At 42.5% G+C, this 57,671-nt stretch carries 48 protein-coding genes (2 of these 48 cut by a window edge); 26 read left to right on the top strand and 22 right to left on the bottom strand.

The annotated features are described in order from the left end of the window. Window positions 1-3,020, bottom strand: partial view of a phosphoribosylformylglycinamidine synthase gene (gene purL, locus MTF66_RS20715; protein WP_248528400.1) — the 5' portion only. The gene continues 865 nt to the left of window position 1, outside the view; only the first 3,020 of its 3,885 coding nucleotides appear in the window; the start codon lies at window positions 3,018-3,020; the stop codon falls past the left edge of the window. Window positions 3,021-3,331: 311 nt separating this feature from the next. On the opposite strand from purL, the gene mltF reads away from it, so the two are divergent. Then, window positions 3,332-4,801, top strand: a complete 1,470-nt coding sequence (gene mltF, locus MTF66_RS20710; protein ID WP_058585840.1) for a membrane-bound lytic murein transglycosylase MltF — start codon at window positions 3,332-3,334, stop codon at window positions 4,799-4,801. Between the two features lie 94 nt (window positions 4,802-4,895). Continuing rightward, entirely contained in the window at window positions 4,896-5,066 is a 171-nt protein-coding gene (locus tag MTF66_RS20705; RefSeq protein WP_165385080.1) for a hypothetical protein, read from the top strand. On the opposite strand, the gene tadA is transcribed toward MTF66_RS20705, so the two are convergent. Then, window positions 5,067-5,564 carry a tRNA adenosine(34) deaminase TadA gene (gene tadA, locus MTF66_RS20700; RefSeq protein WP_054560975.1) on the bottom strand — a complete coding sequence of 166 codons (498 nt, stop codon included), beginning with the start codon at window positions 5,562-5,564 and terminating at the stop codon, window positions 5,067-5,069. 180 nt (window positions 5,565-5,744) lie between these two features. Here tadA and MTF66_RS20695 point away from each other — a divergent pair, with 180 nt between their 5' ends. After that, window positions 5,745-7,049, top strand: a complete 1,305-nt coding sequence (locus tag MTF66_RS20695; protein WP_248528397.1) for an inosine/guanosine kinase — start codon at window positions 5,745-5,747, stop codon at window positions 7,047-7,049. Window positions 7,050-7,055: 6 nt separating this feature from the next. Here MTF66_RS20695 and glsB read toward each other — a convergent pair whose 3' ends face one another. From glsB to ftsY, 5 genes are all read right to left on the bottom strand, one after another. Further along, window positions 7,056-7,976 (bottom strand): glutaminase B, encoded by a 921-nt coding sequence (gene glsB, locus MTF66_RS20690; RefSeq protein ID WP_175082458.1) that lies wholly within the window; start codon window positions 7,974-7,976, stop codon window positions 7,056-7,058. Between the two features lie 80 nt (window positions 7,977-8,056). Continuing rightward, the gene (gene rpoH / locus MTF66_RS20685; RefSeq protein WP_054551048.1) at window positions 8,057-8,920 is read right to left on the bottom strand and encodes an RNA polymerase sigma factor RpoH; all 864 of its coding nucleotides are present in this window, start codon (window positions 8,918-8,920) and stop codon (window positions 8,057-8,059) included. A gap of 386 nt (window positions 8,921-9,306) precedes the next feature. Continuing rightward, window positions 9,307-10,293 carry a permease-like cell division protein FtsX gene (gene ftsX / locus MTF66_RS20680; RefSeq protein ID WP_248528393.1) on the bottom strand — a complete coding sequence of 329 codons (987 nt, stop codon included), beginning with the start codon at window positions 10,291-10,293 and terminating at the stop codon, window positions 9,307-9,309. Next, window positions 10,290-10,967, bottom strand: a complete 678-nt coding sequence (ftsE, locus tag MTF66_RS20675; protein WP_054560978.1) for a cell division ATP-binding protein FtsE — start codon at window positions 10,965-10,967, stop codon at window positions 10,290-10,292. The genes ftsX and ftsE overlap by 4 nt, the downstream gene beginning before the upstream one ends. A 53-nt stretch (window positions 10,968-11,020) precedes the next feature. Beyond that, on the bottom strand, window positions 11,021-13,117 hold the full coding sequence (gene ftsY / locus MTF66_RS20670; protein WP_248528390.1) for a signal recognition particle-docking protein FtsY: 2,097 nt from the start codon (window positions 13,115-13,117) through the stop codon (window positions 11,021-11,023). Window positions 13,118-13,326: 209 nt separating this feature from the next. Between ftsY and rsmD the strand changes: the two genes are divergently transcribed. From rsmD to MTF66_RS20605, 13 genes are all read left to right on the top strand, one after another. Further along, window positions 13,327-13,944 (top strand): 16S rRNA (guanine(966)-N(2))-methyltransferase RsmD, encoded by a 618-nt coding sequence (gene rsmD, locus MTF66_RS20665; RefSeq protein ID WP_248528387.1) that lies wholly within the window; start codon window positions 13,327-13,329, stop codon window positions 13,942-13,944. Between the two features lie 145 nt (window positions 13,945-14,089). Then, window positions 14,090-14,305 (top strand): 30S ribosomal protein S21, encoded by a 216-nt coding sequence (gene rpsU, locus MTF66_RS20660; protein WP_002957797.1) that lies wholly within the window; start codon window positions 14,090-14,092, stop codon window positions 14,303-14,305. A gap of 21 nt (window positions 14,306-14,326) precedes the next feature. Beyond that, on the top strand, window positions 14,327-14,773 hold the full coding sequence (locus MTF66_RS20655) for a GatB/YqeY domain-containing protein (RefSeq protein ID WP_054551044.1): 447 nt from the start codon (window positions 14,327-14,329) through the stop codon (window positions 14,771-14,773). Between the two features lie 136 nt (window positions 14,774-14,909). Then, window positions 14,910-16,661, top strand: a complete 1,752-nt coding sequence (gene dnaG, locus MTF66_RS20650) for a DNA primase (protein WP_248528384.1) — start codon at window positions 14,910-14,912, stop codon at window positions 16,659-16,661. Between the two features lie 123 nt (window positions 16,662-16,784). Continuing rightward, window positions 16,785-18,641: an RNA polymerase sigma factor RpoD gene (gene rpoD / locus MTF66_RS20645; RefSeq protein ID WP_054560981.1), complete on the top strand. Its 1,857-nt coding sequence runs from the start codon at window positions 16,785-16,787 to the stop codon at window positions 18,639-18,641. 64 nt (window positions 18,642-18,705) lie between these two features. Then, window positions 18,706-19,587 carry a 50S ribosomal protein L11 methyltransferase gene (gene prmA, locus MTF66_RS20640; RefSeq protein ID WP_054560982.1) on the top strand — a complete coding sequence of 294 codons (882 nt, stop codon included), beginning with the start codon at window positions 18,706-18,708 and terminating at the stop codon, window positions 19,585-19,587. A gap of 270 nt (window positions 19,588-19,857) precedes the next feature. After that, window positions 19,858-20,829 carry a tRNA dihydrouridine synthase DusB gene (gene dusB, locus MTF66_RS20635; protein WP_054560983.1) on the top strand — a complete coding sequence of 324 codons (972 nt, stop codon included), beginning with the start codon at window positions 19,858-19,860 and terminating at the stop codon, window positions 20,827-20,829. Window positions 20,830-20,850: 21 nt separating this feature from the next. Continuing rightward, window positions 20,851-21,141: a DNA-binding transcriptional regulator Fis gene (fis, locus tag MTF66_RS20630; protein ID WP_002957804.1), complete on the top strand. Its 291-nt coding sequence runs from the start codon at window positions 20,851-20,853 to the stop codon at window positions 21,139-21,141. Window positions 21,142-21,501: 360 nt separating this feature from the next. Further along, window positions 21,502-23,088 (top strand): bifunctional phosphoribosylaminoimidazolecarboxamide formyltransferase/IMP cyclohydrolase, encoded by a 1,587-nt coding sequence (gene purH / locus MTF66_RS20625; RefSeq protein WP_054560984.1) that lies wholly within the window; start codon window positions 21,502-21,504, stop codon window positions 23,086-23,088. Between the two features lie 102 nt (window positions 23,089-23,190). After that, window positions 23,191-24,012, top strand: a complete 822-nt coding sequence (locus MTF66_RS20620) for a class I SAM-dependent methyltransferase (protein ID WP_058585847.1) — start codon at window positions 23,191-23,193, stop codon at window positions 24,010-24,012. A gap of 15 nt (window positions 24,013-24,027) precedes the next feature. Next, a complete protein-coding gene (purD, locus tag MTF66_RS20615; RefSeq protein ID WP_248528381.1) occupies window positions 24,028-25,314 on the top strand; it encodes a phosphoribosylamine--glycine ligase in 1,287 nt (428 codons plus the stop codon). A gap of 93 nt (window positions 25,315-25,407) precedes the next feature. Beyond that, window positions 25,408-27,906, top strand: a complete 2,499-nt coding sequence (locus MTF66_RS20610) for an EAL domain-containing protein (protein WP_058585849.1) — start codon at window positions 25,408-25,410, stop codon at window positions 27,904-27,906. A gap of 46 nt (window positions 27,907-27,952) precedes the next feature. Continuing rightward, entirely contained in the window at window positions 27,953-28,762 is an 810-nt protein-coding gene (locus tag MTF66_RS20605; RefSeq protein WP_217875768.1) for a DUF2797 domain-containing protein, read from the top strand. Here the strand turns inward: MTF66_RS20605 and MTF66_RS20600 are convergent. After that, window positions 28,759-31,263: an EAL domain-containing protein gene (locus MTF66_RS20600; protein WP_248528378.1), complete on the bottom strand. Its 2,505-nt coding sequence runs from the start codon at window positions 31,261-31,263 to the stop codon at window positions 28,759-28,761. The two genes, MTF66_RS20605 and MTF66_RS20600, sit on opposite strands and share 4 nt — an antisense overlap. A 78-nt stretch (window positions 31,264-31,341) precedes the next feature. On the opposite strand from MTF66_RS20600, the gene MTF66_RS20595 reads away from it, so the two are divergent. Continuing rightward, window positions 31,342-31,635, top strand: coding sequence for a DUF4144 domain-containing protein (locus MTF66_RS20595; RefSeq protein ID WP_248528376.1), 294 nt, complete (start codon window positions 31,342-31,344; stop codon window positions 31,633-31,635). On the opposite strand, the gene MTF66_RS20590 is transcribed toward MTF66_RS20595, so the two are convergent. The 6 genes from MTF66_RS20590 to MTF66_RS20565 form a co-directional block, all read right to left on the bottom strand. Beyond that, a complete protein-coding gene (locus tag MTF66_RS20590; protein WP_248528372.1) occupies window positions 31,632-32,552 on the bottom strand; it encodes a histone deacetylase family protein in 921 nt (306 codons plus the stop codon). The two genes, MTF66_RS20595 and MTF66_RS20590, sit on opposite strands and share 4 nt — an antisense overlap. Before the next feature lie 68 nt (window positions 32,553-32,620). Beyond that, window positions 32,621-34,168 carry a serine hydrolase gene (locus MTF66_RS20585; RefSeq protein WP_248528369.1) on the bottom strand — a complete coding sequence of 516 codons (1,548 nt, stop codon included), beginning with the start codon at window positions 34,166-34,168 and terminating at the stop codon, window positions 32,621-32,623. Then, window positions 34,165-34,680 (bottom strand): gamma-glutamylcyclotransferase family protein, encoded by a 516-nt coding sequence (locus MTF66_RS20580; RefSeq protein ID WP_248528367.1) that lies wholly within the window; start codon window positions 34,678-34,680, stop codon window positions 34,165-34,167. Before MTF66_RS20580 ends, MTF66_RS20585 begins: the two co-directional genes overlap by 4 nt. A gap of 7 nt (window positions 34,681-34,687) precedes the next feature. Beyond that, window positions 34,688-35,308 carry a LysE family translocator gene (locus MTF66_RS20575; protein WP_054560994.1) on the bottom strand — a complete coding sequence of 207 codons (621 nt, stop codon included), beginning with the start codon at window positions 35,306-35,308 and terminating at the stop codon, window positions 34,688-34,690. A gap of 6 nt (window positions 35,309-35,314) precedes the next feature. Then, window positions 35,315-36,097, bottom strand: coding sequence for a hypothetical protein (locus MTF66_RS20570; protein WP_054551028.1), 783 nt, complete (start codon window positions 36,095-36,097; stop codon window positions 35,315-35,317). Window positions 36,098-36,100: 3 nt separating this feature from the next. Beyond that, complete coding sequence (locus tag MTF66_RS20565) at window positions 36,101-36,571, bottom strand: CreA family protein (protein ID WP_248528365.1); 471 nt, start codon at window positions 36,569-36,571, stop codon at window positions 36,101-36,103. Between the two features lie 103 nt (window positions 36,572-36,674). Here MTF66_RS20565 and MTF66_RS20560 point away from each other — a divergent pair, with 103 nt between their 5' ends. Together MTF66_RS20560 and MTF66_RS20555 are read left to right on the top strand one after the other, a co-directional pair. Further along, on the top strand, window positions 36,675-37,262 hold the full coding sequence (locus tag MTF66_RS20560; RefSeq protein ID WP_248528361.1) for an outer membrane beta-barrel protein: 588 nt from the start codon (window positions 36,675-36,677) through the stop codon (window positions 37,260-37,262). Between the two features lie 10 nt (window positions 37,263-37,272). After that, a complete protein-coding gene (locus MTF66_RS20555) occupies window positions 37,273-37,602 on the top strand; it encodes a 5-carboxymethyl-2-hydroxymuconate Delta-isomerase (protein ID WP_054560998.1) in 330 nt (109 codons plus the stop codon). Here the strand turns inward: MTF66_RS20555 and MTF66_RS20550 are convergent, their stop codons facing one another. Continuing rightward, a complete protein-coding gene (locus tag MTF66_RS20550) occupies window positions 37,603-39,732 on the bottom strand; it encodes a winged helix-turn-helix domain-containing protein (protein WP_248528358.1) in 2,130 nt (709 codons plus the stop codon). A 330-nt stretch (window positions 39,733-40,062) separates the two neighbouring features. Here MTF66_RS20550 and MTF66_RS20545 point away from each other — a divergent pair, with 330 nt between their 5' ends. Then, complete coding sequence (locus MTF66_RS20545; protein WP_248528357.1) at window positions 40,063-43,083, top strand: TonB-dependent receptor domain-containing protein; 3,021 nt, start codon at window positions 40,063-40,065, stop codon at window positions 43,081-43,083. A 60-nt stretch (window positions 43,084-43,143) separates the two neighbouring features. On the opposite strand, the gene zapE is transcribed toward MTF66_RS20545, so the two are convergent. Then, entirely contained in the window at window positions 43,144-44,256 is a 1,113-nt protein-coding gene (zapE, locus tag MTF66_RS20540) for a cell division protein ZapE (protein WP_248528354.1), read from the bottom strand. 58 nt (window positions 44,257-44,314) lie between these two features. On the opposite strand from zapE, the gene rsuA reads away from it, so the two are divergent. Together rsuA and MTF66_RS20530 are read left to right on the top strand one after the other, a co-directional pair. After that, the gene (gene rsuA / locus MTF66_RS20535) at window positions 44,315-45,013 is read left to right on the top strand and encodes a 16S rRNA pseudouridine(516) synthase RsuA (protein ID WP_058585860.1); all 699 of its coding nucleotides are present in this window, start codon (window positions 44,315-44,317) and stop codon (window positions 45,011-45,013) included. 154 nt (window positions 45,014-45,167) lie between these two features. Beyond that, entirely contained in the window at window positions 45,168-46,742 is a 1,575-nt protein-coding gene (locus tag MTF66_RS20530; protein WP_054561198.1) for a methyl-accepting chemotaxis protein, read from the top strand. A 62-nt stretch (window positions 46,743-46,804) separates the two neighbouring features. Here the strand turns inward: MTF66_RS20530 and MTF66_RS20525 are convergent, their stop codons facing one another. Both MTF66_RS20525 and MTF66_RS20520 read right to left on the bottom strand, forming a co-directional pair. Next, the gene (locus tag MTF66_RS20525; protein ID WP_058585861.1) at window positions 46,805-47,587 is read right to left on the bottom strand and encodes a YggN family protein; all 783 of its coding nucleotides are present in this window, start codon (window positions 47,585-47,587) and stop codon (window positions 46,805-46,807) included. Between the two features lie 105 nt (window positions 47,588-47,692). Further along, window positions 47,693-50,122, bottom strand: coding sequence for a zinc-dependent metalloprotease (locus MTF66_RS20520; RefSeq protein ID WP_248528352.1), 2,430 nt, complete (start codon window positions 50,120-50,122; stop codon window positions 47,693-47,695). A 160-nt stretch (window positions 50,123-50,282) separates the two neighbouring features. Here MTF66_RS20520 and MTF66_RS20515 point away from each other — a divergent pair, with 160 nt between their 5' ends. After that, window positions 50,283-51,263 carry a class 1 fructose-bisphosphatase gene (locus MTF66_RS20515; RefSeq protein ID WP_248528349.1) on the top strand — a complete coding sequence of 327 codons (981 nt, stop codon included), beginning with the start codon at window positions 50,283-50,285 and terminating at the stop codon, window positions 51,261-51,263. A gap of 43 nt (window positions 51,264-51,306) precedes the next feature. On the opposite strand, the gene MTF66_RS20510 is transcribed toward MTF66_RS20515, so the two are convergent. Then, window positions 51,307-51,630 carry a hypothetical protein gene (locus MTF66_RS20510; RefSeq protein WP_248528346.1) on the bottom strand — a complete coding sequence of 108 codons (324 nt, stop codon included), beginning with the start codon at window positions 51,628-51,630 and terminating at the stop codon, window positions 51,307-51,309. Between the two features lie 43 nt (window positions 51,631-51,673). Between MTF66_RS20510 and MTF66_RS20505 the strand changes: the two genes are divergently transcribed. From MTF66_RS20505 to MTF66_RS20495, 3 genes are all read left to right on the top strand, one after another. After that, the gene (locus tag MTF66_RS20505; RefSeq protein ID WP_058585865.1) at window positions 51,674-52,030 is read left to right on the top strand and encodes a DUF5522 domain-containing protein; all 357 of its coding nucleotides are present in this window, start codon (window positions 51,674-51,676) and stop codon (window positions 52,028-52,030) included. Window positions 52,031-52,210: 180 nt separating this feature from the next. Then, window positions 52,211-54,643 carry a TonB-dependent receptor gene (locus MTF66_RS20500; protein ID WP_248528344.1) on the top strand — a complete coding sequence of 811 codons (2,433 nt, stop codon included), beginning with the start codon at window positions 52,211-52,213 and terminating at the stop codon, window positions 54,641-54,643. A gap of 83 nt (window positions 54,644-54,726) precedes the next feature. Then, window positions 54,727-56,265, top strand: a complete 1,539-nt coding sequence (locus tag MTF66_RS20495) for a sulfotransferase (RefSeq protein WP_248528342.1) — start codon at window positions 54,727-54,729, stop codon at window positions 56,263-56,265. Here the strand turns inward: MTF66_RS20495 and MTF66_RS20490 are convergent. The 3 genes in view from MTF66_RS20490 to MTF66_RS20480 are tightly spaced (at most 29 nt apart) and all read right to left on the bottom strand, a layout consistent with a single transcriptional unit that may run on beyond the window. Next, window positions 56,240-57,079, bottom strand: a complete 840-nt coding sequence (locus tag MTF66_RS20490; protein ID WP_248528340.1) for a sulfurtransferase — start codon at window positions 57,077-57,079, stop codon at window positions 56,240-56,242. The genes MTF66_RS20495 and MTF66_RS20490 overlap by 26 nt on opposite strands. Then, window positions 57,079-57,501: an adenylyltransferase/cytidyltransferase family protein gene (locus MTF66_RS20485; RefSeq protein ID WP_058585869.1), complete on the bottom strand. Its 423-nt coding sequence runs from the start codon at window positions 57,499-57,501 to the stop codon at window positions 57,079-57,081. The genes MTF66_RS20490 and MTF66_RS20485 overlap by 1 nt, the downstream gene beginning before the upstream one ends. Window positions 57,502-57,530: 29 nt before the next feature. After that, on the bottom strand, window positions 57,531-57,671 hold the 3' portion of the coding sequence (locus MTF66_RS20480; protein WP_248528338.1) for a CDP-glycerol glycerophosphotransferase family protein. 924 nt of this gene lie beyond the right edge of the window; only the last 141 of its 1,065 coding nucleotides appear in the window; the start codon falls outside the window, past its right edge; the stop codon is at window positions 57,531-57,533.

Here is a 57,671-nt window from a genome sequence, read left to right as displayed (position 1 = left end):
GCGTCAAACTCTTGCTTAGCACACTCAGGGTTATCGCGACGAGCTTGCATTTGGTAAGTTGTTTCTGCCCAAATAGTACGAAGCTCAGTACGCGTGTGGTTAAGAACCACATCATCACCACGAGTGAATACCACGCGGTCATCAGCGTTTAGTGCGCCAATTTCATGGCTGATAGCTGCTAGACCGTGGTCTGCAAGAACCGCTTTAACTGCGTCTAAGTCAGCGTTTGCCACTTGGATAACCGCACCTAGCTCTTCATTGTAAAGCGCTTCGATATCTGAACCTGTTAAGCCAGCAAGGTCAACAGTAACACCCGTGTGACCAGCAAATGCCATTTCAGCAACCGTAGTGAATAAACCACCGTCTGAACGGTCATGGTAAGCAAGTAGCTTGTTATCAGCAACAAGCGCTTGCATTGCTTCGTAGAAGCCTTTTAATAATGCAGGGTTATCAACGTCAGGCGTTACATCCCCTAGTTGCTTATAAACCTGTGCAAGGCTTGATGCGCCCATACGGTTTTGACCCGCACCTAAATCAACTAATAATAGTGATGACTCACCTTTATCAGTACGTAGCTGCGGAGTTACGGTTTTACGAACATCTTCAACACGACCAAAGGCAGTAATGATCAATGATAATGGTGCAGTAACCGATTTTTGCTCACCGTTTTCATCCCATTGAGTTTTCATCGACATTGAGTCTTTACCCACAGGGATAGTTAAACCAAGTGCCGGACAAAGCTCTTCACCTACCGCTTTTACAGCTTCGTAAAGACCCGCATCTTCGCCTGGGTGGCCTGCTGCAGCCATCCAGTTTGCAGATAGCTTGATATTTTCAAGGCTACCAATGTTAGCACACGCGATGTTCGTTAGAGACTCAGCCACAGCTAAACGAGCAGAAGCACCGTAGTTTAAAAGTGCAGCTGGTGTACGTTCACCTAGTGACATTGCTTCACCGTGGTAAGTATCAAACGCAGCGGCTGTTACCGCACAGTTTGCTACTGGCACCTGCCAAGGGCCTACCATTTGGTCACGCGCAACTAACCCCGTTACCGTACGGTCACCAATGGTGATTAAGAATGTTTTCTCAGCAATCGTTGGTAAGCGTAATAAACGCTGTGCAGCGTCTGCAGCATCAATGTTAGCAACGTCTAGTGGTTGCGATTGCGCTTTTTTCGATTCAACTTCACGGTGCATTTTTGGTGCTTTACCAAGTAAAACATCAAGCGGAAGATCAACTGGGTTGTTATCGAAGTGGCTATCTTCAACTGTTAAGTGACGCTCTTCTGTTGCTTCACCAATAACAGCATATTCTGCACGCTCACGTTTACAGATTGCTTCGAAGCGCGCGAAGTCTTCTGCTGCAACTGCTAATACGTAACGCTCTTGAGATTCGTTACACCAAATTTCGTGTGGTGCCATACCCGGCTCATCGTTTGGAATGTCACGAAGTTGGAATTTACCACCACGACCACCGTCGTCTACAAGCTCAGGGAATGCGTTTGAAAGACCACCTGCGCCCACATCGTGGATGAAAGCAATTGGGTTTGCATCACCTAGCTGCCAACATTTGTCGATAACTTCCTGACAACGACGTTCCATTTCTGGGTTTTCACGCTGTACAGATGCAAAGTCTAAGTCTTCGTTTGATTGACCTGATGTCATACTAGACGCAGCACCACCACCAAGGCCGATGTTCATTGCCGGACCACCTAGTGCAATTAGCTTAGCACCTACAGGGATTTCACCTTTTTGAACATGCTCAGAACGAATGTTACCTAAACCACCAGCAAGCATGATTGGCTTGTGGTAACCACGTACTTCTTCACCGTTATGGCTTGATACTTTCTCTTCGTATGTACGGAAGTAACCAAGTAAGTTAGGACGACCAAATTCGTTATTGAATGCCGCACCACCTAATGGACCTTCAGTCATAATATCAAGTGCATTAACGATACGACCAGGCTTACCGAAGTCTGTTTCCCATGGCTGCTCGTAACCAGGAATACGTAGGTTAGATACAGTGAAGCCAACTAAACCAGCTTTAGGTTTAGAGCCGCGGCCTGTTGCACCTTCATCACGGATCTCACCACCAGAACCTGTTGATGCACCTGAGAATGGCGCAATTGCTGTTGGGTGGTTGTGAGTTTCAACTTTCATCAAGATTTCGATGTTTTCTTGATGGTACGCGTACTCACCTTCAACATTAGGGAAGAAACGACCTGCTAACGAACCCTTCATTACCGCTGCGTTATCTTTATATGCAGATAGTACGTTTTCAGGGTTTTGCTCGTAAGTGTTTTTGATCATTTTGAACAATGATTTTGGCTGTTCGATGCCATCAATTGTCCAATCGGCGTTAAAGATTTTGTGACGACAATGCTCAGAGTTTGCTTGCGCGAACATGAATAATTCGATGTCGTTCGGGTTACGCCCTAACTTTTGGAAGTTTTCTACCAAGTAATCAATTTCGTCATCTGCAAGCGCAAAACCTTGCTCAACGTTTGCTTTAGCAAGCGCTTCACGGCCACCACCTAAAATGTCAACTGATGACATTGGACGCGGCTCATCGTGACGGAATAATTTAGCTGCATCAGCCATATCCGCGTGCGTTGCTTCAGTCATACGGTCATGTAATAACGCTGCAACTTCAGCTGTTTGCTCAGCTGATAAATTACCTTCTACGTAGTATGCAATACCACGCTCAACACGGTGAACTTGGCTTAAGCCACAGTTATGTGCGATGTCAGTTGCTTTTGATGCCCAAGGCGAGATAGTACCTGGACGCGGCGTTACAAGAATTAACGTGCCAGCAGGGGTATGCTCGGCAATTGTTGGACCATAAGTAAGCAGTTTTTCCAGCTTGGTTTGCTCATCAGCTGAAAGCTCGGCTGTAAGATCAGCAAAATGCATGAACTCAGCATAAACGTCAGTGACTGGAAGTTGTGCCTGTTGGCAACGCGCTAAAATTTTCTGAACTCTAAAATCGGAAAGTGCTGGTGCACCACGAAGGATCAACATAGGTATTTTCATCCGGGGTTAGGGATTGAACGATATTTTAGGCGCATATTATAGTGCAAATAACGTCTAGATTTAACTCAAAATTACGCTTTTATTTAAATAATCTTCATAACCGCTTTTATGGTTGCAACAATTAACTATCTTAGTCGTCTTTATTTCTTCGCAGGTTCTTGTTCTGTATGACTTATCTATCATCAACCTTGTTATAGTTATTAATTTTTAAATAGATAACTAAAACTATTCGCCAAGTGACGTGGCTTAGAAGTTTTGTTATAACACTAAGGTAATGGTTTAAGGGGCATTTATAATCTATGCAAAAGTTACTCGCTATTTTTAGTTTAGTGCTCATGTTATGTGCGTGCGATATGCAACAGCAACCGTCGCAACTTGCTCATATCAAGGCACAGAACAAAATTAGAGTAGGCACATTAGCTGGCGCGAGTAACTACTATCAGGCTCCACAAGGTGTGCAAGGCTTTGAATATGAGCTTGCCCAAGAGTTTGCTGACTATGTTGGTGTAGAGCTCGAGATGGTGCCTTTTTTTAATCTATCCGATATGTTTGCACGCTTAGAAAGTGGCGATTTAGATATTATTGCTTCAGGCCTTACCTATAACACGATTCGAGCAGAGCATTATCGGTTCGGTCCTACCTACCGAACAATAAGCCAAAAATTAGTTTATAAACAAGGCCGTACTCGCCCTCGAGAGTTTGAGGATCTAACCGGTAACCTCACTGTTTTAGCCAAAAGCAGCCACTCGTTGGCACTACAGCAATTAAAACAATTGCATCCTGAACTTAGCTGGAACGAAACAGAAGATATGGATGAAGAAGAGCTTCTGCAAGCAGTTATCGACGGTGAAATTGATTACACCCTAGCAGATTCACATACCTTATCGCTGTTTCGCCGCTATCACCCAAATTTGAGTATCGGCTTTTCGGTTACCCGTAACGACCCTATCGCTTGGTTACTAAGAAAAGATGGTGACGACTCTTTATATGCCTTGATGGTGCCATTTTTTGGCGACGTTAAGAAAAGCAACCAGCTTTATGTGTTAGAAGAAAAATACTTCGGCCATGTTCGTCAGTTTAACTATGTGAATACCCTTGCTTATATCGAAGCAATAAAAGACACCTTACCTAAATACCAACCTTGGTTTGAGCAATACGCAGGTAACATAGACTGGCGATTACTGGCAGCTTTGAGTTATCAAGAATCAATGTGGAACCCAAGGGCTAAGTCACCAACCGGTGTACGTGGCATAATGATGCTAACCCAAGCAACAGCAAAACAGGTCGGCGTAACAAATCGACTAGAGCCAGAGCAAAATATTAGAGGTGGTGCCCAGTATCTTGCCAAAGTGATTTCTTGGATCCCTGAACGCATTCCGCAACCCGATAGAACCTGGTTTGCCTTAGCCTCTTACAATGTTGGCTGGGGACACGTCAACGACGCACGCATTATTACCGAGCAAGAAGGTGCAAGCCCCGATAAATGGGCTGATGTTAAAAAGCGCTTACCGCTTTTAATTAAAAAGCGTTACTATCGAAAAACCAAATATGGTTATGCCCGTGGCGATGTTGCAGTAAAATACGTTGATAATATTCGTCGCTATTACGACGCACTGGTTTGGCTTGATGAAAATGATGCGATTGCTAATCCAAGCGAAGAAGAGCAAAGCACTGTAGAAGCTCAACCTGAAGCGCAAGTGAGCGAGCCAAAGCCAAATGACAACACTCAACAAACCAACTCAGAGCAGCAAGAATTAGAAAACAACTAACTTCAAGCACCGAAATCTGTTTACTTGTCATCAAATGATCATTATCTTCCTGTAGAGATCAATATAATGCTTTACTCTCACTTAAGGAGCACTCATGTTAAAAAGAAGACGCACGACACATAAGTTCAAGCGTAATGTTATTTACTCAACGGCGACCCGCCGTCGTATCATGCTACGTAATACACACAAAAAAGTTATTTGGCGTCGCCGCTTATTTGCGATGCAGTTAATGGAAGCACAAGTTCCTGCAACGCCGGTTGTATAACTAGGCGTTGCGAGCAGCCTGCTTTGCCGCCTTTTTCTCTTCTCTACGACGCTTAAAAAACGCAGATATCACCGCCCCACACTGCTCACTCATAACATCGCCGGTTACTTCAACTTGATGATTAAGCCTAGGCTCTTGCAGCAGATTCATAATTGATCCTGCCGATCCCGTTTTGGCATCTTTAGCACCAAATACTAATCGCTTAATACGACTATGCACCAACAGACCTGCGCACATAGAACAAGGTTCTAACGTTACATACAAGGTGCAATCGATTAATCGGTAGTTATTAAGTACTTTACCTGCTTCGCGGATTGCCATCATTTCAGCATGAGCGGATGGGTCGTTATCAATAATTGAGCGGTTATAACCATAAGAAATCAGTTGATTGTCTTTTACCAGCACAGCACCAACCGGAATTTCATTAATCGCAGCCGCTTCATTGGCGTAGTTTAATGCTTTTTCCATCCAATATTGGTCGCTAAATTGTTCGCTCATATATCACACAAATCTTGTAAAACTGTGAGTAATTATACCTAGTTAGTGAAAAATGTCGGCAATAAATACTGCTACACTTAAAAATTAACGCAAAATTTAGTGGCTTTTTCATGGCTCAATGGACCCATATTGCGCTATAATCTCGCGCTTTTTTTATTTAGCTTACAACACGGGTAGCAAATGAAATTTCCTGGACGCCGCAGGCATAAACATTATTTTCCGGTGGAAGCCAAAGATCCACTGACGAATCAACTTAACTCAACCGACCGACTACAACGTAGTTATATTACGGGTATCGACCAAATTGTGGTAGATATTGAAGCGAAAGTTGATCAAGCTTTCCTAGATGAATTTCAATTGCGCCGTGGCATGTCGCAAGTGATCGATAACGATATTACCAACGCGCTATACGACAAACTAAAACTCGACAATATGATCGATTATGAGTTTGCCGGTGGTACGGTAGGTAACACCATGCACAACTACTCTACCCTAGCTGACGACCGTTCAGTGTTGTTAGGGGTAATGAGTGAAAATATCAAAATCGGCAGCTATGCATACCGTTTTTTATGTAACACCTCTAGCCGCGTTGACCTTGACTACCTTCAGCCTGTAGATGGCCCTATTGGTCGTTGTTTTACCTTAATTGACGAGACCGGTGAGCGTACCTTCGCAATCAGCGCGGGGCTTATGAATCACCTTCGCCCTGAATCAATCGATCAGGCACTTATTGAGAATTCATCAGCACTGGTGATCAGCGCATACCTAATGCGTACTCAAGGTGATGAAACCATGACAGAAGCGACCATGCAGGCAGTGAAATATGCCAATGATGCAGGTGTCCCTGTGGTTTTAACCCTTGGTACTAAGTTTCTAATTGAACAAGACCCTGCTTGGTGGGCTGACTTTGTAAAAGAGCATGTTGATATTCTTGCTATGAACGAAGAGGAAGGCCTTGCGATTACCGGCTTTGAAGATCCGCTTCTAGCTGCCGACAAAGCGCTAGAATGGACTGATTTAGTTATTTGCACGGCTGGCGAAAAAGGCTTGTTTATGGCCGGTTACGTAGACGACTCATTCAAGCGAGAAACAGAATACCCGTTATTACCAGGCGCGATTGCTGACTTTAACCGTTATGAATTCTCTCGCGCAATGCGTAAAGACGACTGCCAAAACCCAATTCGTGCGTACAGCCACACAGCACCGTTTATGGGCGGCCCAGATAGTATTAAAAATACCAATGGCGCAGGCGATTGTGCTCTGGCTGCGGTACTGCATGACCTATCAGCAAACGTTTACCACAAACTTAATGTGGCAAACTCAGCGAAGCATCAGCAGCCTGCTATGACCTACTCATCGCTTGCACAAATTAGTAAATACGCTAACCGTGCAAGTTATGAAGTACTTGTTCAGCACTCGCCACGTTTATCTCGTGGCTTACCTGAACGTGAAGACTGTTTAGAGCAAGTTTACTGGGATCAGTAACAGCAACTAAAAAATTGAAATATCCAGTTTCTGGGATAAACGCTCAAGAGCCGCTATCCCAGCTACTGAGTTACCATACGAGTTAAGTCTTGGCGCCCACACAGCCACAGTAAATTGATTCGGTAACACTGCTAAAATAGTACCCGACACCCCAGACTTACCCGGCATACCAACACGGTAGCCAAAATCCCCTGCAGCATCATATAAACCACTGGTAAACAGTAACGAGTTTAACTGCTTATTTTGCCTTGCACTGAGCACTTCTTGGCCATTGGCATCTTTACCTTGGTTTGCTAAGTAATTGTAAGCTTTTGCTAACTCTACACAGTTTAGCTCTATGGCACAGAAGTTGAAGTAAGCCCATAGCACATCATCAACTTCATTATTGAAGTTGCCGAATGACTTCATTAGATGCCCCATCGCGGCGTTGCGATGACGAAACTCATATTCAGAATTTGCCACTTTCTTATCAATAACAACCTGAGCATTTCCTGATAACTGGCGAAACGACTCAAGCATAGAGTGCATCGGCGCAGATAAACGACTATATAACGCGTCACAGGTGACAATCGCGCCGGCATTAATAAATGGGTTGCGTGGTATACCCTGTTCAAACTCAAGCTGTGTAAGTGAGTTAAAAGCGGTGCCTGAAGGCTCTTTACCGACTCGTTGCCACAGCTCATCACCATAACGCTGAAGTGCTAAGGTTAAGGTCATTACTTTAGAAACAGATTGAATTGTAAAACGCGCACCACAATCACCCGCGCAATAGGTTTGCCCATCCACTGTATGAATAGCAATGGCGAACTGGTTTGGCTCAACCTCTGCAAGCGCAGGAATATAATCAGCAACCTTACCTTGGCTCAGTAATGGTTGAACTTCTTTTGTGATTTCATCTAATACATGTTGATAATCAATCTGTGACATACCGCGTCCTTTAAAACAAAAAGCCCCGCATTTGCGAGGCTTTGTAGTCTACTAAAGATGGTTTGCTATAGCGATTGCTATTAGCTCATCGCTGATTGCAGTTTTTTCATTGCTGTTTTTTCTAGCTGGCGAACACGCTCTGCTGAAACGTTATATTTCTCAGCAAGCTCTTGTAATGTTGCTTTATCGTCAGCTAACCAACGTGCACTTACGATGTCTTGAGAACGTTCATCAAGGGTTTTTAACGCGCTGAATAAACGTGCATGAGACTGTTCTTGCCATTGCTGCTCTTCGATATCATCAGCAAGGTCAGCACTGCCATCTGTTAAATACTGTACTGGCGAGTATGTGCTTGTCGGTGCGTCATCATTGTCGTCGCCCGTTAAATCAAAGCCCATATCTTGGCCACTCATACGTGATTCCATCTCACGTACTTCTTTTTCACTTACACCTAGCTCATTAGCAACTGTGCTAACCTCAGCTTGGTTAAACCAACCTAAACGCTTTTTATTTTTACGTAGGTTGAAGAATAATTTACGTTGCGCTTTTGTAGTTGCAACTTTCACGATACGCCAGTTTTTCAGTACGTATTCATGAATTTCAGCTTTGATCCAGTGTACTGCGAATGAAACTAAGCGAACACCTACACTTGGGTCGAAACGTTTTACCGCTTTCATCAGACCGATGTTACCTTCCTGAATTAAATCAGCTTGCGGTAAGCCATAACCTGAATAGCTTTTCGCAATATGAGCAACAAAGCGTAGATGCGACATAATGAGTTGCTTCGCAGCTTCAAGATCACCTTCTTCCTGAAGACGTGTCGCCAACTGCTTTTCTTTCTCTGCATCAAGCATAGGAATAGTGCTAACCGCTTGAAGGTAGCCGTCCATACTTGCGCTCTGTTGACCTGCAGTAAGTGCCATTGCGTATAAATCTTTACTCATTTTTCACCTCAGTGATAAACATTTGAAACCATCTTAGCACTCTTTAAGCGAGAGTGCTAACTTCAATTAAAAACTTTTTTAAAGTTCAAATCAAGTGGTTTTTGCATCTATTTTTAGTCTACGCTAACACGCTGAATAAGCGATGAATTCTAGCTTGGAGTGATATTTTGATAAATTAACAGCGACTACTATTTATCGCTAAAAGAGCAGTGTAACAAAAAATTCATACCAATCGTGTTAAGTTACTGACCAATTATAGCGACAGATAAATGAAGTGATAACAAGGCATATATTTTGACATGTAGTAGTTCTACATGAAAAATTTATAACGCAGTTAGCGCTTTATTTAGCTCGCTAGATTGGTTAAATACTTAAGTCGATTGGTATTACACTTTATCGGGTTCAATTTCTTTTATGTAGCGGTTAACTGATAAGTATGAACCAACAAATCCTAAGCCTGTTGCAAGAGCGACTAAAATGCCAAACTCTGTGAGTGTTAAACCAATTAAGTCAAAGCTGGTTTCATAAACACCCGCAACATCACTTACAGCAGCACCAAGCCACCACATCATTAATGCAACACAAATAAAAGAGAACAAACCACCAATAATACCGTACCAAATCCCTGTCCATAAAAATGGCGCATGAATAAAGGTGTTTGTCGCCCCAACTAACTTCATCACTTGAATTTCATCTTTCTTATCCATGATTGATAAGCGGATAGTATTACCAATGATCAGGGTGACGGAAGTTAATAATAGTAGAGCAATGGTGATCACGCTTTCTTTTAATAAACTTAAAAGTGCATTTAATCGCTCAAGCCAAGCAATATCGAGTTTACCAAAATCAACTTCTCTTTCGCCTTCAAGCTTGTGCAATAATTGTTTTGCCGTATTTGGCTGACGGTATCGTGCTGTCGGCGTAACAATAACAACATCAGGTAACGGGTTCGCATCTAAATATTCAAGTGCTTGGCCAAATCCTGATACTTGTTTAAATTCAGTGAGGGCATCGCCTTTTGATATAAACTCCACTTTATCTACTTCAGGGTAGAGTGCTAAACGCTTAACCAAGGTTTGCGTTTGCTGCTCGCTCATAGTCTCTTTTACGAACAACGAGATCTCTGCAGCATCTTCAAAGCCACTGCTCACTTGCGAGACATTTTTAACCACTAAATAAAGCGTCGCTGGCAGTGTTAAGCTTAATCCCAATACCGCAATGGTCATCAATGAGGCTAAAGGCGTTCGCCACATTTCACCGAGGCTGTGTACACCTTGGCGAATAAGATTAATAAAGAAGAAATAAGGCGCTGCTAAAAATGACTTTTTCTGACGTTCGTTTTGACTGTTGCGGCTTTTAAACAATAAACTCATAGTGCCCCCTCAGCTAACGGGTCGTCAATCATACGGCCATCTTTCAGTGTTAGACTGCGATAACGCATACGCGCAATTAAGCCAATATCATGGGTTGCAATCAGCACGGTTGTACCATGATTATTAAAGTCTTCGAATAAACGTAAAATGTCCATCGAAAGTTCAGGGTCTAAGTTACCAGTTGGCTCATCGGCGAGCAAAATAGGCGGAGAATTGACAATCGCGCGGGCAATACCAACACGCTGCTGCTCACCACCTGATAAGGTTGCAGGGTTACACTTAGCTTTATCAAGTAACCCTACTTTATCAAGCGCACCGTGAACACGTTTAGCTATTTGCTTGTGGTGCGTACCTTCAATAATTAAAGGTAAGGCAACATTATCAAACACTGAGTAACGTTCTAGTAAGCGGTGATTCTGAAAGATGATACCAATATCGCGGCGCACATAAGGGATCTGACGCGATTTAACAGCATTTAAATCAACACCATTAATAAGCACCTGCCCGGCTGATGGACGCTCCATCAAGCTGATAAGCTTCAATAGTGTACTTTTACCTGCCCCACTGTGCCCGGTTAAAAAGGCCAGTTCGCCAGGCTTAATATGAAAGCTGACTTTTTCAAGGGCACGATGGCCACCTGGATATGTTTTACTGACTTGCTGAAAATTTATCATTTTAGTTATCAATCATCTTGCAGCGAAAAAGGGAGCAAGCTCCCTTTAGTTAATTATGCGTCATCCTCGTCTTGGCTAAATAGTGCATCAATAAAGTCACTACTATTAAAGGTACGTAAATCATCAATACCTTCACCAACACCAATGTAACGAATTGGGATATTAAATTTATCTGCAACGGCGAAAATCACACCACCTTTGGCGGTACCATCTAGTTTAGATAAAGTAATGCCCGTTAAACCAACACATTCATTAAATAATTTAACTTGGCTAATTGCGTTTTGACCTGTACCTGCATCAATAGTTAGCATAACTTCATGTGGCGCATCTGGGTCAATTTTCTTCATTACACGGGCAATTTTTTCAAGCTCTTGCATTAGGTTATCTTTATTTTGCAAGCGACCTGCTGTATCGGCGATTAACACATCAGCATTACGAGCCTTTGCAGCCTGAAATGCATCAAATACCACTGACGCACTGTCTGCACCTGTATGTTGAGCAATCACAGGAATGCTATTACGCTCACCCCATACTTGCAGCTGCTCAACCGCTGCAGCGCGGAACGTATCACCCGCAGCAAGCATCACTGACTTACCTTCGTTTTGGAACTGCTTAGCTAATTTACCAATCGTGGTGGTTTTACCTACCCCATTTACACCCACCATTAAGATAACAAATGGCTTTTTGTCACCACTTACAACCAGCGGCTGCTCGGCGGTTTTAAGCATACTAGCCATTTCTTGCTTCATTAACTCATATAAAGCATCGCCATCTTTTAATTGCTTACGATCAGCTGCATCGGTTAGGTTATCAATCAACTTCATTGTTGTATCAACACCTAAATCGGCTGTTAGTAACTGTGTTTCTAATTCTTCAAATAACTCATCGTCAATTTTCTTACCACTAAAAATAGACGCAAAGCCTGAACCAATATTAACGCGAGTTTTTAATAGACCTTTTTTAAGGCGTGCGAAGAAACCTTCTTTCTTTGGTTTTTCAGCAGCGGCTTGAGCTGCTTTCTCTTGCTCTAAACGCTCCGCTTCTGCTTGTTCTTCAGCAATGCGCTCTTGCTCTAAGCGCTCCGCTTCTGCTTGTTCTGCAGCAATGCGCTCTTGCTCTAGACGCTCTGCCTCCGCTTTCTCTGCCGCGATACGTTCTTGTTCTATACGTTCAGCTTCTGCCTTCTCTGCAGCAATTCGTTCTTGCTCTAGACGATCCGCTTCTGCCTTTTCTGCAGCAATGCGTTCTTGCTCTAAACGATCCGCCACTGCCTTCTCTGCAGCGATACGCTCTTGCTCTAAACGTTCAGCCTCTGCTTGTTCAGCAGCAATGCGTTCTTGCTTTAAGCGAGCAGCTTCTGCCTTTTCTGCAGCAATGCGTTCTTGTTCTAAACGTTCAGCTTCTGCCTTTTCTGCAGCAATGCGTTCTTGTTCTAAGCGTTCAGTTTGTGCTTTTTCTGCCGCAATGCGCTCTTGCTCTAGACGTTCTTCCTCGGCCTTCTGTGCAGCAACTTGCTCGGCTTCACGCTGCGCCTGTTCTGCTGCAGCACGCTCTTGCTCTAATTTCATTGCTGCTTCTTGCTCAGCAAGACGAGCTTGTTGTTCTTGACGTTGTTGTTCTGCCGCTTGCTGTTCTTGAGCTAAACGTTCAGCTTCTGCTTGTTCTGCCGCAATGCGTTCTTGCTCTAAACGTTCAGCTTCTGCTTTTTCAGCAGCGATACGTTCTTGCTCTAAACGTTCAGCCTCTGCTTGTTCAGCAGCAATGCGTTCTTGCTCTAGACGTTCAGCTTCTGCCTTTTCTACAGCGATACGCTCTTGCTCTAAACGTTCAGCCTCTGCCTTTTCTGCAGCAATGCGTTCTTGCTCTAAACGTTCAGCCTCTGCTTGTTCAGCAGCAATGCGTTCTTGCTCTAGACGTTCAGCCTCTGCCTTTTCTGCAGCGATACGCTCTTGCTCTAAACGTTCAGCCTCTGCCTTTTCTGCAGCAATGCGTTCTTGCTCTAAACGTTCAGCTTCAGCCTTTTCGGCTTCAATTCGCTGTTGTTCTTCTATTTGCTTCTGGTTATCAGCCTCTTTTGCTGCTTGCTCTGCTTGTTGCTTATCTGATTTGCCAAAACCAAACCAAGACAGGAATTTACTTTTTTTTGCCATACTTGCTAATAACCACTTATAAAAATCTGATAAACTTACATGAATAATAGTTTGGTGACAGTTCAGCTTTTAAGCCAAACATAAACAGGTACCATCTATCGCTAAGGTCGCAATACTATCACTTTTAGCGCAGTAGAAAAATGACACGCTAGCTATTGCATACAATATTATCTGAGCTAGTGGTCAGTTACCAATGATTAGTGAGTTAAATGAGAAAAAAATCAACAGCTAACCGCCAAGCAAAAGCAGCGAACAATAAATCAGCAAATGGTTTTATTCGTATTATTAGTGGGCAATTTCGCGGTAGAAAATTACCCGTAAAAGATGTGCAAGGCTTGCGCCCAACCACAGACCGTATAAAAGAAACTGTATTTAACTGGCTAATGCAAGATACCCGAGGCGCAGCGATACTCGATTGCTTTGCCGGTTCCGGCGGTTTAGGTTTTGAGGCGTTATCACGCTTTGCTGATCATGCTGTATTTTTCGAACTAGATAAAGGCGCCGCTAACCAACTAAAAGAAAACATTAGCACCCTTAAATTGGATAATGCCGTCGTAAAACAAGGCAATAGCCTTTCATTATTAGAACAAAACACGCAAAACGAGCAATTTGATCTAATTTTTGTTGATCCGCCATTTCGACAAAACTTGGCTGAAAAAAGTTGTTTTTTACTCGAAAAAAATAACTGGTTATCTGCCCAAGCACTTATATATGTTGAGGTCGAAAGCGAACTAAGCGACCTAGATGCTCCAGATAACTGGATGCTTTTAAAAGAAAAAGCTGCCGGACAAGTGATTTGTCGACTATATCAACGCGAGACAAATTAACTCTGTTTTGCAAACCTAGTTTCTGTTAATATTATTCTTTACATGTGGTGTTGCTTCGGATTACAATACCGCACCATTTTTGAACCACTTGGTCGTTATTCGATCAACTTGAGCAACGCTCATTATTTAGGTAGGTGAATTTTTAATGCCAGTAATTAAAGTAAGAGAGAACGAACCGTTTGACGTAGCACTTCGTCGCTTCAAGCGTTCATGTGAAAAAGCAGGTATCCTTTCAGAAGTTCGTCGTCGCGAGCACTATGAAAAACCAACAGCTGAGCGTAAGCGTAAAAAAGCTGCTGCAGTAAAGCGTCACATGAAGAAGCTTTCTCGCGATAACGCACGTCGCGTTAAATTATACTAATCAGTATTTGGTCTTGTATAAATGAGCCTTTTATTAACGCTAAAAGATGCGCAAAAAGATGCGATGAAGGCAAAAGATAAAGAACGTCTTAAACCTATCCGCATGGTACTTGCTGCAATCAAGCAACGTGAAATTGACGAGCAAATTACGCTTGACGACGACGGTATTACCGCTGTTTTAGTAAAGCTTGTTAAGCAACGTCGCGATTCTTACACCCAGTACATTGATGCGGGTCGTGAAGATTTAGCTGAAATTGAAGCCAGTGAGATTAAAGCACTTGAAGAATTCTTACCTCAACAATTGAGTGAAGAAGAAATCATTGCTCTTATTGACTCGGCTATAGCTGATACAAATGCAGCGGGTATGCAAGACATGGGTAAGGTAATGGGAGTTATCAAAAGCAAAGCTGAAGGTCGTGCCGATTTAGGTAAGATTTCTGGCTTAATCAAGCAACGATTAACTGCCTAACCCCCACATACAGATGTATGATTCAAGCAAACCGAGCCTAGTGCTCGGTTTCTTGCTTTTAGTCTTTCATAAACACAGTAATTGTGTTCAAATCTTATTTTACAACGCATAGATAGCGCAGGAAAATACAACAGCTATGGCCGGAAAGATCCCTCGACAGTTTATTGATGATTTACTCGCTCGCACAGATATTGTTGAGTTAATTGATTCGAGAGTTGGCCTTAAAAAAGCAGGTAAAGACTACCAAGCTTGTTGCCCATTCCATAACGAAAAATCACCTTCATTTACCGTTTCTCAAGATAAACAGTTTTACCACTGCTTTGGTTGTGGTGCCAATGGCAATGCAATTTCGTTTGTTATGGAATACGACAAATTAGAGTTCGTTGATGCTATTGAAGAATTAGCGAGTATGCTCAATTTAGACGTACCTCGCGAACAAGGCACAAGCTCAGGCCCGCAACGCACTGCAGAACAAAAGCGCTCTGATTACGATTTAATGTTACATGCAGCTCGCTTTTATCAGCACCAATTAAAGCATCATGCCAACTCGAAAACGGTTATCGACTATATTAAGGGTCGTGGTTTAAGCGGTGAAACAGCGAAAAAGTTCATGATTGGTTATGCGCCAAGTGAATGGGAAGCGCTATGCCAGCAACTTGGCCGCAACAAAGAACAAAAAGAGCAACTTGTAGAACTAAAACTAGCCTCTGAAAAGTCGCCTGGTCGCCAATTTGACTTCTTCCGTGATCGACTCATGTTCCCTATTCGCGATAAACGCGGTCGGGTGATTGCCTTTGGTGGCCGTGTTATGCAAGCGGATCAAGGTCCTAAATACCTTAACTCACCAGAAACCCGTATTTTCCATAAAGGCTTTGAGCTTTATGGTTTATACGAAGCCAAGCAAGCACATAAAAAACTTGAACATATTTTAATTGTTGAAGGTTATATGGATGTTGTTGCTTTAGCTGAGCAAGGCATCGAATATGCCGTTGCCGCCCTTGGCACAGCAACGACCGCAGAACATATGCACACTTTATTTAGAACCACAGATAAAGTGATATGCTGCTACGACGGTGACCGTGCTGGCCGCGATGCAGCTTGGCGTGCACTAGAAAATGCACTGCCTTATCTTGGTGATGGTAAGTCGTTAAAGTTTGTGTTTTTACCAGATGGTGAAGACCCTGATTCACTGGTACAAAAAGAAGGTAAAGACGCTTTTGAAGCTAGGTTAAGCAAAGCGGATGATTTTACTAAGGTGCTGTTTAATAAGCTCAGCCAAGAAATAGACCTTACTCAAGACGCAGGTAAAGCAAAGCTCCTTAGTGATGCCCTGCCACTAATTGAAAAAATCCCTAGTGATTTTTACCAAGAAAATATTTTGGAACATCTTGGCCGCTTAATTGGTCGAACAAGAGAGCAGTTAAATAATCGCGTTAAGTCGCCAAAGCAACAGCATGCGATTGAGCGTAAATTTAAAATAACACCAATGCGCCAAGCGATTGGTATTTTATTACAACACCCAAATTTGGCGACCAGCATTGCTTATATGCCAGAATTAGCTGAGATGAAAATAGCCGGTATTGAGCTATTTTTACGCATTCAGCACTTAGCACTAGAACGTGAAGGTATCACGACGGCACAAATTTTAGAGTCATTTAGGGATGGCGCTGAATATGACGCGCTAGTGAAACTAGCAACTTGGCAGCACCAAATAAATGACGATCGTTTAGAGACGGTTTTTAAAAATACTTTTAAATTTATTGAAGACCAGTGTTTAAATTATCGACTAGAGACCCTATTAATAAAAGACAAGACCCAAGGCTTAAGCAGCGAAGAAAGGCTAGAATGCCACTTACTGACGCAAGCGTTAAAAGGCAGCAACAGCTAGTCAGAATTGAATAATGCTGTTATACTGTGCTATTCACTGCGTCTAGTTAGTTTTCGTGTCGCTTATTTAATAAGCGAGCTGGCGCCTGTTGTATCAACTTTCAGAGTGGAAGAATAAATCTCTATGGATCCAACTCCTCAGTCACAATTAAAGCTTCTGATTCAAAAAGGTAAAGAGCAAGGTTATTTAACTTTTGCAGAAGTTAATGATCACCTTCCACAAGACATTATCGACTCAGATCAGGTAGAAGATATCATTAGCATGATTAATGATATGGGTATCAAGGTAAGTGAAAACGCACCTGATGCCGATGAATTAATGATGCAAGAAACAACGACAGACGAAGACGCAGCAGAAGCCGCGGCAGCTGCACTTGCGACTGTAGAAAAAGAGATCGGTCGAACAACTGACCCTGTACGTATGTATATGCGTGAAATGGGTACTGTTGAACTTCTTACGCGTGAAGGCGAAATCGTTATCGCTAAGCGTATTGAGGAAGGTATTAACCAAGTACAGATTTCAGTTGCTGAATACCCTGAAGCAATTACTTATCTACTAGAGCAATGGGACAAGTTCGAAGCAGAAGAAATGCGCTTAAGTGACATTATCTCTGGTTTCTTTGATCCTAATAATGAAGAAGAATCACAAATCTCTGCAACACACATCGGTTCTGAGTTAAACGAAGAGCAACTCGACGAAGAAGACGACGAAGACGATGATGAAGATGACGACAGTGATGACGATGATGATAGCGATGGCGACACAGGTCCAGATCCTGAAGAAGCTCGTATTCACTTCGAAAACTTACGTGAGCTTTATAACAAAGCACGCGAGACGTTCGAAGAAAAAGGTCGCTCGCACCCGGATTCACTTGAAGCTATTGCAGAAATAGGCGAACTATTTAAAACCTTTAAATTAGTGCCAAAACAGTTTGATCGCATGGTTAACAACATGCGTGAAATGATGGACCGCGTTCGTGTACAAGAACGTATCATCATGAAACAAGCTGTACAAATTGCTAAGTTACCGAAAAAGAGCTTTATCAAGCACTTTGCTAACAACGAAACAGACACAAGCTGGATTGACCTTGAGATTGCTGCAAACGAGAAATACTCAGTAGCACTTGAAACAGTTAAACCAGAAATCATTCGTTGCATCAGCAAACTAAGTGCAATTGAAGAAAGCACAGGTCTTAGCATCGAACGAATTAAAGATATCAACCGTCGTATGAGTATTGGTGAAGCGAAAGCTCGCCGTGCGAAGAAAGAAATGGTTGAAGCGAACTTACGTCTTGTAATTTCAATTGCGAAAAAATACACCAACCGTGGTTTACAGTTCTTAGACCTTATCCAAGAAGGTAATATTGGTCTAATGAAAGCGGTTGATAAGTTCGAATACCGCCGTGGTTATAAGTTCTCAACTTATGCAACATGGTGGATCCGTCAAGCAATCACGCGTTCGATTGCTGACCAAGCACGTACCATCCGTATTCCTGTGCACATGATTGAGACGATCAACAAATTAAACCGTATCTCTCGTCAAATGCTACAAGAGATGGGTCGTGAGCCGAGCCCAGAAGAATTAGCTGAGCGTATGTTAATGCCTGAAGACAAGATCCGTAAGGTACTTAAAATCGCTAAAGAGCCAATTTCAATGGAAACACCAATCGGCGATGATGAAGATTCGCACTTAGGTGACTTCATTGAAGATACCACTATCGACTCACCTATTGATTCTGCAACCATGGAATCACTACGTGGCGCAACAAACGATGTACTAGCGGGCTTAACAGCACGTGAAGCTAAAGTACTACGTATGCGTTTCGGTATCGACATGAACACTGACCATACATTAGAAGAAGTAGGTAAACAATTTGACGTAACACGTGAGCGTATTCGTCAAATCGAAGCGAAAGCGTTACGTAAATTACGTCACCCTTCTCGCTCTGACTTACTAAAAAGCTTCTTAGATGCTAAGTAATTTAGTATCGCGTTATTAACTAAAAGGCCGCTGTTGCGGCCTTTTTTCTATTCGAGAGATATTCATGGCTTGGATCCAAATTCGCATCAACGCAAATGCAGACAACGCAGAATTAATTAGCGACTTACTCATGGACACTGGCAGTGCGTCAGTCACCTATGTTGATGCCAAAGATACCCCTATTTATGAGCCAAAACTTGGTACTGTGCAGTTATGGGCTGATACCACTGTGATTGGCCTGTATGACGCTAACCACGATATGGACAGCGTTGTAGCAACATTAAATGCTGAAGCAACACTCGCCGATAAGCTCGTTTATAAAATTGAACAGCTTGAAGATAAAGATTGGGAGCGTGAGTGGATGGATAACTTCCACCCTATTCAATTTGGTGAGCGCTTATGGATCTGTCCAAGTTGGCGCGATATTCCAGATCCTGATGCGGTTAATGTATTGCTCGACCCTGGCCTTGCTTTTGGCACAGGTACCCATGCAACCACTGCCCTTTGCTTGAAGTGGCTAGAAAGCCAAGACTTAACAGGTAAAACTGTGGTCGACTTTGGTTGTGGCTCGGGCATTTTAGGAATTGCAGCGATCAAACTCGGCGCAGAGCGTATGATCGGTATCGATATAGATCCTCAAGCTATTGAAGCAAGCCGCGATAATGCAAAACGTAATGGCGTTGCAGATAAACTTGAAGTGTATTTACCTGAAGATCAGCCAGAGTTTACAGCTGATATTGTGGTTGCAAACATCTTAGCTCAACCACTTCGCGAACTACATGAAGTGATTTTAGGCCTTTTAAAACCGAATGGTAAAATTGCTATGTCAGGTATTTTAGAAGAACAAGCTCAGTCTGTAGCCGATGTTTATGCCCCGTTTTTAGCACTTGATGACGTGGCTGTTGAGGGTGAATGGACCCGAGTAAGCGGCATCAAGAAAGCCTAAATAGCACTAGAGTATTTACTCAAACATAATAGGTAAAGCCAGTATTTAACAGGCTTTACCTTATTTTTACAGTTAGTAGTTTCTCACTTTTTTGTGAGTAAAATTTTTTCTGTTCAAATATCAAACAAATCAACCAGCCCGTCAAACTGTTATCAAAAGTCAATACGAAAAGAGCAAAAAAAAGTCACTTTTGTTCAATTTATAGCCTTTGATTTTTGCTAAAAAAGCCGTAAACTTAGCGCCCCTTGAAAAGAGGCCAATTGAATAACAGTGCGTATCGGTTCATACCAACTTGAGAATAATGTAATTGTCGCGCCAATGGCAGGCATTACAGACAGACCATTTAGACAACTTTGCCGTCGCTTAGGTGCGGGCCTTGCTGTTTCTGAAATGCTCTCGTCAAACCCGAAAGTATGGAAAACCGAAAAATCGATGAACCGTATGGATCACAGCGGTGAGTCGGGTATTCGTTCGGTGCAAATCGCCGGAGCCGATCCTGAGCTTATGGCACAGGCAGCACAATTCAATGTCAGCAATGGTGCACAGATCATAGATATCAATATGGGGTGCCCAGCTAAAAAAGTGAATAAGAAACTCGCAGGCTCAGCCTTATTACAGTTTCCTGAATTAGTACAAGAGATACTCGATGCCGTTGTTAATGCTGTCGATGTCCCTGTCACTTTAAAAATCCGTACCGGATGGGATCAGGATAACCGTAATGGTGTCGAGATTGCGAGAATAGCTGAACGTTATGGCATTGCCTCACTGGCAGTACACGGGCGAACGCGCGCATGTATGTATAAAGGTGAAGCAGAGTACGCCACAATTAGGGATATTAAACGTTCAGTGTCTATCCCTGTCGTTGCCAATGGTGATATTACTTCACCAGAAAAAGCAAAGCAGGTTTTGGATTATACGGGTGCAGATGCCATTATGATTGGTCGAGCCGCCCAAGGTCGCCCTTGGATTTTTAGGGAGATAGACCACTATTTGCGAACTGGAGAACATTTGCCAGCACCTGAAATTTCAGAAGTGCGCAGCATTTTGATGGAGCATTTAGACAATCTTCATCAGTTTTACGGGGAGCCAATGGGAGCGCGTATCGCTCGAAAGCATGTATCTTGGTATTTGCAAACCCATGACAGTGACGGTCAGTTTAGGCGAGTATTTAATGCGTTAGATAACCCACAGGCACAAGTCGACGCATTAGAAGAATACTTTAAAACACTAGCAGCTAACTAAGAAAGAAAGAGACATATAACGATGTTCGAACAAAACGTGACTTCTCCATTTATCACAAACCCTCATGTACAGTCACACGAGAAACCACAGCCGTTGCGTGATGCAGTGAAAAAAGCTGTTCATCACTACTTAAAGCAACTTAATGGTCAAGACGTACAAGACGTATACGACCTTGTTCTTTCTGAGCTAGAAGCACCATTACTTGAAGAAGTAATGACGTACACGCGTGGTAACCAAACTCGTGCTGCAATCTTACTAGGTATCAACCGTGGTACTTTACGTAAGAAACTTAAAAAGTACGGCATGAACTGATACCAGTTATATTGAAACCGTAATCATTCTAACGAGTTAAATAAGTCCCTAACTGCGTTAAAAATTTCTTATGTAGAGTAACTACACTACAAAATTTTTGCCTTGTTATTGACTTATTTCTCTGTCGTTATAATTGCTTACTAATCCAATACAACTGGTATAAAAGTTTTTTAAGAACTGGAATGTAAGTTTTTAAAGAACAGATATAAAAGTTTTGAAAAAAGCACCTTAGGGTGCTTTTTTTATAGCTGTTAAAAACTATGCAAAATCCTCACGCTTTAAACGTCGTTTTTTAAAGCAGATTCAGTTAAAATACCGCCTTTCTAAGCTAGCTCAAACATTGAGGTAATCAAAACTACAATGGATACACATCGTCCAATTCGTCGCGCACTATTAAGTGTGTCAGATAAAACCGGTATCGTTGAATTTGCTCGCGCTCTTGAAGCACAAGGCGTGGATATTTTATCAACTGGCGGTACTTGCAAATTACTTGCTGATAACGGCATCAAAGTCACTGAAGTATCTGACCATACTGGTCACCCTGAGATCATGGATGGTCGCGTAAAAACACTTCATCCAAAAATTCACGGCGGCATCTTAGCGCGTCGCGGTCAAGATGAAGACGTAATGGAGGATCACAACATCTCTGCTATCGATATCGTTGTAGTTAACTTATACCCCTTCGCAAACACTGTTGCGAAAGAAGACTGCAGCCTAGAAGATGCGATTGAAAACATTGATATCGGTGGTCCAACTATGGTTCGCGCTGCGGCGAAAAACCATAAAGACGTAACTATCGTAGTTAATGCAAAAGATTACGACCGTGTGATCAGCGAAATGCAAAGCAACAACGGTTCAACAACGTATAAAACACGTTTTGATTTAGCTATTGCTGCTTACGAGCACACAGCTCAGTACGATGGCATGATTGCAAACTACTTCGGCAAAATGGTTCCTGACTATACAGAGGAAGCAGCTGAAGAGACTAAATTCCCACGTACTATCAACATGCAGTTCACTAAGAAGCAAGATATGCGCTACGGTGAAAACTCACACCAAGACGCTGCTTTTTATGTTGAAAACGACCTAACTGAAGCATCTGTTGCGACTGCAGTTCAATTGCAAGGTAAAGCACTTTCTTACAATAACATTGCTGACACAGACGCAGCATTAGAATGTGTAAAAGAATTCGACGTACCAGCGTGTGTTATCGTAAAACATGCGAACCCTTGTGGTGTGTCAATTGGTGACAACATTCTTGAAGCTTATGATCGCGCATTCAAAACTGACCCTACATCAGCATTTGGTGGCATCATCGCATTCAACAAAGAACTTGATGCAGACACAGCTGAAGCTATTGTTGCTCGTCAATTCGTTGAAGTTATCATTGCACCTAAAGTATCTGAAGCTGCAGCCCAAATCGTATCTGCTAAGCAAAACGTACGTTTATTAGAATGTGGTGAATGGTCTGGTAATGCAACAGGTCACGACATCAAGCGTGTTAATGGCGGTATTCTAGTTCAAGACCGCGACCTAGGCATGGTCACACAAGGCGACCTTAAAGTTGTATCTAAGCGTCAACCAACTGAGCAAGAATTAAAAGATCTATTATTCTGCTGGAAAGTAGCTAAATTCGTTAAGTCTAACGCAATCGTTTATGCACGTGACGGTATGACTATCGGTGTAGGCGCAGGTCAAATGAGCCGTGTTTATTCAGCGAAAATTGCTGGTATCAAAGCCGCTGACGAAAACCTTGAAGTAAAAGGTTCAGTTATGGCATCGGATGCATTCTTCCCATTCCGTGACGGTATTGATGCAGCAGCAGAGGCTGGCATCACCGCTGTTATTCAACCAGGTGGTTCAATGCGCGATGAAGAAGTTATCGCTGCAGCTGACGAAGCTGGTATGGCAATGGTATTTACAGGTATGCGCCATTTCCGCCACTAATTACATAAAGGGTTAAGCACATAGCTTAACCCTTTTTGTTTGCCACAAATTCACGTATTCTGATTAATAATAATAATTACCCATATAATGAAGGAACAGATGATGAAATTTGCCGTAAAATCGTTACTCGTTGCCAGCCTTGCACTGACATCAGCACAGGCTTTAAGCCATTCTCATGAATCAGCGCTTACACAAGCTGTGCAATCAAGCGAACGTGATGCTAAAAATAGCGCACGTGATAAATATCGCCATCCAGTTGAAACACTTGAGTTCTTTGGCTTTAAGCCAAACATGACAGTTGTTGAAATTGCACCGGGCGGTGGCTGGTATAGCGAAATTCTTGCGCCAGCTGTAAAAGGCCATGGTGTTTACTACGCGGCACATTTCCCTGCTGATTCTGAGGTGGGTTATTACCAACGTTCATTAGCTGGTTTTAAGAAAAAGATGAGCGATGACGCACGCTTCAGTGAAGTTAAACTAACTGAATTTGCGCCAGTAACACATCTTGATATTGCACCAGCGGGTAGCGCAGATCTTGTCTTAACATTTAGAAATGTACACAACTGGTACATGGGTAAAGATAAAGAAGGCGCGTTAAGTGCGTTTAAAGCATTTTATAAAGCACTTAAACCAGGCGGCACTTTAGGTGTGGTTGAACACCGCCTACCTGAAGCGCGCAGCGACGAAGATCAGAAATCATCAGGTTATATGAAGCAAAGCTATGTAATTGAAATTGCAAAGCAAGCTGGCTTTGAACTAGTGGCAAGCAGTGACATTAATGCAAACCCTCTTGATACAGCGGATCACCCTAAAGGGGTGTGGACACTACCACCACGTTTAGCACTTGACGAAAAAGACGCTGCTAAATATAAAGCAATTGGTGAGAGTGATCGTATGACGCTGAAGTTTAAAAAACCGCTATAAATAGGATTATACGCCATGAATGTACTTGTCATCGGCAGTGGCGGCCGCGAACACGCTCTTGCGTTTAAGGCTGCACAAAATACTAAAGTAAACACCGTTTTCGTTGCTCCAGGTAACGCAGGTACTGCACTAGAGCCAAAACTTGAAAACGTAGCTATCAACGTTGAAGACCTAGCAGGTTTAGTTACTTTTGCTAAAGAAAACAACGTTGAGTTAACTATTGTTGGTCCAGAAGTACCGCTTGTTTTAGGTGTAGTTGATACATTCCGTGAAAACGGTTTAGCTATCTTCGGCCCAACAGCAGGTGCTGCACAGCTAGAAGGCTCTAAGTCATTCACTAAAGACTTCTTAGCACGTCACGACATTCCAACTGCTGACTACCAAACGTTTGAACAAATAGATCCTGCACTTGCTTACCTAAAAGAAAAAGGTGCGCCTATTGTAATTAAAGCTGATGGCTTAGCAGCAGGTAAAGGCGTTATTGTTGCAATGACTGAGCTTGAAGCTGAAGAAGCTATCCGCGATATGCTTGCAGGCAACAGCTTTGGTGAAGCTGGTAGCCGCGTGGTTATCGAAGAGTTCTTAGAAGGTGAAGAAGCCTCTTTCATTGTGATGGTTGATGGCAAAAACGTACTGCCATTCGCAACTAGCCAAGATCACAAACGCGCTTACAACGGTGACCAAGGTCCGAACACTGGCGGCATGGGTGCATACTCACCAGCTCCAGTGGTGACTGATGAAATTCACCAACGCATTATGAACGAAGTGATCAACCCAACGGTTGAAGGTATGGCAAAAGAAGGCCACCCATACACAGGTTTCTTATACGCTGGTTTAATGATCACCGCTGATGGTACGCCAAAAGTAATCGAATACAACTGTCGTTTTGGCGACCCTGAAACACAACCTATGATGCTTCGTCTTAAGTCTGACCTTGTTGAGCTTATCGAAGCGGCTAACCGTGAAGAACTAGATAAAACAGTAATCGAGTTCGACCCGCGTGCAGCAGTCGGTGTTGTATTAGCTGCTAAAGGCTACCCAGATAGCTACCCGAAAGGTGATGCAATCAGCGGCTTGCAAGTTACTTACCCTGAAGGTGAGAAAGTATTTCACGCAGGTACTAAGCAAGATGGCGACAACGTTGTAACTGCTGGCGGTCGTGTGCTTTGTGCTACTGCACTTGGCAACACAGTAACCGAAGCGCAACAACGTGCTTATAAACTAGTTGATGAAATCAGCTGGGAAGGCATGGAATATCGTACTGATATCGCTTACCGTGCAATTGCTCGCGAACAGAATTAAGGTCAAACCAGTCTAATTCTGAAAAAGCGCAGTTTATCTGCGCTTTTTTAATGCTACACTGTTAAGAACATTTACCTAGATAAAGAACTAATTTTGAATAATAAAGCTCTGAAATATAACTTTGTTTCATTTCTTATTCTGACAATTTTGTTTTTTATCATTGCTACCCTCGCGGCACATTTAGCCAGCCCTACCCGCTACACCATAGATAAAACAGCCCCCATCTACAGTAATACAGCTTATCGAATAGATAGTAGTAAAGCGCTGACTCTCGAGCAGTTTTTAGCTGAACCAGACAAGCTCAAACAGCGCCCTTTTAAAGATGTTGAATGGGATTTAGCGGCGCAAGATTATTGGTTAAAGCTTGATTTAGAAAACCGCCAAGCAAAGCCTGTTGAGCTGGCGATTCACTTTGATAACCCTATGGTTGATTATCTTAGCGTTTATCATGTTGATGATAAGGGGCAGCTTATAGATACAACCGAGCTGGGTGATAAAGTATCTGGTCTTAGTTTGTTTCAATACAGTACACCGCACAGCATGCTTACAATGCAGGGCTATGAGCAAACATCCCTCATTATAAAAATAGATACGGTGGGTATCAGCAAAACACCTATTAATATTTATGGTGAAAAAGAGTTTCAAGATTTACTACGTTCGCAATCAGGAATTTGGGGGATCTTCATTGGTGTGCTGATCATGGCAGCCCTGTATAACTTGGTATTATTTTTAGGGATCCGTGATCGCGTCTATCTTATTTATATAGGCTACATCATCTCAGCATTGCTACTTATGGGCTCAGTACTCGGCTTTGGTTTTTATTTATGGCCGTTATCGTGGCAAATCTTTTTTAATGAGCAAGTGGTCTTCAGTAACTATGCGATTGCATTTTTCACCGTCGCGTTTTGTACTATGTTCTTACGCTACCATAAAGATAATTGCCGCTTATACAAGCTCAGTATCAGCTTTTTAGCCCTGCTGTTCAGCCTCAGTCTTATCAGCTTTTTTATGCTGGAATACCATTCTTCAAAAATCTTTTTTGCCATCATGGTGCCGTTATACATTTTATGTATTTGCATGATTTACAAAAAGTTGGTGAGCGGTTTTCGGTGGGCAAAGTTTTATGTCATGTCGTGGGTGCCACTGATTGTAGGCGCAGCCATTCAGCCGTTAGAGCTTACAGGCTTTATTCCCTACAGCTTTGCCGTTAGGCACATATTTTTAGTCGCCATTCTCTGTGAGATTGTGCTTATGGCAATGGCGCTGGCAGACCGGGTGCGTTATCAACGTGAAAAAGCGCTGTATCATGCAACCCATACCCAACAAACTGAGCTACTCAACCAAGCAATGCTCAAACAAGCCTATATGGCGATTACCTCGGAGCAAAGACTCGCTAATCTTTGTTTAGTGAAAATCGAGCAATTTAACGCCCTAATGAGTATTCTAAAGCCAAGCCAAAGCAGCCAAATAATTATCACTGTGGCCCAATCTCTAGAGCATCAAATAAATAAAAATAGGCAATTTATTAATTTAGAGTCAGCGCTAGATAACAGTCCAAAAGTGGCAGACTTAGGCAATGGTGTACTGGCTTTTATTTCTACCAAAATTCAATCGCAAGCAGAGCTGCACCAAGAACTGAGCAACTTATGCAAACAGCTGCCAAAGCAATATAAAGTGGCAGGCTTAGACCTGCAGCTTTACTACCGCTATAGCATTACCGAACCGGTTAGTGATGATGGCTTTGATATTTGGCTACAACGTGGCTATTTAGGGTTGTCACAAAAACAGCAAAACATCGACTTTACTACACCGCATATCGATATGGATGTCAGCCTTGCCGCTGAGTTACAACAAGCAATGCGAAGCAATACCTTAGCCATTTACTTACAGCCCATTATTAATTTACGCAATGGTGCTATCTGTGGCGCAGAGGCATTGTTACGCTGGCCTACAGCGGGTAAATACCTGGACATTGAGCAACTCATTTTATTGGCTGAACGTACTGGTTTAATTAACGAGTTGAGCTTATGGGTGATTGATCAGGCTTGCCTAGCTGCAGCCCAGCTTAATCGACAAGGCTATCGCGAGCATACCATTAGCGTTAATTTAAGTGCCAAGAATCTAGCTATCCCTAAGCTTGTCGAAAAAGTTGAAAACACCATTTTAAAGCATGGCATTACTGCGGATCAGTTAAAGTTTGAATTGACTGAATTTGCGCTTATCAAAAACCATGATGAAATGGTCAGCTTTATCAGCGAACTTAATAAACTCGGTAGCAAGGTAGTACTCGATGATTTTGGTACTGGTTACTCGTCGTTGAACTACTTAGTAAATTATTCATTTAGCACGATCAAAGTCGATAAGAGCTTTATTCTTGATTTAGTGAATAACACCACCAACCAGGTAGTGGTAAAAACGGCTATTGATATGGCCCATAACCTTGATATGAATATCACCATCGAAGGCATTGAAGACCAAGAAACAGAAAAAATGCTGATCAAGATGGGCGCAGATCAAGGGCAAGGCTATTATTACAGCAAAGCGGTACCGATTAATGAGTATCTAAGCTTTATTGCCTCACAATTTAAATAGGCCGTGTTACACTGCCCTTTTTAACATCTTTAGGGGCCATGTAAAGATGCAAGGTACGATCAAAAAATTAAAGTCGACACTGACCTCTCCTGTCGAATATCAATTACCTATCGGTGATGAGCTAGTTTCATTAAATGACTATATTGGTAAGCCACTCACACTGACTTTTACCGGCAATATTTTTTGCTGTAACTGTGGTAAGAAAACCAAGAAAAGCTACTCTCAAGGCCACTGTTTTGTCTGTATGCGCAAACTGGCTAGCTGTGACATGTGTATCATGAAACCTGAAACGTGCCACTTTGATAAAGGCACCTGTCGTGAGCCACAGTGGGGTGAAGAAAACTGCATGATCCCGCATTACGTTTATTTAGCCAACACTTCAGGCCTAAAAGTAGGTATTACCCGCCATACTCAAATTCCTACACGCTGGATTGACCAAGGTGCGACGCAAGCTTTACCTATTTTCAAAGTACAAACCCGTCTTCAATCGGGTTTAGTTGAGGTTGCTTTAGCCGAATTTATTGCTGATAAAACCAATTGGCGAAACATGCTAAAAGGCCAATCTGAAGCGATTGATTTAAAAGCTGCTGCTGCAGAGTTGATCCCACAAATTGATGCTAAGTTAAGTGAACTTGCAGAGCTATTTGGCGCAACAGCCATTGAAAAGCTCGATGAAGATGTAGTTGAGCTAGACTACCCAGTAAGTGAATACCCAAGCAAAATCAGTTCTTTCAATTTTGATAAAGCACCAGAAGTATCAGGTATTTTAAAAGGCATTAAAGGCCAGTACTTAATTTTTGATACTGGCGTCATTAATATTCGTAAGTTCACTTCTTACGAAATTAGCCTAGCTTAGGCACTTTTTTCGCTATTGAGATAAAAATCATACCATTGCTGCTTCGCTATTGGGCGGCAAAAGTAATAGCCTTGAATGGTATCGCAGTTAAGTGAACGTAAGTAATTTAACTGCTCTACCTTCTCTACCCCTTCTGCGACAACATGAATACTCAAGCTTTTCGCCAGGCTAATAATCGCCGTAACAATTTCACTATTACCGTATTCATCGGGCACTTTTGCGATAAAGCTGGCATCTATTTTTAACGTATCAATTGGCAGTTTAGTTAAGTAACTTAAAGCCGAGTAGCCCGTGCCAAAGTCATCTAACGTTATATGCACACCTAACTTTTTAAGCGCGAGTAACTCTTGCTTAGCTTCACTAAAGTGGCTGATAAAACAGCTTTCAGTGAGCTCTACTTCAAGCTTGTGAGGGTCTACATCGTAACGCTCAAGTAAGCGCTCAACATTCGACGCTAATTGCCCCTGACGTAAGTGATTTGCCGAGATATTAATTGCTAAGCGCCCTGCTTCAATGCCTTGTTGCTGCCATTTTTCTAACTCTTTACAAGCTTGCTCGATGACCCATAAATCAAGTTTCACAATTAGGCCTAGTTCTTCAGCAAGGGGAATAAATTTAGCGGGTGATATCACCCCAAGGTTCGGTTCATGCCAACGTAAGAGTGCCTCTACCCCTAAAATTTTGCCTGAATTTAACTCCTGCTTAGGTTGGAAATAAAGCTCAAACTCATCGCTTTCTATGGCGTTTTGTAATCGGCTCATCATAGCCAATCGCTCTAAAGAGCGTGCATTCATCGCAGGTTTGAATAATTGAAATGAATTACGTCCCACTTCTTTAGCACGGTACATAGCAATATCTGCATGCTTGAGCAGTGTAGCGCTATCTACGCCATCATCAGGGTAAACCGCAGCGCCAATAGAAGCTGTAATTGCAACCACATGCTCGTTAATAGCAAGCGGCATACTCACTTGCTGCAATACTTGTTCGGCAAAGTTGAGCAGTGTTTCAACCCGATTTACTTCGCATAATAAAACAAACTCATCGCCACCTAAGCGCGCAAGAGTATCCCCTTCAGGAAGAATTGATAAAATACGCTCTGCCACTTGCTGCAATAAGTTATCACCAGCGTCATGCCCTAAGCTGTCGTTAACCTCTTTAAAGCGGTCTAAGTCGATAAACATCACCGCTAATAGATCATGGTTTCGTTTGGCAGAACTCAGTGCAATAGAGAGTCTGTCATGAAATAAGCGCCTATTTGGCAGGCCGGTTAATTCGTCGTAATAGGCAAGCTGGGCAATTTTTTCTTCGGCACGTTTGCGCTCTGTAATGTCGCTAAAAATTGCCGCATAAAGCACTTCATCAAAGTTAGGGTCTTTAATCTGGATAATGGTGAGCCACTCTACAAACTCTTCACCATCTTTTTTGCAATTGCAGATCTCCCCTTGCCAGACCCCTTCGTATTCAATGGCATGCCACATTTTTTGATAAAACGAACGGCTATGTTTTGTAGAGCTTAAAATATTGGGACGCTTACCGATTACTTCATGCTCAGCAAAGCCGGTCAGTTTAGTAAAAGCAGGGTTAACTTGAATAATAGTGCCGTCTTTACGGGTTAACATAATGCCATCGAGTGATGCATCAATAATTTTATTTGCCAAAAACAAGTTACGTTGTGATTTTTGCAAAGCAATATCACGCTGCTCAATAGCACGTTCAAGCTCGCAGCAATAAGCTGACTCAATCTCTGTGATCAAATCAGCAAATGATATCACCCCGCAAATTTCATCATCTCGAACCACTAAATGACGCACATTACGCTCTGTCATAGTGCGATACGCATCAAATAAACTGCTTTCACAATCAATTTCAATTAACGGGTAGCTGGCATATTGCCAACAAGGATTTAGCCACTCGGTTTGAATGATCAGCTCAACAATATCACGCTGAGTAATAATACCGTGCAGTTCAAGCTCTCGGTTATAAACCAATACACTATCAAGGCGGCCAGCGCGCATCAGTTGCACAACCTCTTCTATCGGTGTTTGCGCATCAACTATCTCTAGATCAGTGCGATACTGCTCATGAATAGGTCGAAATTGTAGGTAGTGGTCCAAACCTTGGTTATGCACAATATCAGATAAGTTCAACATACCTGCAGGTTGGTTATCGCTATCCATCACCAATAAATGACGAATGCCATGTTGTTGAAAACGCAGGGTTGCATCACTGACAGAGCATTGATTCGGCACTGTAATAACAGGCGCCGACATGACCTCGTGAATGGCAAGGTTCTTATAGAGCGGGCTGCTGATGTCAACTTTCAAACAATCAGCCTCAGTCCAAATCCCAACAACAGATTGCTCATGCTTGATAAAAATCGCCGTCACATTGTGAACATGCATCAACCTCACCGCATCGACCAAAGGCGTATGCGCAGGACACGATACCAGCTTTTGCGAAAAGACATCACTCACCTTTTGATGCCGTCTTGGTTGATTCATAAGTCGACTTTCCTAGTTCTTACATGAATTGGCAATTATAATCATTTCAACCTATGCAACTTTGACGCAGGACAATAAATGCACTCATCATTTCCTAAGATTATTTTTTCAGACCATGAATTAGCTCTAGTTGAAGACGAAGCCGATATAGAAAGCTTTGTATATAGCTTGAGTGAAGAGCAGCAACATGAAGTGATGCTACTTTTGGCAACAGGGCAGTATGTCAACTTGCAGGGAGAAAGCGTGAAAGCATTAACTGATATAGAGCTTGCTAATAGAGTGACTGAGCACCTAGCACAAGAGGGAGTATGCTGTTTAAGTAAGGTTACTCGGCTTACACCAACGCAAGCCTTTGCGATGCTGGCTGATTAAGGTGCATCCACCAGCGCTTTAATGTGCGCAACGGCACTACGACCTAGAGCTGATAAAGCATAGCCCCCTTCAAGATAAGAGATAATCCCGTTGCAATCTTGCTGCTGACAAAACTCAGCTAATTGCGTGGTTAGCCATGCGTAATCATCTTCAACAAATTTCAGGCTTGCCATGTCATCTTCAAGGTGAGCATCAAAACCTGCACTAATAAACAACAGTTCAGGTTTAAACTCATTGAGTTTTGGTAGCCACTGCTCAAGGTAAACAGCTTTTAAGTCATTACCATCACTGGCAATTGGCAGCGGTGAGTTAACTAAAGTCGCGTTATTTTCAACCGCCGTATTTGGGTAAAAAGGGTGTTGAAACAAAGAACAAAACAACACATTGTCATCATCTAAAAAGATATCTTGCGTGCCATTACCGTGGTGTACATCAAAATCCAAAATAGCGATACGTTTAACACCTTTGCTTTGCGCGTATTTCACAGCAATGGCTAGGTTATTAAAAACGCAAAACCCTGCAGAGGTACTGCGGTTTGCATGATGCCCTGGTGGTCTAACCGAGCAAAATGCGGCATCCAGTTTATCAGCAAGAATTTCATCAACGGCGAGTAATCCAGCTCCAACGGCTCGTTCAATCGCTTTCATTGAATCTGGGCACAACCAAGTGTCGCCGTCTAATTCAGCAAGCCCTTCATCGGGAATTGTTTGCTCTACATGGCTTACCAAAGGTTCATCATGAGCACGTAAAAAGTCGTCGCGGCTGGCTTTAGGAGCTTGTAAGTGAGTAATTGCTATATCAACACCACTTGCTAGCAAGCGGTCGGTGATCACATCTAAACGCGCAGGGCATTCGGGGTGATCCTCAATCATTTTATGTTTACGACAAAATGGATGTGAGATAACTGCCGTTCTCATAATACGCTCCTTGAATTATTTTCCCCCAGTATAACAAAGCCACCTAATGGTGGCTTTGCGACTTTGGTTTACTTTTTAGTGCGTAAATCTAAATTCCTAAAGTCAAAACTAAAGTCTGTCACCGCCGTTGAGACAGCGCGCATTTTTGCACTACTCACTCGGTTATCTGGGCTCATTTGAAACTCAATGTAAGCATCTGCTTCAAGTAACTTTTCATCCCACTTCACAATAAACGTATTGCCCGTGTAATGCTCAAGCTGACCTTTCAAACGCTTTGTATGAGTAAAATCAATACGTAGCTGACCATTTAACTCTTCGATTACTACATCACCATACCAGTTATCGTGCAGAGTGCCTGTGTAGTTGATGTTTGGTAGTTTCGCTTGATAATCAGCAGGTGTTTCTGGTTTTGCGTTTGCGTAAGCTTCTTTTTTACCTTCAAAGTGCTTTTTAGCAAGCTCTTCAACCCAGTCTTTATCTTCAAGATTTAATGCATCTTCTAATACTTCGTAAGTCACCGCTGAGAGCGCGCTGAATGCTTGCTGGTTACTCAAAATAACAATACCGAGGTTTTTCTCTGGTAATAATGTCACTTGAGACACCATGCCTAAAATACCACCACCATGGCCTAGCTTTTTAATGCCGTGGAAATCTTCAATGCTCCAGCCTAAACCATAACCTCTAAATTGTTGGTGGTAAGCTTCATAAGCACTTTTTGATGCCATTGACGTAATGTGCGGGTGCCACATTTGTTGCTGCTGCTTTTCACTAAATAACTGCTGGCCATTTGGCATTTTGCCATGTGCAAGCTGCGTGCGTAGCCATTGACTCATATCGCTTACGCTTGATGCAATCGCACCAGCGCCACGGAAATCTTCAAGGTAGTTCACAAAAAATGGATGTAGTTGGCCATCCATTGGGATATGACCTGTCGCCCAGTTTTTATTGCTACTAGGGATACGTGAAAAACCTGCGCGTGAGTTTTTCATATCAAGTGGCTGAAGAATATTTTTCTCGATGTAATCATTCCAGCTCATGCCTGATACACGGGCTACCACCTCACCTGCTGTCACAAACATTAAGTTGTTATAGGCGTATTTACTACGAAAGCTACTCGCCGGTTTTAAGTATTTTAGCCCTGCGATAATTTCATCAATCGATTTGTCAGTATCTGGCCAAATCATTAAATCGCCTTGCCCTAAACCCAAACCGCTACGGTGGCTTAATAAATCGCGAATGGTCATTTCACGTGTTACGTAAGGGTCATACAGACGAAACTCAGGAAGATGATCAATTACTTTGTCATCCCAGCTAAGCTTACCTTCATCAATTAATTTAGCTAACGCTGCTGCGGTAAATGCTTTGGTGTTTGAAGCGATACCGAATAAGGTGTCTTTATTTACTTTTTTACCGGTATCAAGGTGAGATACACCAAAACCTTTTGCTAACACGACCTGGTCATTTTCAACAATCGCTACAGCCATACCCGGTACGTCAAAACGTGCCATTGACGTTTCGATTACTTTTTCTATTTTTTTAGTATCAATATCGGCATAACTGTAAAACGAACAGCTCGATAACAGCGCCGCTGCAACGGCTAATTTACGAAATATCATAATATCCCTTGGTGATTTTTATTGTTGTGAATAGCGAACTCTTTCGCTGCTCGGGTTTTATCTGGATCATCGCAACTTGGTCTTGCGAGTATTGCTTCACTGTAATGATTTGGTACACCTGCTTCAAGCGCTCCGCGATGAACATGCTGAAGATACCAGTCGAATGGCAGTAAAGACTCATCTAAGGTATTAGCGATATAACAATGGGCAGCAAGTTGCTCGCCATCAATGAGTTCAACGGTGATATCTACACAGTCATAACGCGGCCCTTCGATATCATCAAGAATCGACTTTTCAGCTTCGTTTAACTGATACACAACACCATATACCAAGGCATCTGCCTGATCAGTTTTGCGCACGCTGCACTTTGCAGAGCCGTCGGTACTTACCATATCAAACGTCAGCTCATAGCCCTTTAAAGTAGCTGTGCCTATCCGCTTTGCTTCAGGTAACCTTGCCAGCAATCTGCTCGATGACATATTTGAACCAAATGAAAAGTTATATAGCGCCATACTTACCTCACACAACAACGCGAATAGCTAAGGCAATTAAGATCACGCCAATGCCTCTATCAAACCAGTATCCGCTTTTTAAGAAAAATGCTCGCACTGATGCTTTTGATAACACCAATGATAAAAATGAAAACCATAGCCAAGTCGCCATTGCCATATACACGCCATAACCAGCCTGCACTACAACAGGTGTTTCAGGGCTTATTACAAGAGTAAACAACGACATAAAAAACAGTGTTGCTTTGGGATTAAGGGCATTGGTAAAAAAACCGCGTCGAAATGCTTTATACACAGATTCAGGCTCAGCAGGGGCAAGGGTTTGCTGTTTACTATCGCTAGGTTTTGCGCTTCGTAAAGCTTGCACACCCAAGTATGCCAAATAAGCCCCTGCAAGGTATTTTAAAGCCATAAATAAGCTAGGTGACTGGGATAAAATTAATGCCACACCTAATACACAATAAGCAATATGCAGCAAAATAGCCGCACCAACCCCAGCACTGGTCCAAAGCGCATTTTTACGACCTTGTTGAATACTTTGCTTTAGTACAATTGCAAAGTCAGGGCCTGGGCTTGCTACCGCAAAAAAGTGAGCTATGGCTATCAATAAAAACTCATCTAAATACTGCACTCAATATTACCCTACTGCTTGTTCATCTAATGCCAATAACAACGGATTTGCACTATCACTCACTAATGCTTTAATTTGCTTTTGCGCTTTTTTATATTGGCTGCGTAAATGGGGTTTTAAAAACTTCTTCGACTGATTATCCCCTTTAAAATGCGTAACCAGCGCATGCATAAATAGCGTTTGTGGCTCAGTCAGCGCTGCTTGACGATTAGCATAAGGGTTATAACCGCAGCCACAGCCTCCTTTAAATTGATACACAGTATTACTCATCATCACCCCAAAGCCTAAATAGCATGCCAACGCATCGCTCGCTTGGGGTAAGTACTCTTTACCACCGGGAGGTAAGACACCTACATGGTGAATCAAAATGGTTGCTAAGGTACCAGCAAAACTTGCCACTAAATCTTGCGGTTGATTGATTTGGTTCGGGTTAAACGAGATATTCACCGGATGATTTGCCGGCACAATTAAGCTCGCCTCGCTACCGCGTAAATTGTCTTGAAATTCAAAATGTGGAAACACCTGCGGTGTAAGCCCAGATGGCGCAACTAAGTTAATTGGCCACGCCTGCATCCCCGCATAATCAACAACTCGACTAAATACTTTTTCAGCCATTTCACTGACGCTCGACACCCTATCCGGAAAGAACTGTCCGTTAGGTAAAATGATTTGTGTGTGTTTTAAAAAATATTCACTATCAAAGTGCTCAACAGCCCATAAAAAGGTATCGATTAACCACTGTTGCTCTTGCTCATCAACAAGTGGGGCTGACTTAAATAACGCTAACATAAATTACTCTTGTGATTGTGCCCATTGCCATGCATCCGTATTGTAAAGAGGCACAGTTGATAAAGCATGATGATGGCTGCCGCTCGACTCTTTCGTTGAATAAGACAAATATAAAAGTGTGCGTGTTGGCGCATCATAAATACGACGAACTTTTAACGACTTAAACAAAATACTTTTCGATGATTTAAATACCACTTCGCCCGATTTACTGCGGTCAATTTGTTGTAATTGGTCAGCGGTAATGGGACCTGTTTGACGACAGGCAATAGACATATCAGATGGATCAGCAAAATCAAGATTCGCTTCAATATGGCTAATGTGGCAAGTAACACCGCTTATAATCGGGTCTTGTTGTGATACCACTTTAATATCTTTGGTAGTAAATAATCCCAAACTCACCGAAGCAGCATCATCCGAGCAACCGCTCAACAAAATCAGTGGCGCAGTAAGTGCAGCTAATTTTAGTAACTTCATCCTAGTGTTCCTTATTAAAAAGCGATAGTTGTCCGTTTACAACGATTTGCTTGCTATGTTTCAATACTATCTCAAAATATCTTCAACAACGAGCACCTAAACAATGAAAAAATCGCTTGGTTTACTGTGTTTAATGTTCTTAAGTAGTACCGCTCACGCTGACTACTCTATTAGCGCTGGTTTCGGCAAAAACTTTACTAACTCGGTGCAAACCGAAGAAAACCTAAAAATTGAGCTTGAGGATGACAGCCATTTTACTGTCAGCCTAGATAGAACCATTGATAATGCTCGTTATGGGTTCTTTTATTCTGCAACCGAGCTTGATATGAAAGACCAAACCAACAAGCAAGTCGAGATGCAATACCTGCTATTTCAAAGTGCCGTTGAAGTGCCATTAGCTGACCGTATAGTTGGTTTTGTTGGTGCCCAAATTGGCGCAAACCACGTCAGCACTGACTTTGCCGACTCTGATACATATTTTACCTCTGGCCTTTATGCTGGCGCAGATTATTTATTTACTGAACAAGCTCGGGTTTATATTGAAACTCGCTGGTTGGCAACTATTGTAAATAATGCAAGTAACGTATCATGCACATTGCCAACATCAGAAGACGACCAATGTCTATGGCACTTTGATGGTGATGTGTTAAACCAATTTCAGACAAACATCGGTTTTAGTTACCGCTTTTAAGGAAGACCCCATGCCGCACATTGTTATAGAACACTCAGAAGACTTGCCAATTCTGCCACAAGTGTTAGTTGAAAAAGTTCACCAAGCCGTTTTTGACTCAGGCTTATTTGAGCTTTCGACCATAAAGACTCGTGCAATTGCTTATCAGCATTACGAATTAGGTGAAGGCAAAGATGGCTTTATTCACATCGGCGCATCAATCATGGCAGGCAGAACCATAGAGCAAAAGCAAATGCTCAGTGAGCAATTACTAAGTTGCTTAAGAACATACTGCCGCCGCTCGTATAGCTTAAGCGTTAATATTTACGATATGGATGCTGATATTTACCGTAAGTGTTAATTACTTTGGCAAATAGGCTGCGGGTAAACGCTTAATTTCTATCTCAGGCGATAAGTACGCGGTGTAAACCAGCCAACGCTCATTGGGTATGTAGGTCAAGCCCGATGAGCGACTATAAGCTCGCTCCGGTAAAGCAATTAAATCATGATGCCGCTTACTTGCTAAGTCATAGTAGCTAATACGGTAATCACCTAAGCGTTCTTTATAATAATAAATACGCCCCTCATGATACGCGTTCTTTGCAACCAGCAACCATGCATAACTGCGCGCCAACTTAACATCGTTCACCAGCATTTCTTCAGCACCCGTATCATGATGTTTTATCCAAATAGCATGGCGCGAGTTGGTAAATAAAATATCGCCTGATTGTGTTTCAACGCCATACTGCGCAGGCACTTCAACAGCTTTACCTAGGCTTTTACCTGTTAAGTCATAACGATATAAGTAGTCACCATCAGAAACTAAAATATGCTGGCTATCAGCGCTAAACTTGGGTTTAATTGCATGGCTAAATGGCAGTTTGATTTGCTGGCTTTGCTCTACTTTGAAATCATAAATATATAAGCGGGTACTGCCATTGTCATACAATGAAAACAAAATGTAGCGTCCATCGGCTGACCAGGTTGGATCACGAACTTCCCCGGTGTTATGTGCAAAGTCAGTAAGCTGCTTTCGCGAGCTGCTATCGGGGTTAACAATCCAAAGCTGTGAACTGCCTGATTCATTGGACACATACAGTAGTTTATTTTGCTGCTGATTATATTCAGGGAATAGCGAGCTAAAATTGGTCGACAACATAGAAAACGGCGAGTTGGCCACTTGTTCGTCTATTTTCAGACGCGTGATCACCTTATCTAAATCCCACTGATGGTAATAAACACTGCCATCGCTACTATAATTAGGTGAACTCATGCCCGCAATTTGCGTGTTGATTAGGGTTTTATTCTTAAGGTCAAAGAAGTAGCCATAACGTTTACCGCCCTCAACTGCACTAAACGCCAATTGCTCTTTAGACGGATGCCAATCTACACCATGAATATCAACAAAATCATGAGTTAGCCGTTGGCTTTGTCCTGTTTTTACATCTATTAAAAACAGCGCTTTTTGGTTGTTTTTAACATTACGCGTAACCACAACTCGCTGTGCATCTGGCGAAAACGACACTGACTCATACACAGTTTCGCAGTCATCATTACAAGGAATAACTGTTTCTTTTGTTTGTTTTGCCTGTAAATCGAGCAGTTTGATACGAGTGACATAGTCACCTGACTTGCTCGTATGATCAGCAATGTAGGCCAAGGTTTTACCATCACTACTGATATCAAGATCAGGCGCATAGTTATTACTGCACTCCCCTAGCACGACACTGGTGGCATTTACCAAAGATAGTTTTACAATTTCACAGACATCAGAGGCCATACGGTAATAATATAATGTGTTTGCATCAGGGCTAAACACAGAGCGCCCTTCTGTAAAAGGTGAGTCCGTTAATTGCTTTGCTGGGTGCTCAGGAAAATGTAAATCACGTAAATATAGGTTATTTGGTTTACCAAGCTGTCGCCATGAATACACCAAATAGTGCTGATCATCAGAAATTGAAGGATATATTTCACGACCTGGGCTTGCCGTCACGCTTTCGATGCTATTAAGCGGCAACACAAAGCTTGAGTTAGTTTGCTTTGCAGGCGAAGAGAATACCCAATACATCATAACCAAGCTAATGACACACAAAGCCACAAACAGCTGGCGGAATTGCGCAGTAGTGATACGAAAACCCACTGACTTTTCTTTATCGGCTGTATCTATTGGCTCAGGCTTTAATAAAACGCGATAACCCGTTTTACGTAATGTCTCTATGTAAGTTTGTTCTGGGTCGAGTTCTTTAAATGCTTTTCGTAAATGCCAAATAGCATTTGTTAAGGCTTTTTCACCCACGTAAAAATTGCCTTCCCATACATGATTAATAAGCTCTTCACGGGTGATGGGTTCGGGGTAACGCGCCACTAAGCAAGCTAACAACTCAATAAACTTAGGCTGCAAAAGCTGTTCACTACCATTGCAGGTCAGTTTATTTTCGAGTGGGTTAACAATACATGAGCCCAGCTGATAAACGCGATTAGATGTTTCCATTTACTCTAAATAAAACCCCATTTTAGAAGTACAGCAGTATAAAGCCCTATCAATTTATCGTAAAAGCAGCCCTTTCACCAGCTTTAACGTTGCAAAACAGTTAACAATGAACATTTCTTAACCCACTGATTTTAAATAAATAGATATTCAATAGATATAAAATAGAGACATAAACGAGCCACCTAAGATTGTAGTTAGGTTCACATTTCTATAAAAATTTTTACGTCAATACCGACCAACCAGAGTGTTGCTCACTGTAAATTTTAACTGCCCTTAAAAAGAGCATCACTCTGGTTCTAAAAACTAAAAATAAAACAACTAGGAACGCCTGTGAGAAATCTACTAACCAAACCTTGTGCTATTGCACTTGCTGTTGCCAGTGGTTTTAGCCAACATGCATATGCCAATGAGGCTGAGATTGCCCGCCCTGCCAACACCACTCCAGCAGCTAATGAACAAACTGAAGAGCCGGAAAAAATCGTTGTAACGGGTTCACGTATTAAACGCGATAGTTTTTCAATTCCAACACCGCTGGTCACAATGGACCGCGAAGCCATTGCCGATACAGGTTTAACCAACTTATCAGATATTTTGGTTGATAACATGCCAGCTCTTAGCGAGAGCATAGGTAACACCACCAGCCAATCGAGTGTTTCAGCGACTGGCTTATCGACAGTACAACTACGAGATTTAGGTGCTAACCGTACCCTAACACTGATTGATGGTCGCCGCGTTGTTTCAAACAGCTACAGTGGCAACTATGTCAGTTTAAATACCATTCCTAGCGGTATGGTTGAGCGCGTTGAAATAATCAGTGGCGGTGCATCTGCAACCTATGGTGCCGATGCTGTAGCAGGTGTGGTGAATATTATCACCCAATCAAAGAAAGAAGGCTTTGATTTTAAAGCCAACACAGGTGAAACCACCGATGGCGGCGGTAAAGAATTTACCCTTGATTTAAACTACGGTACCTCGTTTGCTGAAGATCGCGGTTACGCCTATTTCAGTGCCAACTGGGACCGTGATTTCGGTATGACTTTTTACGATCGTAAACGCGCACAAATTGAAGATTCTTACCGCTACGACGATGACCAAATGTGTAATCAGATGCGCACAAAAGATGGTTATCAATGTATGCGTGACATCACACAAGCTGATTGGGCAAGCAAAAGCGACGGTATTCCGGGCGGCGTGTTCTTAGAAAATAGCCGTAACGACACACAGTTTTGGTATGACGGCCAAACCCTACGTGATGACTGGAAAGGCAATGAAGAAATTTACGGTGTGAATTCTAGACAATACGTAATGCTTGATGTGCCAAGCGATAACGTATCTGCTGCAGTTAAAGTTGATTATGACTTAACTGACGATGTGATGTTCTACGCGCAAGTTCAATACAGTGAAAGTGGCTCGTTTAACAATAAGTCGCCCGAAGATGAATACGAAGGTGCCTATGTACCGCGTTATGACCCTACCACTGGCGAGCCCCTTGCTGATGTAGCACCGGGTTACATTCCAATCGACAACCCATATGTTCCGCAAGAAATCCTCGATGCCAACCCATACAAAGATCGTATTTATTGGGATCGTCGCTTCAGTGAAGTGGGGAATATCAGCACCGATAATACCCGTAAAACTATTCGTAGTTGGGCAGGTCTTCAAGGCACATTATTTAATGACGAGTGGGACTGGGATCTATCTGCAAGTTATGGTCGTTTTACCCAACACCAAATTCGTAGCAATGAATTAAATACTGTAAAACTTAATCAAGCTTTGCAAGCAGAAGAATTAGCGGATGGCACCATTCAATGTATTGATGAAGCAGCTCGCGCTGAAGGCTGTGTGCCAATTAACTTATTTGGTGAGGGCTCTATCACCGAAGAGATGGCTGCTTGGATCCGTACCAACCCAATTATTGATACCGAAATAAAACAATACGGTGTAGTTGGCTATGTAGCGGGTGATTTATTTGAATTACCAGCAGGCTCAGTATCTGCAGTATTTGGTGGCGAATATCGTAAAGATAGCCAAGACCTATCAACCAGCGACGACATGAAGGCCGGCGGTATTACCTTCAACTATGTACCAAATTTTTATGGTGAAGTTGAGGTCTATGAAGCATTTGCGGAGCTTGCGATCCCACTTTTAAAAGATGCTCCTTTAGCAAAAAATTTAAGTGCAGAAACCTCATTACGTTTAGCTAACTACAGCATGGAAAACGTCAACACCGTTGCCAGCTACAAACTAGGTGTGTTCTGGGAGCCAGTTGAAGGCTATGCATTTAGAGCAAACTACGCTCGCGCTCAACGTGCCCCAACGATCACAGAGCTTATGTCACCGCCGCGTGGCGATTACGACAGGTATGATGATATTTGTGACGGGTTAACGGCAACATCAACTAAATCAGGTCACGATAACTGTCGTAAAGAGGCTACCCTGGCTGCACAACTTGCCGCTGATCCAAACTTTGAGTTTACCGATGAGAACAACAGCTACTCACCAGGAGCTGGTAACGAAAATCTAAAAGAAGAAACTGCTGATACTTATACCTTTGGTGTTACAGTGGCTCCAGCCTTTTTAGAAAACTTTAATCTTGCGGTTGATTACTACGATATTGCCATTGTTGATGCGATTTCGCAGATCAGCAATGAAAACATCATGCGTGAATGTTACGACTCAGAAGCAGCATGGGGTGAAGACAACGTATTTTGTAATGATATTACCCGTAATAGCGAAGGTAACATTATCAAAATTCTACAGCGTCAATATAACCTCGATGAGCTAACTGCTCGTGGTTATGATGTGGTTGCACAGTACAAACTCGACTTAGATAACCTAGGTCAGTTATCGTTTAAACTAGATTACAACCATGTAATCGAAAACTCGCAAACCTATGAAGGACTTGATGGCAGCTTGGTAACCAGTCACTATGCAGGTTACGGCAGCAGCAAAGATAAAGCCTCAATGTCAGTTACATGGCGTAATGATAACTTGCGTATTCGCTGGCGTACAAATTACTTAGGCTCGTTTAAAGCAAGCCAGAGTCTTGAAGAAGATTATCAAGAGTATATTGCCGAAAATGATGCCCGCTGTGAGGCTGGTGAAGATACTTGTATCAGTAATCCAGAAAAACTTGCCTACCAAGATTATGGTTCGTTCTTAAAACACAGCCTTTCAGCGTCTTACACCATGTCACTTGGTGAACAGAGCCAATTGCGCGTATTCGGTGGTGTGAATAACGTGTTTGATAATAAAGGTGACTTTTATCCATATGGCCGTGGTAACTACTACAGCGCATATGGCGGTGGTGCTGGTCGCTACGTGTACGTAGGTGCTCAATATAGCTTTTAACCGTTTCATATGAAGATCCCCAGCTAGGCTGACATCAAAGGCGCATTTTTATTGCGCCTTTTATCTTTTCCAGCTCTGCATCTCAACTAATCGAGACTCAGTACGTGCATATTCAAACGCCAGTTTTTGCCCTTGATATAAATCGCTAATACCCACCTCGGCCGAAATCACCAGTAATCGGCTGCGATCATAAAACTCATCAACCAAAGCAATAAAGCGCCGTGCTTCATCATCTAAAAAGTGTTCTTGTAAGTCCTGCTTTTCTCGCTGATAACTATCTTCAATGCCATGCACAATTTGTTTGCCTGTTGCTCCGCACCCCATTACTGGCACATTGAGTAAATAAACGCGCTGAAAACGCTCTGCCAAATAAATATAATCCGCGGTGCTTCTAGGTCCTGAGCAAAGCGTCATAAAATCAAACATAATGGCGTCTTGAGCTTGCATTACACAGCTAAGCTCGCGGTGGCAAACCTCTATCGTTGTTTGCCTTTGTATTACTTGCTCTTGCTTTAAAAAGCGCTCTGTTAGCGCCTTTTTGTTAGCAATAAAATAATGTGCGGTTTGTTTGCCAAAGCGAAAGCGATGATCTGTGTCGCCTTCAACACTTAAAACATGGCAATGCTCATTTAATAAATCGATAGTGGGTAAAAACCGTGCTCGCTGTAAACCGTTGCGATATAACTGCTCCGGTTGGCAGTTCGACGTTGCTACTAACACTACTTGCTGCTCAAACAGGGCTTTGAATAAGCCACCTAAGATCATGGCATCGCCAATATCAGACACAAAAAACTCATCAAAACAAATCAAGCGAATGTGCTCTGCCCACTCTTTAGCAATCACAGTCAGCGGATTTTTCTGCCCTTGCAGCTGAGTTAAGCGCTCATGCACTTGCTTCATAAAATGATGAAAGTGCAAACGCTTCTTAGCTTCAATGTTAACAAGCCGAAAAAACACGTCCATTAACATGGATTTACCACGCCCTACTGGGCCATATAAGTAAACCCCTTTTATTGGCTTAGCGCTTTGCCACCAATGGCTTGGTGCAGCTAATTCTGTGGCTAGATTATCAAGAGCATTAATCGCTGTGCGCTGGGCACGGTCTTCTTGCAAATCACCTTTGGCTATTTGCGCTTGGTAATGCTGTAATATTTGTCCTTGCTGTACTGTCATAGGTAACTAGTATCCGCTATACTCGCCGCCATTGTAGCCGACTAAAAATGTGATCCCAATGAAATTTCCATGCCGTTTAGATAAATTTATCAGCCATATTGCCGAGTTACCTCGCAGCAAAACCAAAGCAGGTATCAAACGTAAATACGCCACTGTTAATGGCGAGGTGATCACCTCATTTGATTATTCAATCAGCCAAGATGACGACGTGCGCTGGCAAGGCGAGCCGCTGGTGTTCTTAGGCAAGCGCTACTTCATGCTCCATAAGCCAGCTGGCTATGTATGCGCCAATAAAGATGACCTTCACCCGACTGTATTTGACTTGCTTGATGAACCAAATATGAGCGACTTTCATGTTGCAGGCCGTTTAGATATCGATACCACAGGATTAGTGATCATCACTAATGACGGCGACTGGTCACACAAAATTACTGCACCAAAGCATAACAAATTCAAAACGTATTTAGTTGAAACTCAAGAACCTATCGATGAAGAAGCAATTACAGCGTTAGAGCAAGGGGTGCAATTACACAACGAAAAAGAGCTAACTCGCCCTGCGATTGTTGAAAAACTTGCAAGCTACAGCTTACGCCTTTCAATTTGCGAAGGTAAATACCATCAAGTTAAGCGAATGCTTGCTGCTGTAGGTAATAAAGTTGTTGAATTACATCGTGAAAAAATAGCTGACATCACCCTCGACGAAAGCCTTGCAAGCGGTGAATATCGTGCCCTTACAGAAGCCGAACTGAAGCTCTAAATAGGTACTTGAGCAAAAGTCATGATAACGCTGTCATTTTTCCTTAATAAAACCAGACAAACGTGGTAAAAGTTAACAGGGGAAATAATAAAGGAGGCTGACTGTGTTATCAGGACTAGCTTTAAAAACAAAAATCACCTTATTTGCTATCGCTATGTTTATTGCGTTATCTGCGATAGCTTTACTTGGCTTACAATCTTTACGCCATGCCAGCGAAAGCGACAACATTGCGCGTATCAACCAGCTCATGAAGAGCACCACCAATATTGTTGAGCAATTTGAGTTGATGGTTAAAAGCAATCAACTCGAAGAAGCACAAGCAAAGAAGCTTGCTATTCAGGTACTTCGAGAAAATAAATACCACGACTCAGAATATGTGTATGTCGTCGACAACAACTTAGATTTTGTCGCCACTCCGCACGACCCAGAACTACACGGCACCAGCTTTAACGATTTTAAAGATGCCAGCGGCAACAGTATCGGCCGTATGGTCGAAAATCTCGTGGGTAACACTACCAATAAAATCATTACCTATCACTGGGATTCAGTGCGAGATGGTGAAACTGTTGATTTAACCTCTGTAGTACAAAAAACACCGCTGTTTGGCTGGTATGTTGGTACAGGCATTAGCGCCAAAGAAGTTGATGAACGTTATTGGAATACTGCAAAATGGTTGCTTGGCTTATCTATGCTTATTGCCATTGCGCTGACCTTTGCCATTGCCCGCTTTGGTTCATCGCTCACTAATGCCTTAGGCGGCGAAATTGATGAAGTAATCGGTATTGTAAAAAACGTCTCTCGTGGCAACTTAAACTCACATATTCGCCAAGATGCCCCACCTGAGAGCATTATTGCTGCCATGCATTATATGCAGCAAGGGTTACGTGGCGTTGTCGGTGGTATAAAAGGCGTTACTGATAGCTTAAAAAATCAAAGTGTTGATAACGAATCTCGCTCTGTTGAGCTCGATAAACTCACTCGTAGCCTAAACGAAGAAACTCAAATGGTTGCTTCAGCTATTACCGAGTTAACAGCCTCAGCGCAAACCGTTGTAGAACATGCTGAACAAGCAGCTTACTCAGTGCAAGAAGCTGAGCAACAAGGTCAAAGTGCCAGCCACTTAACCAGCGAGGCTGCTGATACCATCGCGCTTTTAGAGCAGCAAATTGACAGCGCTGGTAATAACATTCAAGTGCTTGATGATGAGGTAAATAACATCGCAAATGTGCTCAGTGTTATTCAAGGTATTGCCGAACAAACGAACTTACTTGCGCTTAACGCAGCGATAGAAGCTGCCCGTGCAGGCGAGCAAGGACGAGGTTTTGCTGTGGTTGCTGATGAAGTTCGTGGGCTTGCCCAGCGCACACAAACCAGCACTGAAGAAATCCGCAATATGATTGGCAAACTACAAGCTGCAACCCAAGATGCCAAGTCATCTGTTTCGCTTAGTATTAGTACCAGTGAACAAACCGTTGAAAAGTCGACTAAAGCCAATGAAGAACTAAAACGCGTTGCCAGTTCACTCAGTGCAATCGCGCAAATGAGCCATCAGATAGCCATTGCTGCAAAAGAGCAGCTTGATGCCGGTGAAGACACCGCCAAACGTATCGTGACTATCTCAGACACCGCTTCACAAACGGCTGATGTATCAAATCAGGCCCATACAGCAACCGACTTGATCAAAGGTCTTACTAGCAATTTAGAAACTGAAACCGCTAAATTCAGTTAATTTAAATCAAGTAAAAACGAGAAAGCCCAGCAACTGCTGGGCTTTCTCGTTTTAAATTCGCATTAAGACTTTATTTGTACCAAATCAAAATCGGCCATACCAGGCACCATTTGTTGTAATCGTGATTCTGTGACATCTAATGAGTTCAAACACTCACAATACTCAGACGCTTTCATCTCTAACTGCTCTGCTTTCTTTTGCAGTGATTTGTCAATTTCAGTTGAGATGATATCCATACGCTGCCCCATATCATTGATACGGTCTTCAATGTTACCTTCGCGCGATTTAAAAGCATCGCCTAGCGAAACTAAAATAGCGCCAAGTGAGCCGTGCACTGCAGAGTGAATTTTTTGGCTGATTTCTTTGGTAAAAAAGTCATCGATTTTCGACAGCGACTGCGGAGCAATAAAGAAAAAGTCATCACCACGCTTAAATTTATCCATCAGTGCACGCTCAACATATTGCAGCTGAGTTTTTAGCACTTCTGGCTCTTTGTCTGACATGCCCTCAACAACTTGTTCAATAGCGCTTAAACCAAGGTTTACACCATCGGTCGCCAAGTCAACAAGTTCAGGGACTGTTTGCCTAATGCCTCGACTAAACTGTTCCACAACTTTGCTTTCATCTGGGCTTAAATCAACCCAGTAACCTCGTATAAACAATTGGTTATCGTTGTTGATCTGTACGCGAGTTTGACCTTTATCAACAATACGAATGACATCATCGGTGATGATTAAGCCATGGCTTAACTCTACATCGCATTGTTTTTTTTCTAAGGTTGCGTAACTGGAAAAGCTAGAGAATGTAATGGCCGCTGCTAACAACGAGCGAGAAAAGAACGCCATATACACCTCAAAAAGACAAAAAAGGAAGGCCGCTAGATTAGCAAATATCCAATTTTATGCAAGTAAAACGCCTAGCTATGCTAGGCGCTTTGAAGTAAAAATGGATTAAATTGGTGAGCCTGGTGGCATTGGCAACACTTTAAAGTTTGTAGGCCATTCACCGTTTTCTAAAAAGTGACTGATTTGCTCGCTTAAGTATTGCTTAAATGCACTGTTACCAACGGATGCACTGCCTAGCATAGATTCTTGCTGGTAACTCTTTGCAAGTTTAGCTAAGTAGTAACGAAGCTGTGCTTGTACTTCGGGTGCCACCTCATTGCTTGCCACTAAATCGGCAAATTGTTTTGCAGTTAAAAGCTGTACACGTTGGCTAATTTTACCTGCCATCCCTGAAGCAATTTTTTGCTCAAAAACCTGCTGATAAGTTTGTGCTAATAGCGCATCTAAACCATAAAATGCATCGCTTCGTGCTTGCTGCTGTGCTAAACGGTTAATGCGTTGGCTATTAAAAAGTAGGCTCAAGCTATGTGCTGCAGCAACCTCAGGCAGCGCCATCGCATCAAGCGTTAGTCCTGTGCGACCAACAATACTTTCGCGTGATTTAGATTCACCATACGCTTTAGGTGGAATAAGCGCTAATACTGACTCAGGTAAAACAAGGTTTTCGGCTTTTAGCGTTGCAAGGAGTGCATCTACTGCTGCTTGTTGGGTTTGCTTTGCCACAACCTGTGCCCCTTTTGGTTGTGAGCCATCACGTACTTCGTACTCATAATTCACACCAGCAATTAGTTTAACCGCAGCTTCTACTTGATAGCGATGGAATAAATAAAGTGGCACCAGCATTTCTTCTAATTGCGATAAAGCAGTGCCTGTTTTGATGTTTTCAATGCCAAAGCTCGCCAGCGCTTGTTTACGAACATCAAGTACACGCATTAACTCATCACTTGGTGAACTGCCGTTATCCCATAAATGCCCTGTTGGGTGAGCACCACCTTGAGCGCGGGCATCACTGTCTGAAATAAATTCCAGCCCTTTGCTTTTATTCTCAGCTAAAATTGCGGCCAATTGCTGTACTTCATCTTGATTGGTGAAGTCGCTATAACCGTATTTGACCACTTGGGTATCCCACACGCCCATGCCAGCAGCATAGCCTCGACTTACATCTAATTTACCTTGCTCATTAAAGCTCAGTAGTGGGTGTGGATAATCCATCACAGAGGCTCTGTCTGCCACTGACGCTGCAAAGTTATGTGAAATACCTAAAGTATGCCCGACTTCATGGGCGCTTAATTGACGAATACGATCAAGTGCCATGGCTTGCAAGCGCTTAGCCACTTCATTGCCCTCAAAATATGGGGCTGCTAATGCTTCTGCTATTAGGATGTCTTGACGAACACGCAGTGAACCCAGTGTCACATGACCTTTGATGATTTCGCCAGTTCGAGGGTCAATCACTGAGCTGCCATACGACCAACCACGGGTTGCACGGTGCACCCATTGAATTACGTTGTAGCGAATATCCATAGGGTCGGCATCATCAGGGAGCACTTTAACAATAAATGCGTTCTTATAACCTGCTGCATTAAAGGCATCATTCCACCATTTAGCACCATCAAGTAACGCTGTTTTAACTGGCTCTGGTACGCCCGGATCTAAGTAATAAACAATCGGCTCAACGGGCTCGCTGATTGGCAGGCTCGGATCTTTTTTCGCTAAACGATGACGCGGGATGTAACGCACATACATAGACTCACCCAGTGCTGCCGCATAATCTTTGTGCTCAATGCTCCAAAAACCTGCTTGAGGGTGGAATTTGCGAGGGGTGTAATTATCGTCCGGTAACTCAATTAATGAGTGATGTATATGTACTGTAAGCGCATAAGGGTCTGCGCTCACTTGGCGTACATACTTACCTGGGTTATTACCATGAAAAGTAAGCACAGCTTCTAATTCAGTATTTTTCTCAAACGCTTTTGAGCGTGCTAAATATACCGCACTGCGGTTGCTATCTAAGTTAAAACTTCCCTGCCCGGTTGCCGATAAACGACGGCTTACACCATGAACATCGCTTAATAAATAAGGGGTGTAATCCACAAGTACAGCAGTGTCTGACTGAGCTACAACACTAAAGCCCGCTAAAATACTTGATGCGAACGCCTCTTTAATACTTTGTTGTTCCGCAAGGTTATTAGTATTAGCACGGTAATAAGTATTAATAGCTCTTAGCATCACCTTATCGCCAAAACGCTCAAATTGAACTAAGTGAGTATCGCCTAACTGACCGCGATCTAAGCCAATATCATTTGAACCAACACCGTAAGGTAAGCTTTGTTGTAATAAAAATTGTTGCTCGAGTTTATCCACCTCAAGATACAATTTGCCGTTTTCTGTGTCATAGTAAAATGAAAAATAGCCTGAAAAATGAGTCATTTTTTCAGTAAAATCATTTATAGACTTAATTGCTGCGTGTGCTTGAGTTATCATAGTAAGTAGCACAGCTAAGAGCAGATATCGTAGTAATGGTATTTTTTGCATAATCTTATCTTTGTTATTCGCGTTTTAAATACTGTATAGGTATTAAGCAGTATAAAGTACCGCCAAGAAAAATCAGCTATTTAAGACGAAATTCAGCGCTTGCTAAGACATTCTCTCTCACACTAAAAATGTCTGGCTACAACGTTATCAGGAAAATAGAATGCGTAGACTCCCACCGGTATTGTTAGAAGATGGTTGCCCTCGTGAACTGATCTCATTGATCAGAACGGTACTTGCGGCATGTAAAGAAATTTCATTTCGTGTTGGTCAAGGCGCCCTATCTGGCGTGTTAGGCTCAACCCTAGACGAAAACATTCAGGGTGAAACACAGAAAAAACTCGACGTTCTAACTAACCAACTTTTAAAAGATATTTTATTAGAATCGGGCTACGTAAAAGCCATTGCCTCTGAAGAAGAAGACTTCACCGTTACGGGGAATCCAGATGCCAACTACATTGTTGCATTCGACCCACTTGATGGCTCATCAAATACTGATATCAACTCACTCGTTGGTACGATTTTCTCAATTATGGCGGCGCCTGAAGGTTCAGATCCGGCTGATCCTAGTATTTTTATGCAACCGGGTAAAAACCAAGTTGCAGCGGGTTATGTATTATATGGTCCATCAACCGTGCTGGCGTTAACAACTGGCAAAGGCACACGCTTTTTCACCTTAGATAAAACACACGGTACCTTCTTATTAACGCAAGATTTTGCAACCGTACCAGAAGAGACCAGCGAATTTGCTATCAATGCTTCAAACCAACGCCATTGGCAACCGCCGATGCAAAATTACATCAATGACTTAATTGCTGGTGATACAGGCCCACGTGGCCGTAACTTCAACATGCGCTGGATTGCGGCAATGGTGGGTGATGTGCACCGTGTATTATGCCGAGGTGGTATTTTTACTTACCCAACCGACACTAAAGATCCAAATAAACCTAACAAATTACGTTTACTATACGAAGCAAACCCAATGGCAATGTTAATCGAACAAGCTGGCGGTATTGCTTCAACAGGCACAGAGCGCATCATGGACATTCAACCTGATGCTATTCACCAGCGTGTGGCGGTGATCTTAGGTTCGAAAAACGAAGTGGAAACCTGCTTAAGCTACCACCTGCTTAAGCTACCATAAGTAGCAAGAATAAATGCCTTAGGCTGAAAGGTATAAAATTCTTTCAGCCTAAAGTCACTGCTAATAACTTCATTAGCGTACTTGTACTTAACTCACCCATTTGCTCGCTATTACTCAGCGCATAAATAGCCCCTTCAACGGCGCTTTCGTCGATGTCTTGCCTAGACTCTACTACGTTTGCCCAAAGTTCTAATTCATCGATATCTATTTCGCCGTCTATAACACGCTGTAAAACCTGACAGAAAACATCTTGCGTCAGAGTAAAAACACCACCTTGCGTGTCTGGAGTACTGGTAATTACTGAGATAGCCTCAAATCGGTTATCACCAAAACGGGCAAACTCATCTAATGCGTCTAATTTATCCATTTGCTATGCTTACCTTTTCAATTTCAAAGCATCTTTTTACTTAATGACAACCCTTACTTGCTCACAATGCAAAGCAACGCTTAACTGCCAAGCCGACAATATTAATGCCTGTTGGTGTAATGAACTGCCCAACATTTTACCACTCGATGAGGCAGCAAAAGAATGTTTATGTCGAGACTGTACTATAAAAAAGATAAATTCATTTTTATCTAAACTTTACCAACAGCCTCTTGAACAGCAGCTTGCCTTTGCTAAGCCTTATTTTACTCAAGGTAATTTAATAGAAAATCTCGATTACACCATGCAAAACAACTACATGGTATTTAGCCGCTGGTTCTTTTTAAAACGCGGCCATTGCTGTAGTAATGGCTGTACTCATTGCCCTTATTCCGATAGCTAATCCCTTACAGATTATTTATTCAATTATTTTGCATTTAATTGCAAATAACGCATGGACGATAAGAATAAAAATACATTATAATTGGATATAAATTCACTAAATCATCAATTTTTAAGCTTAAATTACTAGTAACGTCTATTTTTTAAGCATAAATTTACTGTAACTAAGTCGGAATCAATCATGAACACTTTTAAGCCTGCTCTACTTGCGAGTGCAATTTCTGCAGTTTTAATCAATAGCAATATGGCGTTTGCTGCAGAAGATGCTATCGAAGTTGATAAATCAATTGAAACTATTCAAATTACTGCAACACGACGTGCAGGCTCTGTGCAAGATGCACCGCTTAATATCACAGCGCTCAATGGCGATGTAATTAGCGACCAAAACATTGGCGATTTAGAAGATGTTGCACGCTGGGTACCTGGCTTAACAATTTCTGATCAAGGTGGTCGTGAAGGTTCTCCGATTATCGTTCGTGGTTTGAATACAAATACTTCTGACCGTATTTCTGATAGTGGCACAGTGTCAACCTATGTTGGTGAAATTCCACTGAGCATCGACTTACGTTTAACTGACGTTGACCGTGTTGAAGTGCTAATTGGCCCACAAGGTACACTTTATGGTGCAGGTACTTTAGGTGGTGCAATTCGTTACTTACTAAAACAACCAGAGCTTGATATTACCGAAGGTAAAGTTACAGGCGATGTATTTAGCATTAACGAAAGTGACGGCACTGGCGGTGAGTTTGGTGTGGTATTCAATACGCCGCTAATTGAAGAAAAACTAGCGCTTCGTGCTAGCTTAAATTATTACGATAACCCTGGTTACATTGACTACACCCACGTGGTTCAAGAACCGGGTGTATCAAACCCAAACCCTGACTTTTCAGACAGCAGCGATGTAAATGCCAACTTAAAAAGCGTAAGCGATGTTAATGATGAGCAAATCACCACAGCACGTTTATCACTTCGCTGGCTTGCAACCGAAGATGTTGATGCAACACTTAACTACTTCTATCAAAAGCAAGAAAATGGCGGTAACTCGACATCGCAATACGGCTCACTTGCTGATAGTAGTGCACTACAAGGTGTCCCAGGAAAGTACGAAAACGTAGCTCGTGTACTTGAGCCAGGTGAAGAAGAAAACGATTTATTAAGCTTAGAAGTAAAAGCAGATCTTGGTTTTGCTGAGCTGGTATCTGCATCTGGTTGGTCTAGCTATGATCAGTCTGGTCAGCGCGATCAAACTGATCTACTTTATGATATTTGGTCAGGTTATGCCGACTTCCCTTCTTTTGTTGGCTACACGCACGATACCTCAGATCGCGATACATTTACGCAAGAGCTTCGTTTAGTCTCAAATAGTAATAGTGCTTTTAGCTGGATTGTAGGCGGCTTCTACAACAAAGTAGAAAGTTACTCAGATGACCGTGAGTATACGCCGGGTCTGACTGAGTACTGGGGTGGTGGTATTCCCAATGTTGAACAAGACCTTGAGTACATTCTAATTTCAGATAGCGAAACCACTGAAAAAGCACTTTTTGGTGAAATCGGCTACAGCATCACAGATCAGTTTGATGTAACTTTAGGTGCTCGTTTTTACGAATACGATGTATCAACAACATCAGGCTCTGCAACACCGCTTTATTCTGGTGATTTTGATTCACTCGATAATCTAGCTATGGAAAATGTGAGCGCTAGCGATAACGGTAACTTATTTAAGTTTAATGCTAACTATACATTCGATAATGGTGTACTTGCTTACTTTACCGTGAGTGAAGGTTTCCGTATTGGTGGTGGTAACGGTATTGCTCCTTGCCCTGATGTATTGCCTGAGCAACAAATTGTTTGTGCCCTGCCAAACGAAGAAGATTACAAACCAGATACTACAGTCAACTATGAGCTAGGCTTTAAGTCATCATGGTTACGTAACCGCCTACACTTCAATGCAGCGCTATTTAATGTTGATTGGAAAGATGCGCAAGTTGGTAGCAGCACTGTAAATGGCCAAGAATTAATTACTTCGAATGCAGGCTCTGCTAATTCGAAAGGTGTTGAGCTTTCTACTCGCGCAATGATTGGTGACAACTGGGCTGCATATGCAACATACGCGTATGCAAAGGCTGAATTGACCGAAGATGCGCCTTACTTATTTGGCGTGTTAGGCGATGACTTAGCGCAGTACCAAAGCTACTATGATGGTGCCAAAGGCGACCGTTTACCGGGCGCTCCTGAGCATCAATTCTCGTTTGGTCTTCGTTACGAGCAAGATATCCTTGGCGATAAACTATTAAGTGTAAACTACGGTATTACAGCGCAAAGCGATGTGATCACCAAAGTAGGCTTAAAAGCAGACGGCGAAGTATTACCAGGTTATGCACTAAGTAACTTATCTGCCAAAATTACTGGCGATATGTGGTCTGCAACGCTTTACGTAGACAACTTATTCGATAAGTACGCATTCACGTCTGTACGTCGTGATAAGTCTTGGGCAGGTATGTCACAATATGCTGAGCTAAACAAAGAACTACCTGAGCTACAGCGTGTTTATGGTCACTACACCACTGCGCCTCGTACTATCGGTATGAAGTTTAGCTACAACTTTGAGCTGTAATTAAACATACCTATAAAAGCCTTGCCACCTTTAGGCAGGGCTTTTTAATACCTAAAAATAATTAATTGATATAATATGCGCTTATGCTAAATGATACCCAACAAGCGCTTCGCGCTCATATCCAACAGTTGTTAAGCAACAAACAACTAACCGATGCACATCACTTACTTGTGCAACGGCTAAAACAAAATCCTGAAGAGCACGTTTGTTACTTTTTACTTAGCGAAGTCAACACCGCAGCTGGCGATATCACCAAAGCGATTAAGCTCCTTGAAAAAGCGCTAAGCCTAGCCCCTTTTGCAGTTTATCATTTAGCACTTGCCAAGTTATACGTACTGTTAGGCAAAGTAAGTAATGCAGCTGTGCATTATCAAAGCGCATTACAAACAGCTGACTTTAGTGGCGCAGACTTTGATACATTAGCCAACATTGCGACCCGTTTAGGGCATTATGACGACGCCCTTAGCTTTCAACAAGCAGCCTACCAGCGCAATAAAGATAACCCACAAATTAGCTATAATTTGGCGGTGTGTTATAAAATTCACGGACTGTTCGATGAAGCTAAAAGCTTGCTACAGCAACTAACCACAAAGCAACCTAGCTTTTATCAAGCCCACTATTCGCAGGCTGAACTCAATACTGTTATAGATGCAGAGCAACATATCCAAAAACTACAAGCCTTGGCGGATAAAGAAAAAAGCATTGTTGAACAGCAAGTGTATTTTCATAGTCTTGCTCTTAATTATGAGCACCTTAATGACTACAAAAATGCATTTAAATACTTTGCACTAAGTAAGCAAGCGATAGCCGGTAAACTTAACTATCAAGCAAGCCAACACCACCACTTTTGTCAAAAACTCATTGCCCAAAGCAAACAACAAGCACCTGCAAGTAGTGACTCTGAGTTCTCGCCAGTTTTTGTTGTTGGCATGCCCCGCTCTGGCACAACCTTAGTTGAAAAAATCCTTAATCAATGTACACAACTGCAAGGGGTTGGGGAATTAAATGATATTGCGCAACTCATACAACACGCCACACAATCAGCTCGTGTAATAGACAGCGCAATGCTCGATAAGGCAAATGAATATGAAGCAATAAAAACAGCACTGGCTAGCTATCAACAAAGAGCCGATCTGCTAAGTGACGGCCTAAGAAGTTGTGATAAACAGCCATTTAACTTTTACTATATTGATTTTATTTTAGCGGCTTTTCCTAATGCTAAAATCGTTTGTATGCAGCGGGGCTGGCAAGATTGCAGCATTGCCAATTTTAGGCAGATGTATAGCCCGCAAAGTGTGTTTCATCACTACAGTTTTACACTTGAAGATATTGCCTCGTTCCATCAAGATTACTCGGCATTAGTCAGCCATTTTGCTAACAAGTATCCTGAAAACGTTTTTTTGCAAAGCTATGAGCAATTGGTGGCAGAGCCTACCCAACAAACTCAGAAGCTCTATGCTTTTTGCGATTTAAGCTGGCAGGAAAACTGCCTCACTTTTTATAAAAACAATGCAGCATCAGCCACGGCGAGTAAAAAGCAAATTCGCCAGCCACTGAATAAAAACAGTATCGGCAGCTGGCAAAATTACGCTGATTTTATTGATGCGGACCTGTTTCAATAGGTAGGTCGTGACGAGCGCCCCACTCACTCCATGAGCCATCGTAAACACGTAAGTTAGCGTAACCGCATTCATCGGCACACAATGCAATTGCGCAAGCGGTTACACCTGAACCACAGCTAAACTGCAGCTGGGTATGATGCGGCGCTATGTGTTGTTCAAATAATGCCTGTAACTCGCTAAGGGGTTTAAGCTCACCGTTATTAAGCACTGTTGCAAGTGATAAACTACGACTATTTGGAATATGACCACTGCGCATACCTTCGCGCGGCTCAGCATGTTCACCGGTAAAGCGCTCATAAGGACGAGCATCGAGTGTTAGTGTGCTGTGTTCATCAAGTGAGTTAAGTACTTGCTCAGCACTAATAAAGTAATCAACACGCGGGCTGGCAACAAAGTTGCCTTGACCAGTAGCAGCTGAATAGCTTGCTTGTGTTGCAAAGCCAAGTGCTAGCCACTTAGTCAAACCACCGCTTAAAACTTTTACATTATCAAAACCCATGGCTTTAAACATCCACCACGCTCGCGCTGAACTGAATAAGCCTTGGTCTTCATAAATCACAACCAGAGAGTCTTGGTTAACCCCAGCAAGCTGCATATGCTCTGTAAACTGCTCGGTACTGCACATCATACTTGGTACAGGATTACTGTTATCTGCTAGCGTCTTTTTGAAATCAAAACGCTGTGCATTAGGAAGCATAGCCTTAGGTGCATACTCACCCGGTAAACCAGGGCGCACCATTCCTGCATCGAAGATAACCAAGTTATCCTGGTTTAAGTGCTCGTTAAGCCACTCTGGCGAGACGATGTTCTTCATTAGCTTTTACTGATCTTATCAAGCACTTCACGCAGTTTTGTGCTTGATGTGTGAGATGTGTAAGAAAAGTAGCAAATCTCAACATTAAGTTTTGCAAAATCTGCTTCAATTTTGTTCCACTTTTCAGTTCCTTTCCAATCATCACCTACAAACATTTTATCAAATTTCAAATTATTCCAGGCTTCTTCTTTGTCGTAATTAACCTGCGGCACAACTTCATCCACAAATTTAACGGCTTCAACAATTTCCATTCGCTCTTGAAAAGGAATGACGGGCTCTTTATTTTTTACATTACGACAAAGTTCATCGGTAGTTACACCAACAATTAAGTAATCACATTCTAATTTTGCTCGTTTTAAAATGTTTAAATGACCTATATGAAATAAATCAAAAACACCTGTCGTGTAACCTATCTTCTTCATTAATTTTTCCAGTGTGTACTCTTAATAACTTAATTGTTTTCGACTAAGTAATTGACGATTCGTTCACTTGCTTTGCCATCAAGTTTACCTGCTAGCTTTTCCGCTAATTCAAGCCTTGTCTCAGCCAAAGACTCAGGGTTTTCGAGTTGCTCGATAACAAGTTTGTGTAA

The sequence above is a fragment of the Pseudoalteromonas sp. 2CM39R genome, from assembly GCF_023161845.1.
Note: the sequence above shows the minus strand (reverse complement) of the source record. Positions and strands in the feature narration are given on the sequence as shown.

Excerpts from the sequence above, each read along its gene's own strand:
- mltF (WP_058585840.1), top strand. The coding sequence starts at position 3,332 with ATGCAAAAGTTACTCGCTATTTTTAGTTTAGTGCTCATGTTATGTGCG.
- MTF66_RS20705 (WP_165385080.1), top strand. The coding sequence starts at position 4,896 with ATGTTAAAAAGAAGACGCACGACACATAAGTTCAAGCGTAATGTTATT.
- tadA (WP_054560975.1), bottom strand. The coding sequence starts at position 5,564 with ATGAGCGAACAATTTAGCGACCAATATTGGATGGAAAAAGCATTAAAC.
- MTF66_RS20695 (WP_248528397.1), top strand. The coding sequence starts at position 5,745 with ATGAAATTTCCTGGACGCCGCAGGCATAAACATTATTTTCCGGTGGAA.
- glsB (WP_175082458.1), bottom strand. The coding sequence starts at position 7,976 with ATGTCACAGATTGATTATCAACATGTATTAGATGAAATCACAAAAGAA.
- rpoH (WP_054551048.1), bottom strand. The coding sequence starts at position 8,920 with ATGAGTAAAGATTTATACGCAATGGCACTTACTGCAGGTCAACAGAGC.
- ftsX (WP_248528393.1), bottom strand. The coding sequence starts at position 10,293 with ATGAGTTTATTGTTTAAAAGCCGCAACAGTCAAAACGAACGTCAGAAA.
- ftsE (WP_054560978.1), bottom strand. The coding sequence starts at position 10,967 with ATGATAAATTTTCAGCAAGTCAGTAAAACATATCCAGGTGGCCATCGT.
- ftsY (WP_248528390.1), bottom strand. The coding sequence starts at position 13,117 with ATGGCAAAAAAAAGTAAATTCCTGTCTTGGTTTGGTTTTGGCAAATCA.
- rsmD (WP_248528387.1), top strand. The coding sequence starts at position 13,327 with ATGAGAAAAAAATCAACAGCTAACCGCCAAGCAAAAGCAGCGAACAAT.
- rpsU (WP_002957797.1), top strand. The coding sequence starts at position 14,090 with ATGCCAGTAATTAAAGTAAGAGAGAACGAACCGTTTGACGTAGCACTT.
- MTF66_RS20655 (WP_054551044.1), top strand. The coding sequence starts at position 14,327 with ATGAGCCTTTTATTAACGCTAAAAGATGCGCAAAAAGATGCGATGAAG.
- dnaG (WP_248528384.1), top strand. The coding sequence starts at position 14,910 with ATGGCCGGAAAGATCCCTCGACAGTTTATTGATGATTTACTCGCTCGC.
- rpoD (WP_054560981.1), top strand. The coding sequence starts at position 16,785 with ATGGATCCAACTCCTCAGTCACAATTAAAGCTTCTGATTCAAAAAGGT.
- prmA (WP_054560982.1), top strand. The coding sequence starts at position 18,706 with ATGGCTTGGATCCAAATTCGCATCAACGCAAATGCAGACAACGCAGAA.
- fis (WP_002957804.1), top strand. The coding sequence starts at position 20,851 with ATGTTCGAACAAAACGTGACTTCTCCATTTATCACAAACCCTCATGTA.
- purH (WP_054560984.1), top strand. The coding sequence starts at position 21,502 with ATGGATACACATCGTCCAATTCGTCGCGCACTATTAAGTGTGTCAGAT.
- MTF66_RS20620 (WP_058585847.1), top strand. The coding sequence starts at position 23,191 with ATGAAATTTGCCGTAAAATCGTTACTCGTTGCCAGCCTTGCACTGACA.
- purD (WP_248528381.1), top strand. The coding sequence starts at position 24,028 with ATGAATGTACTTGTCATCGGCAGTGGCGGCCGCGAACACGCTCTTGCG.
- MTF66_RS20605 (WP_217875768.1), top strand. The coding sequence starts at position 27,953 with ATGCAAGGTACGATCAAAAAATTAAAGTCGACACTGACCTCTCCTGTC.
- MTF66_RS20600 (WP_248528378.1), bottom strand. The coding sequence starts at position 31,263 with ATGAATCAACCAAGACGGCATCAAAAGGTGAGTGATGTCTTTTCGCAA.
- MTF66_RS20595 (WP_248528376.1), top strand. The coding sequence starts at position 31,342 with ATGCACTCATCATTTCCTAAGATTATTTTTTCAGACCATGAATTAGCT.
- MTF66_RS20590 (WP_248528372.1), bottom strand. The coding sequence starts at position 32,552 with ATGAGAACGGCAGTTATCTCACATCCATTTTGTCGTAAACATAAAATG.
- MTF66_RS20585 (WP_248528369.1), bottom strand. The coding sequence starts at position 34,168 with ATGATATTTCGTAAATTAGCCGTTGCAGCGGCGCTGTTATCGAGCTGT.
- MTF66_RS20580 (WP_248528367.1), bottom strand. The coding sequence starts at position 34,680 with ATGGCGCTATATAACTTTTCATTTGGTTCAAATATGTCATCGAGCAGA.
- MTF66_RS20570 (WP_054551028.1), bottom strand. The coding sequence starts at position 36,097 with ATGTTAGCGTTATTTAAGTCAGCCCCACTTGTTGATGAGCAAGAGCAA.
- MTF66_RS20565 (WP_248528365.1), bottom strand. The coding sequence starts at position 36,571 with ATGAAGTTACTAAAATTAGCTGCACTTACTGCGCCACTGATTTTGTTG.
- MTF66_RS20560 (WP_248528361.1), top strand. The coding sequence starts at position 36,675 with ATGAAAAAATCGCTTGGTTTACTGTGTTTAATGTTCTTAAGTAGTACC.
- MTF66_RS20555 (WP_054560998.1), top strand. The coding sequence starts at position 37,273 with ATGCCGCACATTGTTATAGAACACTCAGAAGACTTGCCAATTCTGCCA.
- MTF66_RS20550 (WP_248528358.1), bottom strand. The coding sequence starts at position 39,732 with ATGGAAACATCTAATCGCGTTTATCAGCTGGGCTCATGTATTGTTAAC.
- zapE (WP_248528354.1), bottom strand. The coding sequence starts at position 44,256 with ATGACAGTACAGCAAGGACAAATATTACAGCATTACCAAGCGCAAATA.
- rsuA (WP_058585860.1), top strand. The coding sequence starts at position 44,315 with ATGAAATTTCCATGCCGTTTAGATAAATTTATCAGCCATATTGCCGAG.
- MTF66_RS20530 (WP_054561198.1), top strand. The coding sequence starts at position 45,168 with ATGTTTATTGCGTTATCTGCGATAGCTTTACTTGGCTTACAATCTTTA.
- MTF66_RS20525 (WP_058585861.1), bottom strand. The coding sequence starts at position 47,587 with ATGGCGTTCTTTTCTCGCTCGTTGTTAGCAGCGGCCATTACATTCTCT.
- MTF66_RS20520 (WP_248528352.1), bottom strand. The coding sequence starts at position 50,122 with ATGCAAAAAATACCATTACTACGATATCTGCTCTTAGCTGTGCTACTT.
- MTF66_RS20515 (WP_248528349.1), top strand. The coding sequence starts at position 50,283 with ATGCGTAGACTCCCACCGGTATTGTTAGAAGATGGTTGCCCTCGTGAA.
- MTF66_RS20510 (WP_248528346.1), bottom strand. The coding sequence starts at position 51,630 with ATGGATAAATTAGACGCATTAGATGAGTTTGCCCGTTTTGGTGATAAC.
- MTF66_RS20505 (WP_058585865.1), top strand. The coding sequence starts at position 51,674 with ATGACAACCCTTACTTGCTCACAATGCAAAGCAACGCTTAACTGCCAA.
- MTF66_RS20500 (WP_248528344.1), top strand. The coding sequence starts at position 52,211 with ATGAACACTTTTAAGCCTGCTCTACTTGCGAGTGCAATTTCTGCAGTT.
- MTF66_RS20495 (WP_248528342.1), top strand. The coding sequence starts at position 54,727 with ATGCTAAATGATACCCAACAAGCGCTTCGCGCTCATATCCAACAGTTG.
- MTF66_RS20490 (WP_248528340.1), bottom strand. The coding sequence starts at position 57,079 with ATGAAGAACATCGTCTCGCCAGAGTGGCTTAACGAGCACTTAAACCAG.
- MTF66_RS20485 (WP_058585869.1), bottom strand. The coding sequence starts at position 57,501 with ATGAAGAAGATAGGTTACACGACAGGTGTTTTTGATTTATTTCATATA.